Below are 57671 nucleotides of genomic sequence, written 5' to 3'. Positions count from 1 at the left end.
CGGATCCCGCGCGCAGCGGCGCGCTGATCGACGCATACACCGTGGTTTCGGTCGGGCCGTAGCCGTTCATCATCAGCCGCCCCGGCGCCCACTGCTCGACCAGCTCGGCGGGGCAGGCCTCACCGGCCGCCATCAACGCCACGGAGTCCAGGCCCGCCCGCGACAGCATCGCGACCGCGGAGGGGGTTTGGCTCAGCACGGTGACCTGTTCGGCGATCAGCAACGCATGCAGGTCTTCCGGCGACCGGACCACGGACTCGGGGACCACGACCAGCCGCCCGCCGTGCAGAAGCGCACCCCAGATCTCCCACACCGAAAAGTCGAAGACCAGTGAATGACATTGGGTCCACACCTGCTCCGGCGCGAGCCGCAGGCCGATGTCGAGTGAGTCGAACAGGCGGACCACGTTGTGGTGGGTGACGGCAACGCCTTTGGGGACACCGGTCGTGCCCGAGGTGTAGATCAGATACGCGATGTCCTCGGGCGCCGGTGCCGGCAACGCGGTGCTGGGCCGGGCCGCGATACCCGGATCGGCCACGTCGATGACGGCCACGCCATGGCCGTCCACCCGCTCGGCCAGCTCGCCGGTGGTGACCACCGCAACCGGCGCGGCATCACCAAGCAAGAACTCGATGCGCGCCGCGGGCACCACCGGATCGATCGGCACATACGCCGCACCGGTCTTGAGCACCGCCACAATCGCCACAATCGCCTCCGCCGACCGCGACAACAACAACCCCACCCGCTCACCCGGACCAACACCCCGGTCCACCAACAGATGCGCCAACCGGTTAGACGCCTCGTCGAGCTCCCGATACGTCATCGACGAGCCCTCAAACGACAGCGCCACCGCCCCCGGCGCCCGCGCCACCTGCGCAGCGAACAACGCCGGAATCGACACCCGCACAGTCGGATCGGGCAAGCTCAACACCGCCCGATTACCGATCCGATCCAGGAGGGCGCGCTCGTCGGCATCCATCAGCTCGACCGACGACAGCCGCCGCGCCGGGTCGGCGGTCATAGCGGCCAACACCCGCCGCAACCGCTCGATCAGCGCGCCGATGGTTTCGGCATCGAACACGTCCGTGCGGAACTCGACCGCCCCGCCGATCCCCGCGGGCTCACCGGCTTCGCTCCAGCGTTCGGCCAACGAGAACGACAGGTCCATGCGGGCGGTGCGGGTGTCCGTCGGCACCGGGCTGACCTGCAGATCGTTCAACGCCAAGCCGGCGGCCGGGTCGCCGGCGAAGTTCTGCCAGGCCAACATCACCTGCACCAGCGGATGATGGGACCGGCTTCGGGCCGGGTTGAGCCGCTCCACCAGCACCTCGAACGGCACGTCCTGGTGCTCGAAGGCGGCCAGGCTGCGCTGGCGCACTCGAGCCAACAGTTCGGCAACCGTCGGATCACCGGACACGTCCACGCGCAGCACCAGCGTGTTGACGAATGACCCCACCAGCTCGTCCAGTGCGGGGTCGCGCCGCCCGGCGATCGGAAAGCCCACGGCCACATCGGAACTGGCGCTCATCTTTGCGAGCAGCACCGCCAGGGCGGCCTGCATCACCATGAAACCGGTCGCCTTGTGCTCCCCCGCCAGCCCAGCGACCCGCTGCTGCAACTCGGCCGGCCAATCCACCACCAACCGGGCCCCGCGGTAATCGGCCACCGCCGGATAGGGCCGATCGGTGGGCAACTCGAGCCGTTCGGGCAGCCCGGCCAACTGGTCTTCCCAATAGGTCAGCTGCGCGGCGATCCGACTGTGCGGGTCCTGCAATTCACCGAATTGTTCGCGCTGCCACAGCGTGTAATCGACGTACTGCACCGGCAGCGGCGTCCAACTCGGGGGTCGTCCGGCACACCGACCGGCATAGGCCACCCCCAGATCACTGACCATCGGCGAGATCGACAGGCCGTCCGCGGCGATATGATGCACCACAGCCACCAGCACGTGCTCCTCGTCGGCGACACGTAAAAGCCTTGCCCGCAAAGGGATCTCAGAAGTGAGGTCGAACGGATCACGCACAACCGCGGCGACGGCCTGCTCCACCCGACCGGCCGACCAACCGGTGGCATCCACGACCCGCCAACCAAAGTCAGCTTCCGCCGCCGGGATCACCAGCTGCCGCGGAACGCCGTCCACCGACGGGAACAATGTCCGCAGACTTTCGTGACGGCCCACCACATCGGCCAGCGCCGCCCCCAGCGCCTCGGCGTTCAGGCGCCCGCTCAGCCGCAACGCCACCGCCATGTTGTACACCGCCGAAGGGCCCTGCAACTGGTCGATGAACCACAACCGATTCTGCGCGAACGACAACGGCACCACCTCGGGCCGCTCCATCGCCACCAGCGGCTGCAGCCCACCGCCTTCGCCGCCCAATTGCGGCGCCAACTGGGCCACGGTGGGCGCCTCGAACAAGGTGCGCACCGAAAGGTGGGTTTTCAGAGCCTTATTGGTCGCGGCGATGGCGCGCATCGCCGACAGTGAATCGCCACCGATATCGAAGAACGACTCATCGACGCCGACCCGGTCCAATCCCAAGACGTGGGCGAAGATTCCGGCCAGGATCTCCTCGACGGCCGTGGCCGGGGCCCGGTAATGATCGACATCGCCGTACTCCGGGGCCGGCAGCGCCCGCCGGTCGAGTTTGCCGTTGACCGTCAGCGGCAACGATTCCACCGCCACGATCGCCGCCGGCACCATGTATGCGGGCAGTCGCTCGGCCAGCTCGGCACGGATCTGGGCCGCATCCGCGGTACCGGTGATGTAGCCGACCAACCGCTTGTCGCCGGGACGGTCCTCCCGCGCGATCACCGCCGCCTGGTCGACACCATCGACGCCGGCCAGCGCGGCCTGCACCTCACCCAGCTCGATGCGATACCCGCGGATCTTCACCTGATCGTCGGCACGACCCAGATACTGCAACTGCCCGTCAGCGCCCCACCGCACCAGATCCCCGGTGCGATACATCCGTTGCCCCGGTCCGCCGAACGGACATGCCACGAACCGCGACGACGTCAAGCCCGCCCTGCGCGCGTACCCGTAGGCCAGCCCGGCACCGGCGACATACAGCTCACCCGCCACGCCGGCCGACACCCGGCGCAACCCGGCGTCGAGCACGAACAACGCCGCCCCGGCCACCGGCGAACCGATGGGCACCACTGAAGAGCCCGGCTGCAACGGCGCACTGGCCGCTGCGTACACCGTCGCCTCGGTGGGGCCATAGGCGTTGATCATCACCCGACCCGGCGCCCACCGCTCCACCAGCTCTACCGGGCAGGCCTCACCGGCCACCACCAGCGCCGCCGACTCCAACCCCGCAGCCGACATGACCCCCACCGCCGAGGGCGTCTGGTTCAGAACGGTCACCTGTTCGCGAATCAGCAAGGCGTGCAGGTCATCCGCTGACGCGGCCACCTCATCGGGCACCACGACCAGCCGCCCGCCATGCAACAACGCCCCGAAGATCTCGTACACCGACACGTCGAACACGAGCGAATGCCATTGCGACCACACCCGCCCGGGCCCCACCGCCAGGCCACCGGCCGCGGCGGTCAACAATCCGGTGACGCTGCGATGTGCGACTGCCACCCCTTTGGGCACACCGGTGGTCCCCGAGGTGTAGATCAGGTAAGCGACATCCTCCGGGGCCGGCATCGCCGGCAACCCGGTGCCGGCTTCGCGTCCCACAGCCGGATCATCGACATCGACGACCGCCACTGCGGATCCGTCCAGCCGGTCCGCAAGCGCCCCCGTCGTCAGCGCGGCGACGGGCTTCGCGTCGGCCACCATGAACTCGATCCGCGCCACGGGCAGGGCGGGATCGATCGGCAGATAGGCCGCCCCGGTTTTGAGCACCGCCAGGATCGCCACGATCGCCTCGGCCGAGCGCGGCACCAACAGCGCCACACACTCCGCCGGGCCCGCGCCCAATCCGATCAGCAAGTGCGCCAAGCGATTCGAGGCCTCGTCAAGCTCCCGGTACGAGATTGAGCGCCCGTCACAGGTCAACGCCAACGCTTCCGGCGTTCGCGTGACCTGCGCGGCGAACAACTCGGGAATCGACACCGACGCCGTCGGGCGGCCCAGCACCGCACGATTGCCCCACTCGTCCAGCCCGACCCGCTCATCCTCATCGAGCAGATCAATCGACAACAGTCGCCGAGCGGTATCGGCGGTCATGGCCGACAGCACCGTCCGCAACCGCGCGAACAGCGACTCGACCCCGGCCGCGTCGAACATGTCGGCGTCGTACTCGACGCGCAAGCCCAGTTCGGGGCCTGGAATGGCAGCGACCGCCAGCGGGTAGTGGGTGGATTCGTGCATGGCGAACCGGGTGATGGCCAGCTCATGGCCGCCAACCAACGCGGCGGTGTCCACCGGGTAGTTTTCGAAGACGAACAAGGTGTCGAACAACTGGTCGTGTCCGGTGGCGCGGTGGATCTCGGCCAGCGCCAGATGCTGGTGCTCCACCGTGTGGTTGTTGAAATCTTGCAGCTGATCCAGCAGGTCGGCGCCCGTGGTTGCCGCGGTGATGCGTGCCCGCATCGGCACGGTGTTGATCAGCAGCCCCACCATCGAATCCGCACCGGCCAATTCCGCCGGCCGCCCCGACACCGCGGTACCGAAGGCCACATCGTGCTGGCCGGTCAGCCACACCAACATCTGCGCCCACGCGGCCTGCAGCACGACGGCGACGGTGGTGTGCTGCGTGCGCGCCAACTCGCCGATGGCACGGGTGAGCTCCGCAGAGATCCAAAACGATTGAACGCCTGGCGGTCCCGGCTCTGACCGCCCTGGCGGACTCACCAAGGTCGCGGCCTCGAGACCTGCCAGCACCCCACGCCAGGCGGCGTGGGCCGCCTCGCGATCCCGTTCGGCCAGCCAGCCGACGAAGTGGCGATACGACGGTGCCGCGGGCAACTGGCGTCCGTAATAGCCGGCGAAGACTTCGGCCATCAGGATGGGCAACGACCAGCCATCCAGGACGATGTGATGATTGGTCAGCACCAATCGGTGCCGGTCTTCCGCGGTGCGAAGCAACACCGCCCGGAAGGACGGCGGGTCGGTCAGGTCGCACACCGCGACCCGTTCGGCCGCACCAATCTCTTCGACCCATTCGTCGACGTCCAAGTCAACGCCGTCCAAGTCGATGTACCGCCACGGCAGCACGGGATCGGCCGGGATGATCTGCACCGGCGCGTCGAAGTCGGCGCAGAATCGGGCCGCCAGGTTGGGATGCCGGGTCATCACGTTGTGCAGCGCCTCGCGTAGCCGACCCTGGTCCAGGGGGCCGCTGAAAGTGATGTCCAGCTGGACCGCGTACACATCGCGGCCGCCCTGGGCGCTGCTGGTGTGGAACAGCAGCCCCTGCTGCAAAGGGGTCAACGGCAACACGTCAGCGATGCGGTACCGCTGCTGCAGCTCATCGAGCTGGGATTGGGTCAACCGAGCGGGGGCGAAATCTGATGGCGTCCAACCACCCCCGCCACCGCGAACGTGCGCACAGATCCCGGCCAGGGCCTCAAACCACAACCGGCCAAGCCGGTCGACCTGTTCGCGATCCACGGCCGACGGGGCCCACGTCCAGTTCGCGTGCAGCCGCGGGCCGGATTCGGTGTCCACCGTGCCGGCGTTGAGCTCCACGGTGTGCGACATCGGCATTGCCATCGGCATGCCCGCGACCGCGCCGCTCAGCGACAGCCCGTCCCGGCGCACCCGCCACACATCGTCGAATACCTCGGCCGCCGAACCCAGTCGGCCCAGATAGTTGAACCCGATCGCCGGGCTGGGGCCAACCAGCTCAACATCGGGATTCAAGTAGCGCAGCAAGCCGTAACTCAACGGATCCGGTAGGGCGCGCAGCTGCTCCTTGGCGTCCTTGACCAGCGCCCCCAGCCTCGCCTCGCCGGCGACCACTTGGCCCCACGTCAGCCCTGAAACGCTCAGCGCCGCAGGGTATTTGGTGGTGAACCAGCCCACCGTGCGGGTCAGGTCCACATCGGCGGCCAGCTCCTCGTGGCGCCCGTGGCCCTCGACGTCGATGCCGATCGGCGCGGCAGGGCGCCCGCAAAACTCCGCGACCGCCAGCGCGAACGCGATCAGCAAGATGTCGTGCACTCCGGCATGAAACGCCGTCGGCACCTCACCGAGCAGGACCCGGGTGGTCTCGGCGTCCAACGATAGCGACAAGTGACCGGCCGCGGCAAAGGTATCCGCCCCGGGCTGCACCGCGGGCAACACCGCGGGCGTGGCCGCCACCTGGCGCCACGCCTCGGCCTGCTCCACCACCGCGGGGCTTAGGGCGTGCTCCGCCAGCAGCGACGACCACCGGGCAAACGAGGTGTCCGCCGCTGGCAGAGCTATCGGCTGCCCACCGCGACGCTGGACCCACGCGAGGTTGAGGTCTTCCAGCAGGATCCGCCACGACACCCCGTCAACGGCGAGGTGGTGAATGATCAACGCCAATTCGCCCGTCGGGCCGGCCCACAGCGCACTGAGCATCACCCCGGCGGCCGGGTTCAGCCGCGACCGGGCCTCGGCCATCGCCTCCTCGGACAACACGTCCACCGTTCGCAGGCAATCGCCGGCATCCACCGACCCGGGTTCGGCAACCTCCAGCAACCAGTTTCCGGCGCCGTCGTCGTCAGCGCGCAGCCGCAACATGGCGTGACGATCCAGCAGCGCCTGCAACATGGCCACCACATCGGGTTCGCTCACCCCGGCCGGAGCATGCACCACCACGGTCTGGTTGAACTGCTCAACCGGGCCACCGACGTCCCGCAGCGACCGCATGATCGGCGTCGCGATGACCGGCCCGACACCCTCGTCGATGCGGCCGGCTTCGCCGCTGGCCACCACGGCGACCCTGGCCAGTCGGGCCACCGTCTGCTCGACGAATACATGCCGGGGCCGAAACACCAGGCCGGCTGCCCGCGCCCGGGCCACCACCTGCATCGACAGAATGCTGTCCCCGCCCAGCTCGAAGAACGACTCGTCAACCCCGACCCGCTCGAGCCCCAGCACCTGGGCGTAGATCCCAGCCAGGATCTCCTCGGTGGCGCCGGCGGGCGCCCGGTAATGTCTGCCGTCCTGGTACTCCGGCGCCGGCAGCGCGCGGACATCGAGCTTTCCGTTGGTCGTCAGGGGCAGCGCGTCGAGGGGCACCACCGCGGTGGGCACCATGTAGGCAGGCAGCCGCTCCGCCAGCTTCGCGCGGACGGTGGCCGGGTCGGCGATGCCGGTGACGTAGCCGACCAGACGTTTGTCGCCGGGGCGGTCCTCCCGGGCGATCACCGCCGCCTGCTCGACCCCGTCCAGGCCGGCCAACGCCGCCTGCACTTCCCCCAACTCGATGCGATACCCGCGGATTTTGACTTGCTCGTCAGCGCGCCCGACATACCGCAACTGCCCGTCAACGCCCCAACACACCAGATCACCGGTGCGATACATGCGCTGCCCCGCGCCCCCGAACGGACACGCCACAAAGCGCGACGCGCTCAAGCCCGCACGGTCCAAATATCCGTAGGCCAGCCCGTCACCGGCCACGTACAACTCACCCACCGCACCGGCGGGCACCGGATGCAACCACCCGTCCAGCACGAACAGGGCCGCCCCGGGCACCGGTGCGCCGATCGGCACCGACCCTGCCCCCGCCGACCCGGCCTCGAGCGGCGCGCTGATCGCCACGACCATCGTCGTCTCGGTCGGACCGTAGGCATTGCGCATCGTCCGCCCCGGCGCCCACCGCTCCACCAACTCGGCGGGGCACGGCTCGCCGGCCACCGCCACCGCCATCGATCCCAAGCCCTGCGGCGACAGCACCCCCAGGGCGGACGGGGTGCGGGCGAGCGCGTCGACGTGCTCGCTCACCAGCAACGCGTGCAGGTCGTCCGGGGAGCTGGCCACCTCTTCGGGCACCACCACCAGCCGTCCGCCACCCAGCAGCGAACCGAAGATCTCCCACACCGAGGAGTCGAACCCGTACGAATGACATTGCGTCCACACCCCGGGCCGGGGCAGGTAGGCATCGAGCACCTCGAGCAGCTGGGTGACGTTGCGGTGGCTCACGGCCACCCCCTTGGGCACACCGGTGGTGCCCGACGTGTAGATCAGGTAGGCGATGTCATCGGGTGCGGGAGCCGGCAAGGCCGTGTCCGGGCAGGTCTCGATCCGGGGGTCGTCGACATCGACAACCGGAAGGCCGCATCCGTCCAACCGCGGGCGCAGGTCCGCCGAGGCGACCGCGACGATCGGCGCGGCATCGTCGACCATGAATTTGATGCGCGCGTCGGGGTGCGCGGGGTCGATAGGCACATATGCCGCACCGGTTTTGAGAACCGCCAGCATCGCGACAACCGTCTTGGCCGAGCGCTCCAGCAGCAACGCCACCCGCTGTCCGGGACCCACGCCGTCGGCGGCCAAGAGATGAGCCAACCTGTTGGACGCCTCATCGAGCTCTTGATAGGACATCGAGCGGCCCTCATAGGTCAGCGCTAACGCCTCCGGGGCGAGGGCGGCCTGCGCAGCAAACAACGCCGGAATCGAAACCGGCGTGCTCGGCGGCCGAGTCAACACCCCCTGGTTGCCCCAACCGCCCAACCGATCGTGCTCGGTGGCATCCAGCAGATCGATCGTCGAGAGCCGCCGCGTCGGGTCGGCGGCCATGGCGGCCAAGACCCGTTCCAACCGTCTCGCGAGATCACGAACCTCGAAGTTCCAGGATGACTGCCCATTGGACGCTGTGCTGAGGAAGAGGTCGTCACCCGAGCTGGAAAACATGAGGCCGAAGCCGTCGACGACGCCGCTGTTGGTCAACGAAGCCGAAGCCGCGACGCCGCCGAACGGCAGGGTGAATCGAGAAGGGAGAAAGTTGACGGTCACCCTGTCGAATGACCGCCCATGCCCTCGAGCTTTGCGCTCGAGGGCTTCCACCGGAAACCTTTGGTGCTGCACCGCTTCCCGTATTCGGGTGTCCACGTATCCGCAGAATTCGGCAACCGTGGACGCGGGCGACAGCCTCAGCACCAGGGGCACAACTCCGGCCACCATCCCCGGCAGCGTTTTCGACTCCGGACGCACGCGCCTGCTGACGGGAAAGTCGAGTACCACCTCTGACGCATCCGCGTGGTACCCGCGGACCAGAAGCGCGCATGCCGCGGTGACGACCGATGAGCGAGGCACATTCCACGCGCGGCATAACTCGTCGATACGCCGAATTGTCAACGGGTTCAACCGAACCGGGTCAGAAGGCGGCTCCGGCTCCCGCTCGCCGCCGGGTTGGGGCAAGCGATGCTGCTCTCCGCTCTCCGCCGGAAGGTTCTGCGTCCAGTAGTCCTGGTCCTCCAGATATTCCTTGGACGCCTCGTATTCGTGCTCGCAGTCGACCAAGTCCTGCAAGGAACCCAGGAGGGCACCGGGGATGGGTGCCCCGGAGACAACCGCAGAGTAAACGGCCGCAAGCCGCTGGCCGATCAGCGCTATGCCGGACCCATCCAGGACGATGTGGTGGACGCACCAGAACAGATAGAACTCATCGCGGCGCACCTGAAAAAGTGCGAATTTGAACAGCGGCCCGGTAAAGGGCATCGGCGTGCTCTGTATGGACGACGCGATCCGTTGGGCTTCGTCTAGCGAATCGCTCGAGCAGGTCAGGTCATAGAAGTCGACCTTGACGTCCGGGTAATCGATCACGCTTTGCACAACTTGGCCGTCAACCTCGAAGAAGGCGGCCCGCAGTGGCTCGGCCTCGCTTACGGATCGGCGGATCGCCCACTCCAGGGCTTCACGTTCAATCGGGCCCTCGAACTTCACGAACAGGCCCAACTGCCATGCCGTGCCCAGCTGACCCGTCTCCTGCGCAAGCCAAATCTCGAGTTGACCCCGCGTCAGCGGAAGTGCCCGGTCCCCAAGCACCATCGACTCCTTTAAGTAACAGAGCTGCTGATCAGAAGGCCGGCCCGCTGGGATGATTCAACGGCCGCGTAGTGCTCCGGTTTTGTTCGATGGAAGCGAGACACGAAGTGCGCTTCGCCGTGCCGGAGGCCGGGCGACAGCCGGTCGGGACTCCGCCCCACAGACTGTGGTGCTCCACCTTGCTGCCCAAGACCAGAAAGCTCCCCGTACGGCCGCCGAACCGATCAATCCTCAATAGTTCCCCTAGCCGCCCGAAGGGCAAGGTATGTGAAACCGCTCCAAACCATAGTGGAGGTCAACACGCCCTGTGCGGGTTTCGGCAAACATTCTGGCGTAGCTCTAAGAACCGTGGCGGAACAAGCGCACGCGGCCAGCCAACGGGGTCCTGAAGTGCAGCGATCGGCTGACTGCAACTCTTATTTACGGACCTGTAAGGGGCCCCGCGGCAGCGCCCAAACGTTCGCTGACCGGCCGTCGGGGTTGCCGTCGCGGCAGCCCGTCCCCCAAGTCCGAATTCGTGTGAACCATGTCGGCGCGCCCCGCCCGCGGGCCCCGATGGCGGTACCCTTCGCGGGCGTACTGTGCATTACGATCCAATATCGCGTTGAGAAAGTGCCGATACGGAGACCACGCACGTGGTTTACTCGTCAGAATCAGGTCGCGGTCCCTGATGCGCTGCACATTTGAGGTGATCGCCGCACGGCTAACCTGCGGCGTCCATGCTCGAAGTGCTTGCTCTTTGGTGGACCGCGATTGATGTGTAGGTTGCAAGTTCGAACAACTGACATACGCCAGTGTGGACGCGGGTGGAAGGTTGGATGCGATGGTCGAGCAGGGGGTGCGAGACGTTGCTGGAGCCGACTCCGATGTCGCTGACACGGCTCCCTTGCACACTGGACAGGAGTCCGGCAGCCGAGGCGGCCTCCCGCGACGTGCGGGCCGGCCTCCCGCTGCGCCACCAACGCTGAGCGGGTCTCGGGAGATCCGCCGAACTCGGGGGTTTTCGATTTTCAAAGTTCTGGGGCGGCTGTGGGTGCCGCTGGTCATTCTCGCCGTGGTCGTTGCAGGAGGCTTCACTGTGTCCCGACTGCACGGCATCTTCGGCTCCGAGAAGCAACTCTCGTATTCCGACACCAGGGCCGGTGATTCCAAGCCCTTCAACCCCAAACATCTGCGATACGAGGTTTTCGGCCCGCCGGGGACCGTGGCCGCCATCAGCTACTTCGACGTCAATGGCGAACCCCAACACCTCAAGGAAGTAAGCTTGCCGTGGTCTCTAGAGTTCGCGATCAACACGGCAACGTCGGCCGGAAACGTTGTGGCTCAAGGGGATACGAACAGCATCGGCTGTCGCATTCTCGTCGATAACGTGGTGAAAGCCGAAAAGACTACTCACGAAACGGCCGCCTTCACCTTCTGCCTGCTGAAGGCAGCATGAGCCGGCCACAATTGCGCGACGAGCAGCAGTTGCGCGACGAGCAGGCCAGGCCCCCCTTCGCTCCGCGGACCATCCGTCGATTCTCGGTGCCGATCATTTTGGCCTGGGTGGCGCTCGTCGTATTAATGGGCATCACCATCCCTTCGTTGGAGAAGGTCGAGCAGACCCATTCAATGTCGTTGGATCCCAGCGATGCGCCCTCCTTCAAAGCGTCGAAGCGCATCGGCGACAAATTCAAGGAAAGCAATTCCGGCAGCGGCGCGATCATCGTCCTAGAGGGACAGGAGCCGCTCGGCGACGCTGCACACAGCTACTACAACAACATCATTCGTCAGCTGCAGGCCGATCCGAAACACGTGCAGCACATCCAGAATTTCTGGGGCGATCCGCTTACGGCGGGCGCTGCGCAGAGCGCCGACGGTAAGGCCGCTTATGTGCAAGTCGCCGTGCGCGGCAACCCGGGCACGAGCGAGGCAAACGAGTCGACCCTGGCCCTCGAGAACATCGTCGCCCGCACACAGGCGCCGCCGGGTGTCAAGGCGTATGTCACCGGACCCGCGGCGATCGTTGCGGATATGGGCCACAGTGGTGACCGCACGGTCATCCTCATCACCGCGGTGAGCCTCGCGGTCATCTTCATCACGCTGCTGCTGGTCTACCGATCGATCGTCACCGTCATCGTGTTGTTGCTGATGGTCGGGATAGAACTGCAAGTGGCCCGGGGAATTGTGGCATTCCTCGGCGATCACGGAGTCATCGGCCTTACGACTTTCGCCGTTAATCTGCTGGTGTCAATCGGGATCGCGGCGGGAACCGACTACGGCATCTTCTTCTTCGGCCGATATCATGAGGCGCGTCAGGCCGGCGAGGACCGGGAAGCGGCCTATTACACGACTTACCACGGCACCGCAAAGATTGTTTTAGCATCCGGTTTGACCATCGCCGGCGCACTCTTCTGCCTTAAATTCACCCGGCTCCCCCATTTCCAGGCTCTCGCGATTCCCTGTGCGCTCGGCGTGGTGGTTGCCGTCGCGGTCGCCCTCACGCTTGTTCCCGCCGTTCTCCATGTGGGGAGCCGTTTCGGCCTCTTCGACCCGAAGCGACGGATTACGGCGCATCGATGGCGGCGGATCGGCACCTCGATCGTTCGGTGGCCGGCGCCCATTCTCCTCGCGACTTTGGCGGTCGCGCTCATCGGGCTGTTGACGCTGCCGGGCTACCGGCCGAGCTACAACGACATGAACTACATCCCGAAGAACATCCCCGCCGCGCAGGGCTTCGCCGCCGCGAAGCGGCATTTCCCGCCGTCGCGGATGATGTCGCCCGAGGTTCTGATGGTGGAGTCCGATCACGATCTGCGAAACTCGGCGGACGCACTGGTATTGGACAAGCTCGCCAAGGGCGTCCTCGCGGTTCCAGGCATTTCCACCGTGCAGGGTCTGACGCGGCCGGAAGGCACGCCGATCGCGCACACTTCGATACCGTTCATGATCGGCATGCAGAACGCGGCACAGCTCGAGATCATGCCGTTCCAGAAGGAACGCATGAACGACATGCTCGTGCAGGCCGACGAACTGGCCAAAATGATCGCGCTCATGCAGCACATGTACAGCCTGATGCAACAGCTGATGACGACCACTCATCACATGGTCGGCGAGACGCACGACATGCAGGCGATCACCAATGAGATGCGTGATCACATTTCGGATTTCGAGGACTTCTGGCGGCCGATCCGCAGCTACTTCTACTGGGAGAAGCACTGCTACGACATTCCGATCTGCTTTTCTCTGCGATCCATCTTCGACACACTCGACGGCGTCGACGAAATTACCGACAAGTTGAGAGATCTGGTCGCGGATCTCGATCAGATCGACCTGATCATGCCGCAGATCGTTGCGCAGTTCCCGACGATGATCGGGACCATGCAGAGCATGCGAACCATGATGCTGACCATGCACAGCACCATGTCCGGGATGTTTTCATCGATGGACGAGGCCGCCGGTAACTCGACCGCCATGGGCAAGGCTTTCGACGCCGCGAAGAACGACGACTCTTTCTATATCGCGCCCGAGGTATTCAAGAATGCGGACTTCAAACGGGTACTGGACATTTTCGTGTCGCCGGACGGCAAGGCCGCTCGGATGCTCATCACCCAGAAGGCCGATCCCGCGTCGCCCGAGGGCATCGGGAGGGTCGACGCGATAAAGAGTGCGGCCGAGGAGGCGCTCAAGGGGACTCCGCTGGAATCCGCCAGGGTTTACCTCACCGGTACCGCCGCCTTCACGAAGGACATCATCGACGGATCCAAATACGATCTGCTGATCGCGGGGGTCGCGGCCGTCTGCCTGATCTTCATCATCATGCTGATCGTGACGCGAAGTTTCGTCGCCGCGTTGGTCATCGTGGGAACGGTTCTGCTGTCGCTCGGTGCATCCTTCGGGTTGTCCGTGCTGGTCTGGCAGTACTTACTCGGCATCCAGATACACTGGCTCGTCCTCATCATGGCCGTGCTGGTACTGCTGGCGGTGGGGTCGGACTACAACCTGTTGCTGGTAGCGCGAATGCAAGAGGAATTGGGCGCCGGCATCAAGACGGGCATCATCCGCGCGATGGGCGGTACCGGCAAGGTCGTGACAAACGCCGGCCTGGTGTTCGCGTTCACCATGGCATCAATGGTCGTCAGCGACCTGGTCATCATCGGCCAGATCGGCACGACGATCGGGCTGGGTCTGCTGTTCGACACGCTGATCGTGCGTGCGTTCATGACCCCGGCCATCGCCGCGCTGCTGGGACGCTGGTTCTGGTGGCCGCAGCGGGTACGTCCCCGACCCGCCAGCGCCTTGCTTCGGCCGACGGGGTCCCGTCCGTTGGTGCGCGCCCTGCTGAAACAGCCGCCCGTCGGTAGCGGAATTCCCAGCTGATCGCCGCATGAGTACCAAATACTCTCGGGAGCCCGCCCTGGCGCGGATGATCCGCAGGCTGTCCGTGCCCATCATCTTGGCGTGGGTGGCGCTGGCTGCGGTGGTGACCCTGGCGGTTCCCTCGCTGGAGCATGTCGGGCAGAAGCATTCCGTGCCGCTGGCTCCCCAGGACGCGCCGGCGGTGCAGGCCATGAAGCGGATGGGCCGGGATTTCAAGGAATCCGACTCCGACAGTTTCGCGATGGTCGTCCTCGAGGGGCAGCAGCCACTCGGCCCCGATGCTCACACGTACTACGACAAACTGGTTCGCGATCTGAGGGCCGATCCGAAGCATGTTCAGCATGTGCAGGATCTGTGGGGAGATCGACTCACGGCCGGGGGTGCCCAAAGCCCCGACCGTATGGCCACCTACGTGCAGGTCAATCTGGCGGGCAACCAGGGCACCACCCTGGGGCAGGAATCGGTGGCCGCGGTCCGCGATATCGTGAATCGAACGCCGCCGCCACCAGGCGTCAAGGCTTATGTCACCGGTCCCGCAGCGCTCGTTTCGGATATGCAGCGAAGCGGTGACCGATCCATCCTGAAGATGACCGCGATAGGCGCCGTAATCATCTTCGTGGTACTGCTTTTCGTCTATCGGTCGGTCATCACCGTGGTTCTGTTGCTGGCCACGGTGGGAGTCGAAGTGCTGGCGGCCCGGGGAATCGTCGCATTTCTCGGTGACCACAACATCCTGGTGCTCTCGACGTTTGCGACCAGCCTGCTCACGGCCCTGGCGATGGCCGCCGGGACCGACTACGCCATCTTTTTCCTCGGGCGATATCAGGAGGCCCGTCATTCGGGCCAGCACCCGGAAACGGCCTACCACACCACGTACCGCGGGGTCACCCCCGTCGTCTTGGGATCTGGTTTGACGATCGCCGGGGCGATCATGTGCCTGAGTTTTACCCGGATGCCGATCTTCCAGACCATGGGCATGCCGTGCGCAGTGGGCATGGTCGTCGCAGTCGTGGTGGCGCTCACGCTGGTGCCGGCGGTTTTGACCTTCGGGAGCGGGTTCGGTCTGTTCGACCCCAAGCGTGCGATCGGTTACGGCCGCTGGCGCCGGATCGGCACCGCGATCGTTCGATGGCCCGGCCCGATTCTCGTGGCAACCATCGCGATCGCGCTGATCGGCCTGGTGACCCTCCCGGGCTATAGAACGAGCTACAACGACAAGCTCTATATCCCTAAAGACATTCCGGCGAACGTCGGGTACGCGGCCGCGGATCGGCACTTTTCGCAATCCCGGATGATGCCCGAGATTTTGCTTCTCGAATCGAATCACGACCTGCGTAACCCGGCGGACTTTCTGGTGTTGCACAAGGTCGCCAAGGCGATTTTCCGCGTTCCGGGCATTTCGCGGGTGCAGGGCATAACCCGGCCCGAGGGCACGCCAATCGAACACACCTCGATTCCGTTTTTGCTCAGTTTGAAAAACGCGACTCAGATGCAATACCAGCAATACATGCAGATGCGTGCCGATGACATGCTCAAGCAGGCAGACATCATGACGGCGCAGATCGCCACGATGAAGCACCTGTACGCATTGCAATCGCAACTCACCGACATCACTCATCACTCGATCGGCGTCACGAAAGAGATGGTCGGCGTGGTGAACGAGTTGAGGGACCACGTTTCGGACTTTGAAGACTTCTTCCGACCGATTCGCAGCTACTTCTACTGGGAGAAGCATTGCTACGACATCCCGATATGCAACTCGCTTAGAGCGATCTTCGACACGCTCGACGGTGTCGACGAGCTCAGCGACAAGATGGAAGACCTGATCAAGGATCTGGAGAATCTGGACTCTCTGTTGCCGCAGCTGCTGCAGCAATTTCCGCCGCTGATCGCGTTCGCGGAAGACGCCAGGAACATGATCCTGAAGATGCACAGCACCATGGCCGGGATGCTCGGCGGGATGGATGAATCGACGTCAAACGCCGCCGCCATGGGACAGGCGTTCGACCAGGCTAAGAACGACGATTCGTTCTATCTGCCGCCGGAGGTTTTCGACAACGCGGACTTCAAGAAGGCGATGGAGTCGTTCTTGTCCCCGGATGGAAAAGCGGCGCGGTTCATCATCTCGCACCGGGGCGACCCCGCCACGCCCGAGGGCATCGCGAGGATCGACAAGATCAAGACGGCGGCAGAGGAGGCGCTCAAGTCGACGCCCCTCGAGAGTGCCAACGTCTATCTCGCCGGGACGGCGTCGACATTCAAAGATTTCCACGATGGGGCGAAATACGACCTGTACATCGCGGGAATCGGTGCGCTGTGCCTCATTTTCATCATCATGCTGGTCCTCACCCGAAGCTTTGTGGCCGCGCTGGTGATCGTCGGGACGGTGGCGCTGTCCCTGGGCGCGTCGTTCGGCCTGTCGGTGCTGATCTGGCAGTACGTTCTGGGCTTCAAACTGCACTGGATGGTGCTTCCGATGTCCGTCATCGTCCTGTTGGCGGTCGGATCTGACTACAACCTGCTGCTGGTGTCCCGAATGAAAGAGGAAATAGGCACCGGGATCAATACCGGCATCATCCGTGCGATGGCGGGCACCGGCAAAGTGGTGACGAATGCCGGCCTGGTCTTCGCTTTCACCATGGCCTCGATGGCGGCGAGCGATCTGCGCATCATCGGTCAGGTCGGCACCACCATCGGTCTGGGGCTGCTGTTCGACACGTTGGTGGTTCGCTCGTTCATGACGCCGACCATCGCGGCGCTGCTCGGACGGTGGTTCTGGTGGCCACAGATCGTTCGAACCCGTCCGCCCAGCCGGATGCTTCGCTCCCGGCCACCGCGGCCGGTCGTGCGCGAACTGCTCGGGGAGAGGTTCGGCGGCGACGACGCGGTCACCGCCCCGATTCCGAGGCCCTCGAGGCTTCCGTCCTACTAGTCAGGGGCCGCCTGCCCCCCGGCCGCGATCCGATGCCCGTGATCAGGGTCAGCCCGCGACCGCTCCAGGCTCGAAGTAGGGCGCACCGTATTCGGTGACCGGTTCGAAGCCCCGCTTGCGCGCCCTCTCGGCGGCCTTGCGGATCAGCGCATAAATTCCGACGAACGCCGCGTGATCGGTCATCACAAACGGTGTCAGCAGCCGGTTGTGCACCAGCGAGAAGGCCACCCCGCTTGACGGATCGGTCCAGCCGAGGGAACCACCCAGACCGACATGTCCGAAGCCGGGCATCACATTACCGAGCGGCAAGCTGTGGTAGCCCAGGTGGAAAGCCAATGGCACGTACAGGTTTCGGTCCGGGCGCAGGCTCCGCTCCCCGGTCAGACCCGCGACCAGCTGACGGGACAGGAAACGCGTTCCGTCAACCTCGCCGCCGTTGGCGATCGCGCCGTACATCCGGGCCAGCCCGCGCGCCGTCGCTACCCCGTTGGCCGCCGGGATCTCCGCGTCCAGCAGCGGAGTGTCGCCTCGGACGGCGGCCGTCAGACCCTTGAAGTACATCGACCGGTACGCCCCGGACAATTCGTTGGCGACCCTGCGAGTCACGTAACCCAGGACAGGGTTTCCGATCATGCTCTGCGGGCCGATGATCTCGGCGACCCGGGTCGGCGCCTCAACCGGCGGCCGGCCGAGGTGCAGACCGTCTGTGCCCAACGGCTGGGCAAGTTCCTCGCGGATCAGCGTGCCCATGCCCTTGCCCGTCACGGCGCGGCCCAGGCCCGACATCAGCCAGCCGAACGTCAGCGCATGGTATGCCGATTTGCCCAGTAGGCGGCCGGGAGCCGCCGCGGCCAGCTTTTCCTCCATCACGACGTGATCGAGCAGTTCGTCCACGGTGGCGCCTCGTAGGCCCGACAGGCCGGCCTGGTGACGCATCACCTGCCGCACCGTCAGGTCGGCCTTGCCGTTCGCCCCGAATGCCGGCCAATACTCGGCGACGGGAGCTTCGTAATCGATCAGCCCGCGGTCCGCGAGCCGGTGGATGACGGTCGCGGCCATCCCCTTGGTCGCCGAGAAAACCATCGGGGCGGTGTCGGCCGTCCACGGCCGCCGTCCGGCGCGGTCGGCCCACCCCGCCCAGACGTCCACGACGGGTTGGCCGTCGAGATACACGGCCAGCGCGCCGCCGCCGAAACGGCGGGCGGGGAACATGCTGGAAAAGCTGCGAACGACGCATCCGAAGTGTGAGTCCGCCGCGCCGGACACACGATGACCCGCGTCGAGGTCGTCGTGGACAGGGACCGCGCGGCGATCGACTCGGGTTTCCACCGTCACATTTTCGAATTTACTTGGATTTCACACCCGGCAGGAGCGTAATCAGATTGTTTATCTATCCGTTATTCTGACGCTGCCGATAATATTTGCTGGGCCGCCAGTGCGGGGGTCAACTCCCCCGCCTTGACCTGCCGTTCGATGTCGGCGCGCATCGTGCGAACCTTCGGGCTGGACAACAGTCGGTCCAGCACCGTGTCGCGCACCATCTGCCACGTCCAGTCGACCAGCTGGGCCCGGCGGCGCGCCTCGAATTCCCCGGCCTCGGTGAGGACCTGCCGATGACGTTCGATGGTGTCCCACAATTCCTCGAGGCCGGTTCCCTCGGCCGCGCTCATCGTGAGAACGGGCGGCCGCCAAAGGGTGTCGCGCGGATGTATCAACCGAATGGCCCCGGACAGCTCGCGCGCCGCCGAGCGGGCTTCGGCGAGATGATTCCCGTCGGCCTTGTTCACCACGACGATGTCGGCCAATTCGAGCACACCCTTTTTGATGCCCTGGAGCTGATCGCCACCGCGCGCCAGGGTCAGCAACACGAAGGTATCGACCATGTTCGCCACGGTCACCTCGGACTGACCGACCCCGACGGTCTCGATCAGGATCACGTCGAAACCGGCGGCCGCCAGCAGGACCGCCGCTTCGCGGGTGGCCTTGGCCACCCCGCCCAGGGTGCCCGACGTGGGCGACGGCCGGATGTATGCATCCGGATGCATGGCCAGGCGCGCCATCCGGGTCTTGTCCCCCAGGATCGAGCCGCCCGTGCGGGTCGACGACGGGTCGACGGCCAGCACCGCCACCCGATGGCCCAGTTCGATCAGGTGCATCCCGAGGGCCTCGATGCTGGTGGACTTACCCACCCCGGGGATCCCGGTGATGCCGACCCGATACGCGGCACCGGCATCCGGGGTCAGCTCCAGCAGCAGCCGCTGCGCTTGTTCGCGATGGTCCGCGCGGGTCGACTCCAGCAGCGTGATGGCCCGCGGCAACGCCGCGCGGTCACCGCCGCGAACCGCCTCGGCCAACCGCTCCACGGAGTCGTTCCGTTCGGAAGCCATTTAGTCGAGGGTGTAACCCAGCCGCTCGGCGAGCTTGTGCAGCAAGCCGATTGCGGCGTCGGCGATCACCGTCCCGGGCGGGAAGATGGCGGCGGCTCCGGCCTCGTAGAGCTCGTCGAAATCGCCCGGCGGGATGACGCCCCCGACCACGATCATGATGTCGGGCCGCCCGACGTCGGCCATCGCCTCACGCAGCGCGGGCACCAGCGTCAGATGGCCGGCCGCCAGCGAGGACACCCCGACCACGTGCACGTCGTTGTCGGCGGCCTGGCGGGCCACCTCCTCGGGCGTGGAAAACAGCGAACCGACGTCGACGTCGAATCCGATGTCCGCGAAGGCCGTCGCGATCACCTTCTGGCCGCGGTCGTGGCCGTCCTGGCCCATCTTCGCGACCAGGATCCGCGGGCGGCGGCCGTCGGCTTCCGCGAACTTCTCGACGAGTTCGGTCGCGGTTGCCATGTTTGTGGCCTTTCCAGCTTCGTCGCGGTAGACCCCGGCGATGGTACGGATCTCCGCCTGGTGCCGGCCATAGACCTTCTCCAGCGCATCGGAGATCTCGCCGACCGTGGCCTTGTGCCGCGCCGCGTCGATGGCCAGGGCCAGCAGGTTGTTGCCCAACCCATCCGCGCCGGCGCGACCGTGGGCGGCCGCCGCACGCGACAGTTCCGCCAGCGCGGCGTCCACCGCCGACTGGTCACGGCTTTCCCGCAGTTCCTTCAGCTTGGCCAGCTGCTCGGCGCGCACCCGGCTGTTCTCGACCTTCAGGACCTCGACCTCTTGATCCTCTTCGACCTGATACTTGTTGATCCCGATCACCGGCTGGATACCGGAGTCGATGCGCGCCTGGGTGCGCGCGGCCGCCTCCTCGATGCGCAGCTTGGGGATGCCGTCGCTGATGGCCTGTGCCATGCCGCCGTGCTCGGCGACCTCGGCGATGTGGGCGCGGGCCCGCTGGGCGAGCTGATGGGTCAGCCATTCCACGTAATACGACCCCGCCCACGGATCGATCGGTCGCGTGGTGCCGGACTCTTGCTGCAGCACCAGCTGCGTGTTGCGGGCGATACGAGCCGAGAAGTCGGTGGGCAGAGCGAGCGCCTCGTCGAGCGCGTTGGTGTGCAGCGACTGCGTGTGTCCCTGGGTGGCGGCCATCGCCTCGATGCAGGTGCGAGCGACGTTGTTGAAGGCATCCTGCGCGGTCAGTGACCAGCCGGAGGTCTGCGAATGTGTGCGCAGCGAAAGCGATTTGGCGTTCTTCGGGCCGAACTGGGAGACCAGCTCGCTCCACAACAGCCGGCCCGCCCGCAGCTTGGCGACTTCCATGAAGAAGTTCATCCCGATGCCCCAGAAGAAGGACAGGCGGGGCGCGAACTTGTCGATGTCCAGGTCCGCGTCCAAACCGGCCTTGATGTAGTCGACCCCGTCGGCAAGCGTGTAGGCCAACTCCAAATCGGCTGTGGCACCGGCTTCCTGGATGTGGTAGCCCGAGATCGAAATCGAGTTGAACTTCGGCATTTTCGCGCTGGTATAGGCGAAGATGTCGGAGATGATGCGCATCGACGGCTTGGGCGGATAGATGTAGGTGTTGCGCACCATGAACTCTTTGAGGATGTCGTTCTGAATGGTGCCGGCCAGCTTCTCCGGCGCAACGCCCTGCTCCTCGGCGGCCACCACGTACAGCGCCAGTATCGGCAGCACCGCGCCGTTCATGGTCATCGACACCGACACCGTCGACAGGTCGATGCCGTCGAACAGCTGGCGCATGTCGAGAATGGAATCGATTGCCACACCGGCCATTCCGACGTCACCCTGCACGCGGGGGTGATCGGAGTCGTACCCGCGGTGGGTGGCCAGGTCGAAGGCCACCGACAGGCCCTTCTGGCCCGCGGCCAGGTTGCGCCGGTAGAAGGCGTTCGACTCCGCGGCGGTGGAGAAACCGGCGTACTGCCGAATCGTCCACGGCTGGTTCACATACATCGTCGGGTAGGGTCCACGCACGAACGGCGGTTCGCCCGGGAAACTGTGCAGCGGGTACCCGTCGGCCTCTATCGCCGCCCGGTCTGCGCCGATATACACCGGTTTGACGTCGATGTCCTCCGGTGTCTGCCACTGCAGTTGATCGGGCGTGTACAGATGCGCGGCCGCGGCCGCGGCGACGTGTTCCTCGACGGCGGCCTGGTTCGGCGGCGTGACAGTCCGCTCGCCGTGCAGCGGCACGTCGGCGAAGCTGCCGACCGCAGGTGCAGTGGTCGTCATCTAACTACGCCCCCAGCCTTGTGAGCAGATCCGACAGAGCTTCGACCGCATTGATTTTCGCGGTCAGGAATTGGTCCGGTTGGTGCTCGGCGCCGGCCACGGCCTTGTCCGGCCCGGCCAGATAGACGCGCGCGGTGCCGGCGTCCCGCGCCGCCCGCACGACGTCCGAGGCCTCGTCCTGGTAGCGCTTGTCGGTGCCGCAGATGACCGCCGCCGCCGGCGACCCCGCGTCCGTCACCGCTGATGCGACGCCGTCGGCGTCGACCGTGCCCGGGTTGATCGCCTCGATGCCACCGGAAGCCAGCAGGTTCGAGGCGAACGTTGCGCGAATGTTGTTCTCGGCCAACGGGCCCAACGGCAGCAACAGTACCTTCGGGCGCGATCCGGTGCGGTCCAGGTACGCATCCGATCGGTCCCGCAGCGCCTCGAATTCCGCCGCGTAACGCACCAGGTTTCCGGCCGCCAGCGGCGAATACGACGAGTCGCTTTGCGGCAGAGGAGCTTCGGTGAGGTCGGGAAATTCGTTGACGCCGGTGATCGCGGTCCGGCGGTGCGCGATGTCGTCGCTGCGACGGGCGGCGACCTCGGCGATCTGGCCGGCGATGAGGTCGCGGGCTTTCGTGAATCCGCCGTGGGCCTCGATGGCCTGGAAATGCTCCCAGGCCCGCTCGGCCAGGCGCAGGGTCAGGTCCTCGACGAACCAGGAACCACCGGCCGGGTCCAACACCCGGCCCACGTGTGACTCTTCGAGAAGCAACAGCTGCGTGTTGCGCGCGATGCGACGGGCGAAACTCGTTGCTATGCCCGGGAATCCGCCGTCGATCGCGACGTCGAACGGAAATACCAGCAGCGAGTCGGCGCCGCCGACACCGGCGCCGAAGGCGGCCAGGGTGCAGCGCAGCATGTTCACCCACGGGTCGCGCTGGGTCATCATCGGCAGCGACGTCTCGGCGTGGACCCCGGCCGCGCCGGCGTCCGGCTCGCCGACAACTTCGGCGACCCGCGCCCAAAGATTGCGCGCGGCGCGGAACTTCGCGATCGTCATGAACTGGTCGTCGTCGGCGGCGAATCGGAAGCTGATCTGCCCCAACGCCTCGCGGATCGACAACCCCGATTCGGTGAGCACCCGCAGGTAACTCACGGCGGCCGCGACACCGGCGGCGAGCTCCCACGTCGCGTTGGCGCCGAGGTTGTGAAACGCCGGCCCGTCGATGGTGATCGCGCGCACCCCGGTCCGACCGGCGGCCCGCTTGGCCACGGCGATCACGTCCTCGATCGTCGGCGCCGGTCGGTCACTGTGTGTCGCGCTCAGCGGGTCGCCGCCCAGGTCGATCGACAGGGTGGCGCGCTGATCAGGGTCCACCCCGTCCGCCAGCGCAAGCGCCACGTCGCTGGCCGCCAGGTAGTCGGCACCGGCTTGCAGGATCAGCGGCGCCATGCTCAGGTAGACACCCTCGAGCATCTCCCCCAGCTGATCGGGTGCCACACCCGATTCACCGATCCGCAGCACCACGGCGCCGGCCCCATTGCCCAGCGCGTCCAGCACCGCGGAGTTCACGTCCTTGGCCGCGACGCCGGGTACCGGGGTAGCCGGGAAGGCCTCGGCGACCTTCCAGCCGGATTTGACGTCCCGCACTGCGTCACCGCCGCGCACATACGGCCACTCGCCCGGCAGCGGCGGCTCTGGCAGTTCGTCGAGCGCGGTGTAGAGCGCGCGGACCGCGATTCCGTCGTAGGTGGGGGTTTCCAGCAGCCGCTCGGGCGCGTCTCCCAACTGATCGGGGTCCTTCCGGGTGCTTTTGGCCAGCACACCGGCGACCGCACTGCGCCAACGCCCGCGAACCTGTTCTAGGTCGGCGAGCTCGGGTACATCAATGGACACCGATTGCTCCCTTTTCCCAGCATTTGGGCTACTGCTCTGGGGGTACCACTTAGCTACTGAGGCTAATTGATGACCGCTCGTCGCAAAAAACCGCCACTTGCGGCGGGCGTTCCCGATTTCGGAGGAAACGCCACCCTCGGGAAACGGCTTATTCATCTACGGCCCGTACCCTAGGAAGCCGTGCCGGGTTCCGCCACCAGCAAAATCACCGAAACGCTTCGCGATATCGGCTGCGCCATCGGCGTCGCCGCGCGAGGCGTGTCCCGGTCGCGGATCGCCTGGACAGTGGTGGGCATCACAGCGCTGGTGGTGTTGGCGTCGTGGTTGCCGCTCCCCTCGCCCGTGCAGATGCGCGACTGGGCGCACTCCGTCGGACCGTGGTTTCCGCTGGCGTTCCTTCTCGCCCACATCGTCGTGACGGTGGTGCCCGTTCCGCGTACGGCGTTCACTCTGTCGGCCGGACTGCTGTTCGGCCCACTGCTGGGCGTCGCAATCGCGGTGATCGCCAGCACCGCAAGTGCGATGATCGCGATGCTGCTGGTGCGCGCAGTCGGGTGGCGGCTGAATCGCTTGGTGCGCCACCGATCGATTGACTCGGTGGAACAGCGCCTGCGACAACGCGGCTGGCTGGCCATCTTGTCGCTGAGGCTGATTCCCGCCGTGCCGTTCTCGGCCCTTAACTACGCCGCAGGCGCGTCGAGCGTGCGGGTGCTGCCCTACGCGGTCGCGACGCTGGTCGGGTTACTGCCCGGCACCACCGCCGTGGTGGTCCTTGGCGATGCGCTCGCCGGTCACATCAGCGCGCTGCTGTATCTGGTGTCGGCGATCACCAGCGCTCTGGGTCTGGCAGGGCTCGTCGTAGAGATCCGCCACTTCCGTAGCCACCACCGCCGGGCGCACGGTCCCGTCGGTGACGAGCGCTCCCCCGAGCCCGCCACCATCGGCTGATCGCCGATTTCGTTCAGACCGCCGCGCGGTGCGCGAAAGATCGGTACGAGACGGACGGCACCGTCAGCGCGGTCGGCATCCTCATCCGCGGCGGCGATCCCTATATTCTCCAGAGCCGCGTTGCGCGGCGCGGGCGAAATTTTCCGTCGCCGAGTCGGTGCGGCCCTGGCTGGACAAGTGGCACCTGACGGCCGTGACCGCTTCGCCGCGCTGACGGGCTCTCGCTGACCGGCTCCCGAGATCTTCAGGTCGGCTTCAGGCTGACTTCCTACCGTCACGGCATCGCCCCGGCTCGCCATGACGGGGCGCGGTGACCGGTAATGCGGTGCGAATAGCACGATTTCGCGCCGACCGGGTGAAGAAACCGTCGACAGAGAGGATGGATGGGCCCAGTGAAGATCAAGCAACTGATCGCTGGTTCGTTGATCGCGGGAACCCTTGGGGCGGCCGCGGCAGGGTTCGGAGCCGCGGTGGCGAGCGCGGATCCCCCGCCCCCGCCGCCAGGCCCGGGGCAACCCTGGGGACCGGGGCCGGGCGGACCGGGTGGCCCGGGTGGCCCGCCCCCGCCGCCGGGCGGACCGCTCGCACCGCCGCCGCCCGGCGGTCCCGGTGGACAGTTCCGTCCGCCGCCGCCCGGGTTCTGACGCCCGGCGTGCCGAGCGGTGGTCGCCTCAGAGCGGCGGCCACCGCTCGGCCTCATGCCCGCGGCAGCGTGAGCCGGAACTGTGCGCCGCCCTCGTGCGGCAGGCACACCAGTTCGCCGCCGTGGGCACGCGCCAGCGCCCGCGCGATCGCCAGCCCCAGCCCGGCGCCGCCGTGGTCGCGGGCGCGGCCGGGATCCAGGCGGACCAGCCGCTCGAAGATGTTGTCCCGCTGGTCATCCGGGATGCCTGGACCGGTGTCGGTGACGGTGACTTCCGCGACGCCCTCGGTTGCGCGAAGGTCGACGGTGATGGCTCCGCCGGCCGGTGTGTACCGGCGCGCGTTGTCGAGCAGGTTGGACACGATCTGCGACAGGCGGATCGCGTCGGCGTCGAGATGCAGGGTGGCCAGACCGGTGCGGGTGACGCTGATCTGGGGTGCCAGTATCGCGGCCCTGTCGGCTTCCCCATCGAGAACGGCGGCCACGTCGACGTCGTGCAGCTCGAGCGCAAGCCCGGCGTCGATGCGGCTCAGGTCGAGCATGTCGGAGACGAGCCGTCCGGCGCGGCGGGCGTCGGAGAGCAGCAGGCTGGCCCGGCGGTATTGCCCGTCGTCGTGGTGTTCGGAGGCGCTGTGCGCGACCTGCTCGGCGGCGACCTGAATCCCGGCGATCGGAGTGCGCAACTCGTGGGCGGCGTCGACGAGAAATCGCCGGGTCGCCGTCTCCGCGCGCTGTGCGGTGTCGGCGGCGCGCCGGGCCCGGCGCTCGGACAGTTCCAGTGCGTCCAGCATGCCGTCGAAAGCGCTTGCCGCGCGGCCTAATTCGGTATCCGTGCGATCCGGGCGCAGCCGCCGGCCGCGGTCCCCGGTGGTGATCGCGTTGGCCAGCGCGGTGAGCCGATCCAGCGGACGCAGCGCCGCCCGGCTGACCGCGACGAGTAGCAGCGCCGCGAGCAGCAAAGTCACCAGACCCGCCCCGATCATCAAGCCGCGCAACTGATGCGCGACCTGAGTGGTCTGCGTGGTGTCGGCGACCAGGATCACCCTGCTGCCATCGGGCAGCGGGTGCACGACGGCCGTCGCGGTGGCATCCGGCGGAGGGCCGGGCGGCGGCGGAAGTGCGTACGGCGGTGGCGGATACGGCGGATACGGCGGTGGCGGATACGGCGGATACGGCGGTGGCGGATAAGGCGGCGGGTATGGGGGCGGCGACGGATAGAACGGCGGCGGTGCGACGTCGCCGTCGCTCAGGTCGGGATTGATGCCGCGGTCGCCGTACGTGGTGCCGCCGGCCGTGATCACCAGCGCCCGGATCCCGCCGCCGTTGAGCTCGGCAGCGAGCAGATCGGGTGAGGTGTGCGCGGCGCTCAACGCGTCGGCGCGCGACGTCGCGGCCAGCAGCCGGTCGTGCAGATTGCGGTGCGCGAGAACACCCATCGTGATGTCGATGGTGACGCCGAGCACCACCAGCAGGACGGCCAGCAGCGCCAGCACCACCAGCGTCACGCGACGTTGCAGCGACGGCGTCGGCGTCGTCGACGCGGCCGTCATGACCGCTCGGCCTGCAGGCGGTAACCGATGCCGCGCACCGTGTGCAGGACCCGCGGCCCGTGCGCCTCGAGCTTGCGCCGCAGGCCGCTGACATGAACCTGCACGAGGTTGGGGTCGTAGGCGTCGTAACCCCACACCCCGTTCAGGATCTGGCCCGCGCTGACGATCCGGCCGCGCTGCTCCACCAGGAACGCCAGGACCCGCAGCTCGGTCGCGGTCAGATCCAGCCGGTGACCGCCGCGCGCGGCGACGCCGGCGCCGAGGTCCAGGGTGACGTCGCCCACCTGAATCACCTCCGACAGCCGGCCGCGACGGCGCAGCACCGCGCCGACCCGCGACACCAGTTCGGCCAGTTCGAACGGCTTGATGACGTAGTCGTCGGCGCCGCCGTCGAGTCCGCGCAGCCGGTCGGGCAGCCCGTCGCGCGCCGTGATCAGGACGATCCCGATGTCGCCCCATTCGCGGACGACGTCGATCAGTTCGAACCCGTCGCGCCCGGGCAGCATCACGTCGAGCACCACCAGGTCGGGCCGCATCCCGTCGAGAACTTCTTCCAGGCCGTCGCCGTCGCAGCGGGCGTCGGTGTGATAGCCGACATCGGCGAGCGCCTCGCTGACCATCTCCCGGATGGTCTCGGAGTCTTCGACGACCAGCACCCGCGGCGTGCCGACGCTGAAGTGGCCGCCGGCGCGTGGGCAATCCGTCATCCCCCCATTGTCGGCACCGGTGCTGAAACGAACCTGAAGGCCGGTGTCGCCCCAGGCGCCACGTTGGTCACAGATGCGGAAGGCATGAGGCATTGCCCGCCTTCGAGCGACAACTTCGCTCTGAGCCTGCGGCGTCACCGCGTTGTCGCTCGAAGGCGGGCGAAAGTGTGGTGGCCTGCGCCGGTGACCACTGTGACGGATGAGGTCCGTTCGACAGGCGTCCGATTTCTTCAGATCCATTTCAGCCCCGGCTCTTAACGTCCGTGACATGACCACGAACGACGACATCAACACCAATCCACCCGCGCCGGCGCCGGTCGCCTACCAAGCACCTGAGCGGCGCCGTCACCCCACCGGCGTGGTGATCGGCGCCGGAGTGGCGGGCGTGCTGCTCGGCGCGGTCGGCACGGTCGCGGCGATCGCCTTCGCCTGGATCGTCAGCGTCGGGCCGCCCCCGCCACCGCTTCCCGGGCCGCCGCCGGGGTTCGCGGCGGCACCGTTCCACGGTCCCCCGCCCCCGCCGATGGGCGGCCCGGCGCCGGGTGGTTTCGGATTCGCGCCGCCGCCTGGGCCGCCGGGACCCCCGCGCGGCTTCTGGCCGCCGCCCCCGGGCGAGGGATCCGCGGCACCGCCCGCGCCGACGTCGGCGTCCCCCGCGCCGCATCCCTGACAACTGATCCTGTCGCCGTCACGATGCCTGAAATCGTGACGGCGACGGGCGTCGGCCCGGTACGCGGGGCCGGTTGCGTCGATTCGCCGGGACCATTCCGCCGCCCGCAGTGCAGGATGGGAAGGTGCCACGAGATCGATCGTCGTTTCCCACCAGCCTCGCCGCACGGCTGCTGCGCTCGCGCCGCCTCATGCGCGCGCCGATCTGGATCTACAAAGCCCGCGCGGGCGCGCTGTTCGGCTCGCGCATCCTGTTGCTCGAGCACACCGGCCGCAAGTCGGGCATGCCGCGCTATGCTGCGCTGGAAGTCGTCGACCACCCGGCGGCAGACAGCTACGTGGTGGCTTCGGGCTTCGGCCGAAAAGCCCAGTGGTTCCGCAACATCGAAGCCAATCCCCGGGTGCGCGTGTACGTCGGCAGCCACGCGCCCAGGACCGCCGCCGCGCGCGTGCTGACCACCGCGGAAGCCGATCGCACCCTGGCCGCCTACCGAACCCGCCACCCCACAGCGTGGGAGCGGATGCGCCCGGTGCTCGAAGACACGCTCGGCGTCCCGATCACCGACACGGACACTCCGCTGCCGCTGGTCGAGCTGCGCCTGGACTAGTTCTCGTCGGGTCCCTTGATCGTCATCGCGGCGACCAGCGCCAGGAACAGCGCGGCCGGAAGGCCGTTGACGACTTTGTCGCGCACCCGGACATGCGCGCCGACCGCCAGTACGAAGTACAACGTCAGCATCGCAGTCGTCAGGCGCGCCAGAGCGGGAAACCGGTTGACCGACAGCAATCCCACCGCGGCGGCCCCTTTGACCACCGGCAGCACGGGCCGGATGTTCTCCGGGACGCCCACGGTGTCGAGGACCTTCTTGATGGGTGCCACCTGGACGCCGCACGCTACTGCGTCGGCGGCGTGGAACACGCCGAGCGCCGTGTAGGTCTTCGGGGAAGTCAACACGCTCATTCCGCAATCCTAGGGAGTGAGCTCCCCGGCCGGGCCATCTGCCGGCTGGCGGGCGATCGCCTCCGCCTTGGCCACCGCCTGGGCGATCGCGGGGTCGGTTTCGGTGGAGAACCAGTCGGCGACGTCGGCGTCGTCGTCGGCGCTGTGCTTGGGCGCGTCATCGACGGGCGATGGCTGGAAGCGGAACACGCCGTCCTGGCCCGGGGTTCCCAGCAGCTTGGTGAAGCCCTGCAACGCCGCGTTGAAGTCACTGGGCACCACCCACACCTTGTTGGCGTCACCGCGCGCCATCTCCGGCAACGTCTGCAGGTACTGGTAGGCCAGCATCTCGGGGGTGGGCCGGCCGGCCTTGATCGCCGCGAACGTCTTCTCGATCGCCTTCGCCTGGCCCTGCGCCTGCAGGTACGCCGCGGCGCGTTCACCCTGGGCGCGCAGCATCCGGGACTGCCGGTCGGCCTCGGCGGCCAGGATGGCGGCCTGCTTGGCACCCTCGGCGGCCAGGATCTGCGCCTGCTTGTTGCCCTCGGCCTCCTTGATCGCCGCCTCGCGCATACCTTCGGCGGTCAGGATCATCGCCCGCTTCTCGCGGTCGGCCTTCATCTGCTTTTCCATCGACGCCTGGATCGACGGGGGCGGATCGATGCTGCGCAGTTCCACGCGGGCGACCCGCAACCCCCAGCGGCCGGTCGCCTCGTCGAGCACGCCGCGCAGCTGCCCGTTGATCTGATCGCGCGAGGTCAGCGTCTGCTCGAGCGTCATGCCGCCGACGACGTTGCGCAGCGTGGTGGTGGTGAGCTGCTCGACCCCGACGATGTAGTTGCTGATCTCGTAGACGGCTGCCTGGGGAACGGTGACCTGGAAGTACACCACGGTGTCGATGTTGAGGGTCAAGTTGTCCTCGGTGATCACCGGCTGCGGCGGGAACGACACCACCCGCTCACGCAGATCCACCCGCGCGCGAACCCGATCGATGAACGGCACCAACAAGGTCAGTTGCCCGCTGACGGTGCGGCTGTACCGTCCCAGCCGTTCGATCACCGCCGCCTCCGCCTGAGGTATCAGCGCCACGGACTTGGCCACCACGACGATCGCGAAGATCACCAGGACGGCCAGCAGCACCAAACCAGCAACCATAGGAATTCCTTTCTCGCTGAAGCTCTTTGCGGTCGCTACAGACCGCTCTTGAAGACGACCGCGGTGGCGCCGTCGATCTGCATGACGGTGACCGGCTCGCCGGGTTCGTAGACGTCGGCCTCGTTGAGCGGGCGCGCGGACCACACCTGGCCGTCGAGTTTGACCTGGCCCGCGTCGCGCCCGACCCGTTGCAGCACCAGCGCGGTTTTGCCGCGCAGCGCCTCGATTCCCAGAGTGGGCGCCGCGGCCGGCGTCAGCCGCCGCTTCAGCGGCGGGCGAACCAGCACCAGCAGCAGCACCGACACGACCAGGAACACCGCCCCGTTCGCCCACACCGGGAAGTCGGTGAGCCAACTGGTGAGCGCCGCGGCCAGTGCGCCGCCGCCGAGCATCACCAGAAACAAATGACCGGTGAGCGCCTCCGCGCCGGCCAGCACCAGCGCGAATATTAGCCAAAGCAACGCGGCGGGCATGCGGCAAGAATACGCGTGATCCGCCTTCGCCGGGCAAAACAACTACACTGCGTGATCGTGTGGTGTCCCAGTGTTTCGCTGTCCCTGTGGGCCAATGCCTGGCTCGCTGGAAAGGCCGCGCCCGACGACGTCCTGGACGCGTTATCCGTTTGGGCGCCAAAGCAATCGGTGACGGCGTATGATGCCGTCGCCGCGGGCCACACCGGGCTGCCCTGGCCCGACGTGAACGACGCCGGGACGGTGACGCTGCTGCAGACATTGCGCGGCGCGATCGGGCGTCCGACGCCGTCGTGCGGCGGCGCGGGATTGATGCGCGGGACGATCAACGTGGTTTTGCCGGTACCCGGCGATGTGCGCGGGCTGGCCCCGGGGACGCAGTTCGAGCGGGACGCCCTGGCCGCCGGAGAGGCGGTCATCATCGCCAACCCCCGCAACCCCGGCACCGCCGTGGGCCTGGTGCCCGAATTCTCCTATGAGGACGACGAGGACGCGCCCGAGGACTACGAGAGGCGCCTGGCGGAATTGTGCGGGCTGACGTGGACCGTGTACTCGCTGCCCGGTGCCCCGGTGCTGGACCACTACGAGCTCGGCGACGCCGAGTACACGCTGCGGTCCGCCGTGCGCTCGGCCGCCGACGCTCTGGGCGCCATCGGGCTGGGAGCCGCGGCCGCCGACGTCGACGACCCGCGTGGGCTTGTCGAGCAGCTGCTGGAATCCGCACGGCGACACCGCATTCCGGACCATGCGCCGACGCGCGCGCTGCGGGTGCTGGAGAACGCCGCGCACGTCGACGCCATCATCGCGGTCAGCGCGGGCCTGAGTCGATCGGACTCGGCGGACCGTTTCACCGCGCCCGTCGCCGCCGGGCTGGAACCGGTGGGAACGCAATCATCGTCCGAGGCCCGCATCGCCAGCGATGCGCTGCGACCGCTGACCGCCGTGGTGCGGTCGGCGCGGATGGCGGCCGTGACCGCGATCCTGCATTCGGCCTGGGGCGACTAGGCGCCGGTCTCGGCCGCGCAGTGCGGCGGGCGGCACGGCGCACCGTTGGCGCTGGCCAGACAACCCGGCGCCGGGTCCGGCCCCCTCACCCGCTCGGGCGTGCGGCCGTAGCGCAGTTCGTCGATCAGGTCGGCGGCCAGTTGCGCGAAACGCGGGTGGGCGTTGGGCGTCGAGGCCCGCACCATCGCGACTCCCGCCGCCTCCGCCTGGGCCGCCAACTCGGTGTCGAGGTCCCACACCACCTCGATGTGGTCGGCTACGAACCCGATCGGGCAGACGATGACGGCATCGGTGCCGGCCCGCACCAAGGCGGTCAGGTGGTCGGCGACGTCGGGCTCCAGCCACGGAACCTGCGGCGGCCCCGACCGGGACTGCCACGCCAGGTCGTACTCGGTGTATCCGGCTGCGGCCGCCACAAGGCTTGCGGCGTAGGCGACTTGGCGGCTATAGAGCCGCGGGCCCACGCGGTCGTCGGCGGCCACCGGGATGGAATGCGCGGTGAACACCAGACGCGCGGCGGTATGTTGTTCGGCGGTCAGGGCGCCCGAGGCCGCGCCGATGGTGTCGGCGAAGATCTGGACGAACCGCGGATGATCGAAATAGGGCCGCAGCTTGACCAATTCGGGCGCATCAGGCCCGGCCGCATCGCGCGCCCGGGCGATGTCCTCGACGTACTGTGTGCAGCTGGAATAGCCGCTCCACGCCGATGTGGTGAACACCGCGGCCCGACGAATTCCGTTGTCGCGCATCGTCGTCACGGTGTCTTCGACGTAGGGCGCCCAGTTGCGGTTGCCGAAGTAGACCGGCAGATCCAGGCCGCGGTCATGCAGTTCGGCTTCGAGCTGCTGGATCAGCGCGAGGTTGATCCGGTTGATCGGCGACACCCCACCGAAGTGCAGGTAGTGCTCGGCGACATGGTCGAGACGTTCCGGGGGCACGTTGCGGCCGCGGGTGACGTTCTCCAGGAACGGCCGAACCTGCTCGGGACCTTCCGGCCCACCGAAGGACAGCAGCAGGGCGGCATCGAATTCCATTGGGCTCTAGAGCAATCCGCTTTTACAGCAATTGGGTGCTTGCGCCGCCGTCGGCGTAGATGATGGTCCCCGTGGTCGCCGGCAGCCAGTCCGAGAGCAACGCGCACACCGTCTTGGCCACCGGCGTCGGGTCCTTCATGTTCCAGCCGATGGGGGCGCGCTGGTCCCAGCCCTCTTCGAGCAGCTGCATCTGCGCGCCGGCCTCTTCGCCGAGCGCACCGCCGACAATCGCGCTCATGGCCAGCGTCCGGATCGGGCCCGCGGCAACGAGATTGGAGCGCACACCGAACTTGCCCGCCTCACGCGCCACGAATCGGTTCACCGATTCCAGCGCGCTCTTGGCCACCGTCATCCAGTTGTAGGCCGGCATCGCCCGGCTGGGATCGAAGTCCATACCCACGATGGAGCCGCCCGGGTTCATGATCGGCAGCGCGGCCTTGGCCAGCGAGGCATACGAATACGCCGAGATGTGAATGCCTTTGGAGACGTCCTCGTAGGGAGCGTCGAAGAACGGGTTGATGCCCATCCCCGTCTGCGGCATGAAACCGATCGAATGCACCACACCGTCGAGTTTGTTGCCCTCGCCGATCTCGGCCGTCACCCGGTCGGCGAGCGAATTCAAGTGCTCCTCGTTTTGCACGTCGAGTTCGATCAACGGCGCCTTCTCGGGCAGCCGGTCGGCGATGCGCTGAATCAGGCGCAACCGGTCGAATCCGGTCAGCACCAATTGCGCACCCGCCTCCTGGGCCGCCTTGGCGATGTGAAACGCGATCGACGAATCGGTGATGATTCCCGAGATCAGAATCCGTTTGCCGTCGAGCAGTCCTGCCATGTCCGTCCTTAAAGTCGTTATGTCGTTAACTCAGTGGCCCATGCCCATGCCGCCGTCGACCGGGATGACGGCGCCGGCGATGTAACTGGCGTCCTCGGACGCCAGGAAGCTGACCACCCCGGCGACCTCCGCGGCGGTGCCGACCCGCTTCGCCGGGATGAACTCCAGCGCCCCGGCCTGAATCCGTTCGTCCAGCGCGCGGGTCATCTCGGTGTCGATGTAGCCGGGGGCCACCACGTTCGCGGTCACCCCGGCCTTGGACAGCTCCCGGGAGATCGAGCGGGCCATGCCGATCAGGCCGGCTTTGGCGGCCGCGTAGTTGGACTGGTTGCCGATGCCCCAGCTCCCGGAGACCGAGCCGATGTAGATGATCCGGCCGAACCGCTTCTTCTGCATGCTGCGCGCGGCGCGCTGGGTCACCCGGAACGCCCCGGTGAGGTTGGCGTTGATGACCTCTTCGAACCGCTCCTCGGTCATCCGGATGAGGAACGCATCCTTGGAGATGCCGGCGTTGGACACCAGCACCTCGACCGGGCCCTGGTGCTCCTCGACCTCCTTGAAGGCGCGATCGATGGCGTCGTTGTCGGTCACGTCGCACTCGACTCCGAACAGTCCCTCGGGCGCCCCGGATCCGCGGTGCGTGACGGCCACCTTGTGGCCGTCGGCGGCCAGCCGCTGCGCGATCGCCAGCCCGATCCCCCGGTTTCCGCCGGTGACCAGGACTGAACGGGATACGAATGGGGGTCTGCCGCCGCTCGCGGCGGGTTCGGTGGCTTGCTCGGTGGCCGTCTCAGTCACCCGGCCAACTTATCGCCTCGGCCGGCCAGCGCTGCAATCGGCTCAGCGCGAGCGCAACGTCGATTCACCCCGGGCCGCCGCCGCCGCGCGAACCCGCCGTTGGCTCGCTTAGGATTTGACCCTCATGGCCGCAGCCCCGACCCGACACTTAAGGCTCAACGCCCAAGCCACGGCGATTTTCGCGGCCTGCTGGGGCGGATTGCTCGTCCTGCTGCTGGTGCGCAACCGCGGGCTGTTCACCCACCCCGTCTACGAGGCCGGAGACCCCGCGGCCAACTCGATCCTCACCCTGCAGGCCAAGCACTTCGCCCTGCTGACCGGGCATTACTCCAGGGTCGGCTTCCACCATCCCGGTCCGGCTTTCTTCTACGTGCAGGCCGGCGGCGAATGGCTGCTGCACGACCTGACCCGTCTCGTTCCGGCGGCCTATAACGGGCAGGCGATCGCGATCATGGCGCTCAACGCGACACTGATCGCGCTGGCGCTGGCCATCCTGTACACGTGGGTGCGCTCGGTGCCGGCGGTACTCACCGCGGCCGGCATCACCCTGATCTTCCTCGCCGAACACCCCCAGCTGGTGTGCTCCACCTGGATGCCCCACGCCTGCTTCGCCCCGTTTTTGCTCTACGTCTTCGCGGTCGCGTCGGTGGCTGCCGGACGGCTGCGCCATCTGTGGATCATGGTGCTCGCCGGCGGCCTGCTGGTGCACGGGCACGCGGAATTCCTGCTGCTGGTGCCCCTGCTTGGGCTGGCGGCGCTCCTGCCTCAGCGGCGCCGGTTGCTCACGCACCGCCGTGAAGTGCTGATCGCCTCGGCGGTGTTGGCATTGTTTCTGCTCCCCATCGTGCTCAACGTGACCCTGCACTGGCCGGGCGAGATTCCGCAGTACCTGGCCTACGGCCACCGCGCGCCGAACCCGCCGGTGGCGGCCGCGCGGTTTCTCGCGCAGTTCTGGGGTCCGGGTCCCGCCCTCGGGACGGTGTTCCTGGTGGTGCTGTTCGTCGTGGATCTGGCGCTGGTCCGCAGGCTGACGCGTCCCGGTGTCGACGAGGCGGTGCACGAGTTCTCCCGCCGCCTGCTCAGAGTCACCGCCCTGGCCACCGCGCTGTTCGCCTTCTACTGCTGGTACGGCGTGGACCATCTCTGGCAGTCGTACATCGGCGTCTTCTCTTACGCGTTGCCCCTGGCTTTGCTCATCTTGGGCTCCTCGGCGCTGATGGTGCTGGCGGCGGCGCGGGAAAAGCCGATAGCCCCCCGGCTGGCGGCCGGCGCCGCGGCGGGGAGCCTGGCGGTCGGGGTGGTGCTGGCGCTCACGACGGACGCCTTACGCAGAGACCGCGACGAGCTGACGGGCGTGCCCATCGCGCTGGACTACCTGGCCGCGCACGCCCACGGTAAGCCGATCGTGCTGGAGACCCGCACCGACGAATCCTGGGCCGACGCGCTCGCGCTGCTCGACGCCGCCACCCGCGCCGGGCGGCGCGCCTGCCTGGCGCAGGACCGCTGGCGGCTCCAGGCCACCCGGGAGTTCATCTGCACGCCGCAGGAGCTGGCCGGCGGGGCGCGCTTCACGCTCAGCCGCGTCGACCCGGTGTCCCCCGGCACCCCCGTGGTGCCGAATCTCAATCCGATCCCCGCGTCGTACCCGCCCTCGGCGGTGATCGCCGCCGGCTGACGGTCGCCCTGAGCGACGCGACGTCAGGTCGGCAGGCGCCGGTTGATTAGCAGCGCCGCCAGCGCCGCCAGCGCCAAGACCAGCGCACCCAGCCGCACCCAGCCCACGCTGGCATCGCCCTTGATGGTCTCGTAGCCGATCTGCTGCTGCAGCGTCCCGTACACGGACTTGAGTTCCTGCAATGACGCTGCGCTGTAAGCGTTTCCGCCCGAAAGCTGGGCGACCTTCTTCAGCGTCTCGTCGTCGACGGGTACCGGCTGGCGCTGGTCGTTGATCTCGACGAAACCGTACGGGGTGCCGAAGGAGATGGTCGAGATCGGCACGCCCTGGTCCTTGGCGGTGCGCGCCGCGGTGAAGGCGCCCTTGGGGTTGTCCGGGTTGGTCGGCATCGTCTCCTTGCCGTCGGAGAACAACACGATGCGCGCCGGCGGCGGTTTGTCGCCACCGCCGATCACCGCGCCGACCGTCGCGATGGCCTGCAGGGCGGTGAAGATGCCCTCCCCGGTGGCGGTGCGGTCGGCGAACTGGAGCTTGTCCAGCGCGGTCTTGGTCGATTCCCGGTTGGTCGTCGGCGACACCAGCACCGTCGCGGTGCCGGCGTAGGCGATCAGCCCGAGGTTGATGCCCGGGGTCAGTTCGTCGGCGAACTGCTTTGCGGCTTCCTGGGCGGCCGCCATCCGGTTGGGCTGCACGTCGGTGGCGCGCATGGACTGCGAGACGTCGATCACCAGCATCACCACCGCACGGTTGCGGGGAATCCGGACGTCGTTCGTCGGGCCCGCCATCGCGATGGTGAACAGCACCAGCGACGCGATGAGCAGGATCGCCGGCAGGTGCCGCCACTTGGGTGGCCTCTTGGGGGCGACGCTTTCCAGCAGCTCCATGTTGGCGAACCGCAGCATGCGCCGCTGCCTGGCCAGCTGCATCAGGATGTAGAGCGCGGCCAGCCCGAAGACGACGAGCAGGAACAGGAAGAACCACGAATGTTCGAAGCCCGACAACGACATCGGGCCCAGGAGCGGCAGGGTCACTGCCGCCCTGCCAGGGCGCCGCGCCGGCGGGATTCGACGAAGCGCACGATGTCGGCGATCCAGTCGCGGTCGGTGCGCAGCGTCAGGATCGGGGCCCCGCAGCTGCGGATCGTGCGCGCGACATCGGCGCGGTGCGCCGCGGCGGCCTTGGCGAAATCGTCGCGCAGCTGGGCGTCGATGGTGAATTCACGCGTGACGCCGGACTCGGCGTCCTGCAACACCACGTCGCCGATGTCGGGCAGCTCGACGTCGCGGGGGTCGAGCACCTCGACGGCCAGCACCTCGTGCCGGGCCGCGACGGCCCGCAGCGGCCGCATCCAGTTGATCGGCCCCAGGAAGTCGCTGATGATCACCGCCATGCCGCGCCGGCGTTCCGGACGGCGCAACGCGTCGATCGCCGTCGCCAGGTCGCCGCGCACCCCGACCGGAGCGCGCGGCGTGGTGGCGATGGTGCGCAGCAGCGTCTGCTCGTGCTGGCGTCCGGAACGGGCGGGCACCCGGGTGATGTTGGCGCCGGTGGACACGATCGCGCCGAGCCGATTGCCGCCCCCGCTGTTGAGGAAGGTGATCGCGGCCGCGGCCGCCACGGCCAGGTCCCGCTTCTCGCACACGGTGGTGCCGAAGTCCAGGCTGGCCGACATGTCGACCACCAGCCACGTTTCGAGCTCCCGGTCGGCGATCATCTGTCGCACGTGCGGGTGCGTCGTGCGCGCGGTGACGGCCCAGTCCATGCGGCGGACGTCGTCGCCGGGCTGGTACTCCCGCGACTCCCCCGGCTCCGAGCCGGGGCCCGGGATCAGGCCGAGGTGATCGCCGTGCAGCACCCCGTCGAGCTTGCGTTTGACGGTGAGTTCGAGGGTGCGCAGCGCCGCCGACAGCTTCGGGTCGTCGATCTGGCCCCGCTGCATCGATGGCGGATGCACAGGCCCCGCCGACCTCTTCGGATCGGTCACCGACCGCTGGCCGCACCGGCGGGTTGCATCACCGGGGGCACCGAATGCCCTTGCTGCGGAACGGCATTCACCTGAGGCAGGGCCACCGTCTGCAACACCCGATTGATGACGATCTCCGGTGAGATCTCGTCGGCCAGCGCGTCGTAGGTGAGCACCAGCCGGTGCCGCAGCACGTCGGGAATGACGTCCACGACGTCCTGCGGGATCACGTAGTCACGGCCGCGGACCAGCGCCAGCGACCGGGCCCCGGCGATGATGCCCAACGAGGCGCGCGGCGACGCCCCGAACGAAATCCAGGTCTTGACGTCGTTCATGCCGAGCTGTTCGGGGTGGCGGGTGGCGGTCACCACGCGCACGACGTAGTCCACCAGCGCGTGGTGGACGAAGCCGTTGGCAGCGATGTCCTGCAGCCGCAGCAGGTCACCGGTGTTGAGGATCTGCTTGGGCTCCGGCGGGCGCACGCCCATCCGGTAGATGATCTCGCGCTCCTCCTCCGGCGACGGGTAGCCGACGTTGATCTTGAACAGGAAGCGGTCCCGCTGGGCCTCGGGCAGCGGGTACACACCCTCGTGCTCGATCGGGTTCTGCGTCGCCATCACCAGGAACGGGTTGGGCAGCGGGAACCTCTTGCCGCCGATCGAGACCTGGCGTTCCTGCATGACCTCCAGCAGCGCCGACTGCACCTTGGCCGGCGCACGGTTGATCTCGTCGGCGAGCAGGAAATTGGCGACCACCGGGCCGAGCTCGGTGTCGAACTCCTCCTTGCCCTGCCGGTAGATGCGGGTACCGATGATGTCGGTGGGCACCAGGTCGGGCGTGAACTGGATGCGCGCGAACGTCCCGCCGACCACCTTGGCGAAGGTCTCGACGGCGAGGGTCTTGGCGACGCCGGGGACACCCTCGAGCAGCACGTGCCCTTTGGACAGCAGGCCGACCAGCATGCGCTCCACGAGCTGGTCCTGACCGACGATGATGCGTTTGACCTCGAAGATGGCCCGTTCCAGGGTCTGCACCTCGGCGGCCAGTCCGTTGCCACCGCCCGCCGGCGCTTCGTGAGCCGGGCCGGATTGCCCGCCCGGGCCCGAGTAACCGCTGGCGCCTGGCGGCGGCCCACCTGCTGCTGTCATCAAGAACCCTCCACGCTCAAACGGACACGACTGCCGGGCAGCGACGTGCCCGCGTCCAACTATTCCAGGCCCACCGAATTCCGTCGACGCTCGCCCAGCTGATGCGTCGCCGGCCCGCGTTCAGTACTCGATGATCCTGGTCAGGAACGGGGTCATGCCGGGCTTACGAACCGGGCTGACCGTAACCTTCGCGGCGCTGCCCGATGCCTCGAGCATCTGACCGTTGCCCAGGTACATGGTGACGTGCTGGCTGCCGTTCGGGCCGTAGAAGATGAGGTCGCCGCGCCTGGCCTGATCCTGCGGGATGTGGCGCCCGGCGTTGTACTGGTCACCGGAGAACCGCGGGATCAGCACGCCGACGCCGGCGAACCCGTAGCGCATCAGGCCCGAGCAGTCGAAGCCGGTGATGTTGGCGCCGTCGCCGACGCCCTTGCTGGGGCCGTCCAGCGTGCCCCCGCCCCACGAGTAGGGCACCCCCATCTGCGCACCCATCCGCTTGATCACGTACTCGATGGCCTGCCGGCCATAGACCCGCGGGATCTTGCCGCCGGGGTTGGACGGTGTGGCGGCCGCAGCGGGTGCGGGATCGCCCAGGATGTTGATCCCGAGACCGCCGAGAAACTGCCTGCCCAGGTCCATCGTGGTCTGGGTGGCCTGGGCGGTGGCCTGCAGCGAGGCGTTGGCGACGGCGAGCGGGTCGCCGGGCGCACCGGCACTGATCTGGGCGGGCAGGGTGGGGTCCCATTCGCCCGGGTCGGCCCCGGCGAGCGGAGCCGGGGCTGTCACGGACAACATCAGCCCGGCCACCACTGCGGTGATCCAGGCGAGGTTGACGATACGAAACCGATTGCGGCGCATGCCCGTCCGTTCAGCACTCACTCGATCACCACTCGATGTACCGGACCACGTAGGGCGTCATGCCGCTGGTGCGCACCGGGGCGACGCGGACCTTCAACCCGATGTCGGGGGCCTCGAGCATCTGGCCGTCGCCGAGGTAGATCGTCACGTGCTGGCTACCGCCCGGGCCGTAGAAGATGACGTCGCCGCGGCGCATCTGCGAGGACGGGATCTTGCGGCCCAGGTTGTACTGCGACCCCGAGTAGTGCGGCAGCTTGATGCCCACCCCGGCGAACGAATACAGCACCAGGCCCGAACAGTCGAAGCCGGTGATGTTGGCACCGGAGTCGATGCCCTTGCTCGGGCCGGCCGCGTTGCCGCCGCCCCAGGAGTAGGGCACGCCGATCTGCGACATGCCGCGCCGGATCACGTATTCGGTGGCCTGCCGGCCGTAGACCCGGGGAATGCGCCCCCCGACCCCGCCGGGAGCCGCGTTGGTGATGCCGGTGTCGTCGGGCTTGAGGATGCCCAGCTGCTGCAGGAAGTTGCGGCCCAGGCCCGCGGTGACCTGGGTCGAGGTCGCCGAAATGCCGAGCACCTGGTTGATCACCGCGATCGGGTCGCCGGGCACGTTGGCGCTCGGGATCATCGGCAGGGTGGGGTCCCAGGCGCCATCCCACTGACGGCCACCGGACGACGGCGCCGGCGCGCCCGGCGACCCGGTCTCCCACCGGTCACCCGACGCCGGTGCTCCGGGGCCGCCGGCGCCCGCGGACCAGAGACGGGCGGCCTCGCGCTTGGCCGCGTCGAGCTTGACCTGAGCCTGATCTCGTTGCGCGGCAAGGCGAATGATGTCTTCGCGTTGCTGGTCGAACTTCTGCTTGGAGGTGGTCAGCGCCCGCACCGCGGCGTCCTGGCTGGACTTGGCATCGGCGGCGGCCTTGTCGGCGTTCTGCTTGGCCAGCCGCGCCGCCGATTCCTTGTTCACCTGCTCGGTGCGGGCCTGCTGCAGCTTGGCCATCACGGCCTGCGAGCTCGTGGTCAGGTTCTTGGCGGCGGCTTCGGTGGCGATGATGTCGTCGGGGCTGCTCGCGGTCAGGTAGCTGTTGGACGGACCGTTCATATAGGTGGCCGCGGCGAAGGTGTCGAAGCGGTGCTGCGCCCCGGCGATGGCGATGTTGGCGTCTTTGACCGACTGCTGGCTGGTCTCCAGGTCGTGCTGGGCGGTGGCCGCGTTGTCCCGCGCGGTCTCGACGTCGACGAGGGCCTTGTTGACGCTTTCCTGTTCGGTCTGGATCTCGGCGCTCAGGTTCTGCAGCCGCTGGTTGGCTTTGGCGACGTCGGCGATGAGTCCGGCCAGGTTGTCGGCGGTGGGATCGGCCTCCGCGAGGCCGGGCGTCGCTATCAGGAGGGCCAGGCTCAACACGGAGGGGACGACGGGCCGCACCAGCCTCGCGGCCGGTCGCGCAGAAGACCCCCAGCGTGTGCGTCTCATTCGACTCAGGTCTCCTACAGCTCAACGCGACGGGTGGCGCCAGCCACAGGATCCCCGAAAGGCGCCAAAGACAACACCAGCATCATTTGCACCGTACGTCACACGGGTGGGCATGCAAACGCCCCACCGAAATCGCACTCTCTACGTGCGTTTAATGTGACCGAACGGTGACCTAACCGGTTTGCCGCAGCACGTCGCGACGGTTGGCCGAAACAACCTGAAAAAGCGAATACCTGTGGCTAGACCGCAGTATTGGCGTCGGTGGCGGTGGTTGTCGCGGTGTCGTCGGATGTTGCTGCGCGCCTGCTGCGCAACTGCAACAAGCGGGTGCCGACGGCCGCGGCGAAGACGGCGATCAACAGGAAAATCGTCAGGCCGGTCCAGGGAAATTCGGGCGTGTCCAGCTCGTGCAGGAAATGTTGCGCGGAGACCACGGGGTTGCCCGTCTTGGCGTTGTCCTCACCGGCCTCGAGCGTGACGCGGGGGAACTGCGTGCTGTAGCTGCCGACGTAGCTCGGGCTGAGCGTCAGCACCGTCGCGTCGTGATAGTCCGCGCCGACCACCGTCGAGATGTCGCGCAGCGGGGTGTCGTTCGGGGGGTTGTGGTCGAGCAGCACGATTTTAAGGTTGATGCCCTCGGCATGCGCGTGGTTGACCACATCGAGCAGCCCCGGCATTGCCGCCGGCGGCGCGCTGACTCCGGTCGCGGCGACCTGGGCCTTCACCATGGTCATGTCGACGTCCACCGGAATGTAGAGCGGCAAAGCCTGGCCGGTCATCGCGTCCCTCCTCATGTGCCCGTCACGCTGGCGTGACTCTCGGCCACGGCGGTCACTTTAGCGTGACGCTCGGCCAGGGATTGGAGCGCTCGCGGGGGTTTTCAACCGGCGGCCACGGCGACAAGACTGGACCACGAGTGCCGTCGCAATGCAGGACAAGCGTACTGTTAAAGTCGGCACGATAGTTTGGACGACCCGCCGGCGCCAGCCCGTCGCGGCGGGAGAACTAAAGACTCTGGGAGTTTCAAGTGACTGATTCCGTGAATTCGTTCGAAGCCCGCGACACCCTCGAGGTCGGCGACCAGAGCTATCAGATCTATCGTCTCGACGCCGTTCCCAATACCGAGAAACTGCCCTACAGCCTCAAGGTGCTGGCCGAGAACCTGTTGCGCAATGAAGACGGCAGCAACATCACCAAGGATCACATCGAGGCCATCGCGAACTGGGATCCCAAGGCGGAGCCCAGCATTGAGATCCAGTACACGCCGGCCCGCGTGGTGATGCAGGACTTCACCGGTGTGCCGTGCATCGTGGACCTGGCCACCATGCGCGAGGCCATCGGCGACCTCGGCGGCAAGGCGGACAAGGTCAACCCGCTCGCCCCCGCCGACCTCGTGATCGACCACTCGGTGATCGCCGACCTGTTCGGCACCGCGGACGCGTTCGAGCGCAACGTCGAGATCGAGTACCAGCGCAACGGCGAGCGCTATCAGTTCCTGCGCTGGGGGCAGGGAGCTTTCCAGGACTTCAAGGTGGTGCCCCCGGGCACCGGCATTGTGCATCAGGTCAACATCGAGTATCTGGCCAGCGTGGTGATGACCCGCGACGGCCTCGCCTATCCCGACACCTGCGTGGGGACCGACAGCCACACCACAATGGTCAACGGCCTTGGCGTGCTGGGCTGGGGCGTCGGCGGCATCGAGGCCGAGGCCGCGATGCTGGGCCAGCCGGTGTCGATGCTGATTCCGCGGGTCGTCGGCTTCAAGCTGACCGGTGAGATCCAGGCGGGCGTCACGGCCACCGACGTCGTGCTGACCGTCACCGAGATGCTGCGCAAGCACGGCGTGGTCGGCAAGTTCGTCGAGTTCTACGGCAAGGGCGTGTCGGAAGTGCCGCTGGCCAACCGCGCCACGCTGGGCAACATGAGCCCCGAATTCGGTTCCACCGCAGCGATTTTCCCGATCGACGAGGAGACCATCTCCTACCTGAAGTTCACCGGTCGCACGGAGGCGCAACTGGCGCTCGTGGAGGCCTACGCCAAAGAGCAGGGGCTGTGGCATGACCCGGACCACGAACCCGCGTTCTCGGAGTACCTCGAGCTCGACCTCTCCACAGTGGTGCCCTCGATCGCCGGTCCCAAGCGCCCGCAGGACCGCATCGCCTTGTCGGCCGCCAAGTCCACCTTCCGCGAGCAAATCCTGAGCTACGTCGACGGCGACGGCCAACAGGGCTACTCGAAGCTCGACGAGTCGGTCGAGGAGACGTTCCCGGCCAGCGATCCCGGCGCGGTGTCGAACGGACATGCCGACGACGTTCCCGAGGTGCACTCGGCGGCCGCCCACGCCAAGGGCCGCCCGAGCAACCCGGTCACCGTGAAGTCGGACGAGCGAGGCGAATTCGTGCTCGACCACGGCGCGGTGGTGATCGCCGCGGTCACCTCGTGCACCAACACCTCCAACCCCGAGGTGATGCTGGGCGCCGCGCTGCTGGCCCGCAACGCCGTCGAGAAGGGACTGACGTCCAAGCCGTGGGTGAAGACCACCATGGCGCCGGGCTCACAGGTGGTCAACGACTACTACGACAAAGCCGGCCTGTGGCCGTATTTGGAGAAGCTCGGCTTCTACCTGGTCGGCTACGGCTGCACCACCTGCATCGGCAACTCCGGGCCGCTGCCCGACGAAATCTCGAAGGCCATCAACGACAACGACCTTTCGGTGACCGCCGTGCTCTCCGGTAACCGCAACTTCGAGGGCCGCATCAACCCCGACGTCAAGATGAACTACCTGGCGTCGCCTCCGCTGGTGGTGGCCTACGCGCTGGCCGGAACCATGGACTTCGACTTCGAGTCACAGCCGCTCGGCAAGGACAAGGAGGGCAACGACGTCTTCCTGAAAGACATCTGGCCGTCGCAGAAGGACGTCTCCGACACCATCGCCTCGGCGATCAACTCCGAGATGTTCACCAAGAACTACGGCGACGTGTTCAAGGGTGACGAGCGGTGGCGCAACCTGCCCACCCCAAGCGGCAACACCTTTGAGTGGAACGCCGATTCGACATACGTCCGTAAGCCCCCGTATTTCGAGGGCATGCCGGCCGAGCCCGAGCCGGTCGCCGACATCACCGGCGCCCGGGTGCTGGCGCTGCTGGGCGATTCGGTGACCACCGACCACATCTCCCCGGCCAGCAGCATCAAGCCGGGCACCCCGGCCGCGCAGTACCTCGACGAACACGGCGTGGAGCGCAAGGACTACAACTCGTTTGGCTCGCGGCGCGGCAACCACGAGGTGATGATCCGCGGTACGTTCGCCAACATCAGATTGCGCAACCTGCTGCTCGATGACGTGTCGGGCGGTTACACGCGCGACTTCACCCAGGACGACGGGCCCCAGGCGTTCATCTACGATGCGGCGCAAAACTATGCGGCGCAAGACATTCCGCTGGTGGTGCTGGGCGGTAAGGAGTATGGCTCGGGCTCGTCACGGGACTGGGCCGCCAAGGGAACGCGGCTGCTGGGCGTTCGCGCGGTGATCGCCGAGTCGTTCGAGCGCATTCACCGCTCCAACCTGATCGGCATGGGCGTGATCCCGTTGCAGTTCCCCGACGGGAAGTCGGCCAAGGATCTGGGCCTGGACGGCACCGAGGTGTTCGACATCACCGGGATCGAAGAGCTGAACAACGGCAAGACGCCGAAGACAGTGCATGTCAAGGCCAGCAAGGGATCCGGCGGGGACGCCGTCGAGTTCGACGCGGTGGTGCGCATCGACACCCCCGGTGAGGCCGACTACTACCGCAACGGCGGCATCCTGCAGTACGTGCTGCGCAACATGCTCAAGTCCGGTTAACCCCGACCCGGTTTCGGCCACCCGTGCCTAAGGTCAGCGAGGACCATCTGGCGGCTCGCCGCCGCCAGATCCTCGACGGCGCCCGCCGTTGCTTCGCCGAATACGGTTACGACAAAGCCACGGTCCGCCGGCTGGAGAAGGCGATCGGGATGTCGCGCGGCGCGATCTTCCACCACTTCCGGGACAAGGACGCGCTGTTCTTCGCCCTCGCCCACGAAGACGCCGAGCGGATGGCCGACGTGGCTTCCCGCGCGGGACTCATCCAGGTGATGCGCGACATGCTGGCCGCGCCGGACCAATTCGACTGGCTGGCAACCAGATTGGAGATCGCCCGCAAGCTGCGCAACGATCCCGCGTTCAGCCAGGGCTGGGCCGAGCGTTCCGCCGAGCTTGCCGCGGCGACCACCGATCGGCTGCGCCGGCAGACCGAAGCACACCGAATCCGCGACGACGTGCCCGGCGACGTGCTGCAGTGCTACCTGGAATTGGTCCTCGACGGCCTGGTGGCAAGGTCGGCGGCCGGCGAGGACCCGCAGCGCTTATCCGCGGTCCTCGACCTGGTGGAAAATTCGGTGCGGCGCAACGATTCTTGAGAAACGGCCGTAGCGTCGCAGGCACCCCGAGTGAAAGCCGCGGGCCGATTCAGCCACATCGCAACCGAACTCAGGCCAGCTCGATGAGGTCCCGGTACTCGTCGGACCAGAAGTCCTCGGTGCCGTCGGGCAACAGCACGACGCGCTGCGGGTCGAGGGCCTCGGCGGCACCGGGGTCGTGCGTCACCAAGACCACCGCGCCCCGGTAACTGCGCAGCGCGTCGAGCACCTGCTCGCGCGAGGCCGGGTCGAGGTTGTTCGTCGGCTCGTCGAGCAACAGCACGTTGGCGGTCGAGGCCACCAAACCGGCCAGCGCAAGGCGCGTCTTCTCACCGCCGGACAGGGTGCCCGCCGGCTGGTCGAGTTGGGCGCCGCTGAACATGAACGCGCCCAGCAGGCCACGCAGATCCTGCTCACCCGAATCCGGTGCGGCGTGGCGGATGTTCTCCCACACGGTCGCATCGTTGTCGAGCGTGTCGTGTTCTTGGGCGAAGTACCCGATCCGCAGCCCGTGCCCGGGCTCGAGCCCCCCGGTGTCGGGGGCCTCGGTGCCGGCCAGGATCCTCAGCAGCGTGGTCTTGCCTGCGCCGTTGAGGCCGAGCACCACCACCCGCGACCCCCGGTCGATCGCCAGGTCGACGCCGGTGAAGACCTCCAGCGACCCGTAGGACTTGCTCAGCCCGGTAGCCACCAGCGGCGTGCGCCCGCAGGCGGCCGGGTTGGGGAACTTGATGCGGGCCACCTTGTCGGCCACCCGCTCGTCGTCGAGCGCGGCCATCATCCGGTCGGCACGACGCAACATGTTCTGCGCGGCAACGGCTTTGGTGGCTTTCGCGCCGAGCTTGGCGGCCTGTGAGCGCAGCGCGGTGGCCTTGCGTTCGGCGTTCGCACGCTCCCGGCGCCGGCGCTGCTCGTCGGTGGCCCGCGCGTCGAGATACTTTTGCCACGTCATGTTGTAGACGTCGACCTCGCCGCGCACCGCGTCCAGAAACCACACCCGGTTGACGACGTCGGCGAGCAGTTCCACGTTGTGGCTGATGATCACCAGCCCGCCGGTGTGCGCGCGCAGGAAATCCCGCAGCCAGCCGATGGAGTCGGCGTCCAGGTGGTTGGTCGGCTCGTCGAGCAGCAGCGTGGTCGACGAACCCGACGTTCCCGCCCCGCCTTCCGACGCGGCGAACAGGATGCGGGCCAGTTCCACCCGCCGCCGCTGCCCGCCGGACAAGGTGCGCAGCTGCTGGGTCAGCACCCGTTCCGGCAGGCCGAGACTCGCGCAGATGCGGCTCGCTTCGCTTTCCGCGCCGTAGCCGCCCAGGGCGACGAAACGCTCCTCCAGCTGCCCGTACCGGCGGATCGCGCGGTCGCGGGCGTCGTCGTCGGCGACCTCGGCCATCAACGCCTGCTGCTTTTCCAGGTCGGTCAGCAACACGTCAAGCCCGCGGGCCGACAGAACCCGGTCGCGGGCCAGCACATCGAGATCACCCTCTTTGGGATCCTGTGGTAGATAACCGATTTCGCCGACGCGGTTGATCGCCCCGGCATAGGGTTCGGTCTCCCCCGCCAGGATGCGCAGGGTGGTCGTCTTACCGGCGCCGTTGCGGCCCACCAGCCCGATGCGGTCGCCGGGCTGCACGCGCAGGTCGGGACCGTCGGGCGAGAGCAGGATGCGCGCACCAGCGCGGACCTCGAGGTCCGTGGCCGTGATCACGATCGCTCTCCTTGGAAAAGACGCCTATTTGTCGTCGGTGAACACCGGTGGTCGTCGTTCTGCGCGCGCGGCAACCGCTTCTTCGAAGTTGGCGGTGAGCAGGCGGACGAAAAGCTGTCCCAAGCCTTCGGCTTGCATGTGCCCTTCCAGGCTACCGGCATCCAGCCCACTCCACAGCGTGCGCTTGGTCAACTCGACGCCCGGCCGCGAGAAGGCCGATATCCGCGTGGCGATCGCGTAGCACGTGTCCAGCAGCTGCTCGTCGGGCACCTGGCAGGACACCAGCCCGATGCGCTCGGCCTCCTCCGCCGTGACGTCGCGGCCGGTCAGCATGATCTCGAACGCGCGTGACGAGCCGATGGCCCGCGGCAACAGGTAGGAAAGACCCAGTTCGCTGGCGGTCAGCCCGTTGTTGATGCCGGCGGCGCGAAAGTAGGCGTTGGTCGAGGCCACCCGGATGTCGGCGGCCAGGGCCAGGCACAAGCCGCCGCCGATGGCGGGGCCGTTGACCGCGGCGATCACCGGTTGGTGCAACCGGCGCAGCGCCAGGATGACCTCGTCGAGGATCTCCATGGAGCGCAGCGCATAGGTGGGGCGGGTCAGCTCCTCGACGTGGGGCACCGAGCCCGCGGACTTGTGATCGGCGCCGGACGAAAAGCCGCGGCCCGCCCCGGTCAGCACGACCACCCGCACCGAGTTGTCGTAGGTGACCTTTTCCAGGGCCTCTTTGAGCGGAACCATGACGTCGAACGCCATCGAGTTCATCCGCTCAGGCCGATTCAGGGTTATCAGCGCGACACCGGGTCGCGGGTGGTCTACCAGTACCAAACTCACCCATGCAACCTAGCGCGTAGCTAAATGCCGTCTCGCCCCCAGCGCGGTGTGGCCCACCGGGCCCCGCCGGTTCCGGCGGCCCTAGACTTCCGAGACGTCGAACGCGCGGACTTGCTGGACCAGATCCTCCAGGGCGGCCGGCGGCAGTGCACCGGGCTGGTTGAACAGCAGTTTGCCCTTCTTGAATGCCATCAGCGTGGGGATCGACCGGATCTGGGCGGCCGCGGCCAGCTGCTGCTCGGCCTCCGTGTCGACTTTGGCGTGCACGATGTCGGGGTGTTTCTCCGACGACGCCGCAAAGGTGGGGCCGAACTGGCGGCACGGACCGCACCAGGAGGCCCAGAAGTCGACGAGCACGATGTCGTTGCCCTCGATGGTTTCGTTGAACTTCTCAGCGGTGAGATCAAGTGTTGTCACATTTGCTCGAACGCCCGGCGGCGACGCGGTGTTCCCCGCTGCCCTTCAGAGTTCGGAATGCGGCTGTCGGCGTGCGCGCAGCTACCGCCGCATGGCGCACTACCCGGTCGCCGCTGGTTACGGTTGCGTACGTTTTCCCGCGTCGGACAGACTGAGCCTGACGATCCGCCGTCTCGAGGACCAGTGAGGGAATCGCCTTGAGCCACTACATCGCTAACGTTCGTGATATCGAGTTCAACCTTTTCGAGGTTCTCGATGTCGGCGCCGTCCTGGGCAGCGGGGGCTACAGCGACCTCGATGCGGACACAGTTCGCACCATCTTGGCCGAAGCCGCGCGCCTCGCCGAAGGTCCGGTGGCCGAAACCTTCGCCTTCGCCGACCGCAATCCGCCGGTGTTCGACCCGGCCGAGCACAAGATCACCGTGCCTGACGAGCTGGTCAAGACGGTGGCGGCGCTCAAGGAGGCCGGCTGGTGGCGGCTGGGTCTGGCCGAAGACATCGGCGGCATGGCCGCCCCGCCGCCGCTGGCGTGGGCGGTCAACGAGATGCTCATCTGTGCCAACCCGTCGGCGAATTTCTTCAATCTCGGCCCGTTCATGGCTCAGGCGTTGTACGTCGAGGGCACCGAGCAGCAGCGGCAATGGGCCGCTCATGGCGTGGAGCACGGCTGGGCGGCCACCATGGTGCTCACCGAACCCGACGCGGGCTCCGACGTCGGTGCGGGCCGCGCCAAGGCCGTCGAACAACCCGATGGCACATGGCACATCGAGGGCGTCAAGCGCTTCATTTCCGGGGGCGATGTCGGTGACACCGCCGAGAACGTCTTCCATCTGGTGCTGGCCCGCCCCGAGGGCGCCGGGCCGGGCACCAAGGGGCTGAGCCTGTTCTACGTGCCCAACTTCCTGTTCGATCCCCAGACCTTCGAAATGGGCCCCCGCAACGGGGTTTACGTCACCGGGGTGGAACACAAGATGGGCATCAAGTCCTCCCCCACGTGCGAATTGACCTTCGGCGCAACGGATGTGCCCGCTGTCGGTTACCTGGTCGGTGACGTACACCGGGGCATCGCGCAGATGTTCACCGTAATCGAGCACGCGCGCATGACGATTGGCGTCAAGGCCACCGGCACCCTGTCCACGGGTTACCTCAACGCGCTGGCCTTCGCCAAGGAACGCGTGCAGGGCGCGGACCTGACGCAGATGTCCGACAAGACCGCGCCGCGGGTCACCATCATTCACCATCCCGACGTGCGTCGCAGCCTGATGACCCAGAAGTCCTACGCCGAGGGCTTGCGGGCGCTCTACATGTATGCCGCAGCCCATCAGGACGACGTTGTGGCACAACGGGTTTCGGGTGCCGATCCCGGAATGGCGCATCGGATCGACGACCTGCTGCTGCCGATCGTCAAGGGGGTGAGCTCGGAGCGGGCCTACGAGGTGCTGACCGAGTCCCTGCAGACGCTGGGCGGTTCGGGCTTTTTGGCCGACTATCCGCTCGAGCAGTACATCCGTGACTCCAAGATCGATTCGCTCTACGAGGGCACCACCGCCATCCAGGCGCTCGACTTCTTCTTCCGAAAGATCGTGCGCGACCGGGGGGAGGCCCTGCAGTTCCTGACGACTCAGATCACCGCGACGACCGACAGCTGTGACGAGGCGCTCAAGCCGATCGCGGCGCTGGTGCAGACCGCGTTCGATGACGTGACGGCGATGACGGGCGCGTTGACCGGTTACCTGATGTCCGCGGCGCAGCAGCCGGGCGAGATTTACAAGGTGGGCCTGGGGTCGGTGCGCTATCTGCTCGCGGTCGGCGATCTGCTGATCGGCTGGCGACTGCTGGTGCAGGCCGACGTCGCCACCCGCGCGCTGGCTGACGGCGCCGAGCATGACGAAGCGTTCTACCGGGGCAAGATCGCGACCGCGAAGTTCTTCGCCAAGAACATGCTGCCGCGGCTGACCTCGCTGCGCGGGGTCATCGAGGCCATCGACGACGAAATCATGACCGTGGCCGAAGAAGCGTTCTGACAGCGCACAGCTTAGGCACAGGTTAAACGGGTAAACCATAACGTTGGTCAACCGACGAATGGAGAAACGTTGATGTCTGCCAGCTGTCAAGCGCCCCGGCTCACTCGCTTCGCGGTAGTCGCCGTCGCGGGAGCCACCGCATTGTCCCTGTCCGCCTGCGGCTCTTCGAACAATTCCACGTCCACCTCCACATCGACGTCGACGTCGACATCCACCGTCACGTCGACCACCACCTCGTCCACCCCTAACGCAGAAGCGCGCGTCATCGGGCTCATTGCCTCGGTGGCGGGCAACTCGATTCAGGTCACCAAGGAAGACAACTCAACCGCGTCGGTCAACTTCACCTCGACCACCAAGATCACCGAGGCCGTTCCGGCCGGCCTGCCGGACGTCACCCCGGGCAGCTGCATCAGCGTGAAGCCGACCGAGGGGTCGGCACCCGGCCAGGCGGTCACCGCCGCGTCGGTGAAGATCAGCGAGTCCGTCAACGGCGCCTGCCCGAAGCCCCCGCAGTCCGCGCCCGGCGGTTCGACCACCACGCCGCCGTCCCTCCCGCCGTCGAACGCGCCGACGAAACCGGCCTGGGTCCGCGGCTCGGTGGCGTCGGTGTCCGGTAACACCATCAATCTGACCAACACCGATCCCAGCGGCAACACCACGCAGACGACCGTGACGGTCGATGACAAGACCAAATACACCAAGCAGTCCTCCGCCAAGACCGACGCGATCACACCGGGCAAATGCCTGTCCGCGCGCGGAACTCAAGAGAACGGCGGCGCGCTGCAGGCGACGAGCATCAAGCTGCGACAGGCCGTCGACGGCAAGTGCGGCAAGCCCAAGCAGCCCGGCCATGGTGGCTGAATCCGGCTGACTGAGATTGCCGTCACTCCCGCCCGGACGCGGCGTGAAAACCGCGCCCGGGCGGGGTGATTGCGCAGGGCGGCGAAACGCGTGATCGGAGATGAGATCTGTGCCTGCCTTATTGAAGACCCGGCGGACGCAGATCGCGCTCGGCGTCGTCATTGCCTTCATCGCGGTGTGCGTGGCCATGTGTGGCTCCTCGCACGACACGTCGAAGACCGGCGCGCCGCCCGTCGTCACCGCGGTCCCACCGAGCGCGGCTCCCAGCGCCGCACCGCCGCCGGCGCCCCCACCACCACCGCCTCCGGTCGGCAAGGACTATGTCGAGGGCATGGTGCAATCGAATTCCGGTCAAACGGTCGCGCTTCGCACGCGGACCGGCTCCGCGACGGTGGACTACACGCCGCAGACGATCGTCATGGACGTCACCCCGGCGAAGCTGGCGGATGTGACGCCGGGCAGCTGCGTGAATGTCAAAGCCACCCCGCAGAGCGCACCGCCCCCCGGGTCCATCACCGCGCAGACGGTGACCGTCACCGCCGCCACGGACGGCAAGTGCCCGCCGCCGGCCGGCTTCTACGGCACCGTGTCCTCGGTGTCGGGCAACACGGTCGCCGTCAACGGCCTGGGCGCCGGCGGTCCGGGAACCTCGACCAACGTGACCGTCACCGACTCCACCTCATACCGGCGGCAGACCCCGTCGGACACCCAGGCGATCACGAACGGCAAATGCATTGGGGCTCAGGGGACTCAGGATGGCGGCGTTCTGCACGCCGCGATGATCAGTGTGGAGGCCTGCCCGCCGATGGGGCGCCCACACCCGCACCTGCACCTGCCTCATCTTCCGCACATACACCTCTAGGCCAAGGGGCGCCGCGGCGCGCGACTAGCGCGAAAGCCTGGCTCAGACGGTGAAGCCGAGGGCGCGCAGCTGCTCGCGGCCGTCCTCGGTGATCTTGTCCGGACCCCACGGCGGGTTCCACACCCAGTTGATCCGCAAGTCGTCGACCAATCCGGCCCCCACCAGCGCACTGCGTGACTGGTCTTCGATGACATCGGTCAGCGGGCACGCCGCCGACGTCAGCGTCATGTCGATGAGGGCGACGGTTCCGTCGTCGCCGTCTTCGACGTTCAGCCCGTAGACGAGTCCCAGATCGACGACGTTGATGCCGAGTTCGGGGTCGACGACGTCACGCATCGCCTCCTCGAGGTCGGCAAGGAATTCCTCACCCTGCGCGGTGGTGTCGCTCATCTGTAACCTCCTGAAAGTCTGCGACTTGGCCCGAATAGGCTTTGGCCAAAGCATCTTTGAACGCCATCCAGCCCAGGAGGGCGCATTTCACCCGGGCGGGATATTTCGCCACCCCGGCGAACGCGATCCCGTCGCCCAGCACGTCCTCGTCGCCCTCGATGGTGCCGCGCGAGGACACCATCTCGGTGAACGCGGCAACGGTCTTGAGCGCCTCGCCGACACTTTGGCCGATGACCTGCTGGGTGAGCACCGAGGTCGCCGCCTGGCTGATCGAGCAGCCCTGCCCGTCATAGGACACGTCGGCTACGGTTTCGCCGTCCCCGGACAGCGCGACCCGCAGCGTGACCTCGTCACCGCAGACCGGATTGACGTGGTAGACCTCGGCGCCGAACGGCTCGCGCAGCCCGCGGTGCTGCGGGCGCTTGTAGTGGTCCAGGATCACGTCCTGATACATCTGCTCGAGACGCAATGTCAGCCTCTCCCGAAAAAATCCAGGGCGCGGCGCACGCCGGCCACCAAACGCTCGACCTCTTCGGTGGTGTTGTACACACCGAACGAAGCCCGCGCAGTGGCCGCCACACCGAACCGGCGATGCAGCGGCATGGCGCAGTGGTGACCCACCCGCACCGCCACGCCCTCGTCGTCGAGCACCTGCCCGACGTCGTGCGCGTGCACGCCGTCGACGACGAAAGACACCGGCGAGGCGCGGTTCTCCATGGTCACCGGCCCGACGATGCGCACGGCGTCGATCCCGGACAGGCCCTCGATGGCCGCGGCGACCAGCTGGTGTTCGTGGGCCTGCACGCCCTCCATGCCGAGGGCGCTGAGATAGCGGGTGGCCGCGCCCAATCCGACCACCTGCGACGTCATCGGAGTGCCGGCCTCGAATCGCTGCGGCACGGCCGCATAGGTCGACGATTCCATGGTCACGGCTTCGATCATCGAGCCGCCGGTCAAGAACGGCGGCAGAGCCGACAGCACTTCGCGCCGTCCATACAAAACGCCAATGCCATTGGGGCCCAGCATCTTATGTCCCGAGAAGGCGGCGAAGTCCACGTCGAGCGCGTGGAAGTCGACGGGCTGGTGCGGCACCGACTGACAGGCGTCCAGCACGGTCAGGGCGCCCACGGCCCGGGCCCGGCTGACCAGCTCGGCCACCGGCGCCACCGCACCGGTCACGTTCGAGTGGTGGGTGAAGGCGACGACTTTGACGCGTTCGTCGAGCTCCAGCGAGTCGAGGTCGATGCGCCCGTCGTCGGTGACGCCATACCAGCGCAGAGTCGCCCCGGTGCGCCGGGCGAGTTCCTGCCAGGGAACCAGGTTGGCGTGGTGCTCGAGCTCGGTGGTGACGATGACATCGCCGGGCCCGACGGGACGCTCGAAACGCTTGTCCCCCAGCACATACGACACCAGGTTCAGCGCCTCGGTGGCATTCTTGGTGAACACCAGCTCGTCGCACTCGGCGCCGACGAACGCCGCGACGTCCGCGCGCCCCTGCTCGTAGGCGTCGGTGGCCTCCTCCATCAGCTGGTGCGCACCGCGGTGGACCGCACCGTTGGAGGTCAACAGGAACTCCCGCTCGGCGTCGAGCACCTGCAGCGGCCGCTGCGACGTCGCACCGGAATCCAGGTACGCCAACGGATTTCCGCTGCGCATGACGCGCTTGAGGATGGGGAAATCGGCGCGGATGGCCGCGACGTCCAGTGGATTCACGGAGGCCGCCATTTCTAGGCCCCGGTTGCCGCCGCTTGAGCGAAGCGCACGTAGCCGTTCTGCTCGAGCTCGTCGGCCAGCTCGGGACCGCCGGATTCGGCGATGCGCCCGCCGACGAACACGTGCACGTATTCGGGGCGGATGTAGCGCAGGATGCGAGTGTAGTGCGTGATCAGCAGGACGCCGCCGTGCTCTGTCTCCGCATAGCGGTTGACTCCTTCGCTGACCACCCGCAGGGCGTCGACGTCGAGCCCGGAGTCGGTCTCGTCGAGGATGGCGATCTTGGGCTTGAGGAGCTCCAGCTGCAGGATCTCGTGGCGCTTCTTCTCGCCGCCGGAGAAACCCTCGTTGACGCTGCGCTCGGCGAAGGCAGGGTCGATCTCGAGCGAACCCATCGCCGCCTTGACCTCTTTGACCCAGTGCCGCAGCTTCGGGGCCTCACCGCGCACGGCGGTCGCCGCCGAGCGCAGGAAGTTCGACACTGACACGCCGGGCACCTCGACGGGATACTGCATGGCCAAAAATATTCCGGCCCGGGCGCGCTCGTCGATGCTCATCGCCAGCACGTCCTCGCCGTCCAGCGTGATGGAGCCCGAGGTCACCGTGTACTTGGGGTGACCGGCGATGGCGTAGGACAGCGTCGACTTGCCCGAACCGTTGGGACCCATCAAGGCATGTGTCTCACCGGATTTCACCGTCAGGTCGACGCCGTTGAGGATTCCGATCTCGCGCTCGGATTCGGCGGCGTTCGGGTTGACGACGCTGACGTGTAGGTCCTTGATTTCCAGAGTGGTCATGAGGCTGTTGTTTCCGTCTTTTCGGTTAAGGCCAGTTCGTGTTCGATGGCGTCGGTCAGGCGTTCCCGGATCTCGGGCACCGCGATCTTGGAGATGATTTCGGCGAAGAAGCCGCGGATCACCAAGCGGCGCGCCTGCTCCTCGGGGATGCCACGGGAGCGTAGGTAGAACAGTTGCTCGTCGTCGAAACGGCCGGTGGCACTGGCGTGTCCGGCTCCGACGATCTCGCCGGTCTCGATCTCCAGGTTGGGCACCGAGTCGGCGCGTGCCCCGTCGGTGAGCACCAGGTTGCGGTTCACCTCGAAGGTGTCGGTGCCGGTGGCTTCGGCGCGGATCAGCACGTCGCCGATCCAGACGGTGTGCGCGTCGGGCAGTGCGGAGCTCGGATCGCCTTGCAGCGCACCCTTGTACAGCACGTTCGACTTGCAGTCGGGCTGGGCGTGGTCCACCAGCAGCCGCGATTCCAGGTGCTGGCCGTCGTCGGCGAAGTACAGGCCGAGCAGCTCGGCGTCCCCGCCCGGAGCGGTGTAGCGCACGTTGGCCGTCAGCCGCACCACCTCGCCGCCGAGCGTGACGGCGACGTGGCGCAGCACCGCGTCCTTGCCCAGCTTGGCGTGGTGCATGCTGACGTGCACCGCGTCGTCGGCCCAGTCCGCGAGCCACACCACGGTGAGCCGCGCGGCGTCGTCGACGACGAATTCGACGTTGTCGGCGTAGGTTCCGCTGCCCCGCTGGTCGATGACGACGACCGCCTCGGCTAGCTCCGCAACCCGGATCTGCAGGTGCCCGTAGGCCACCGCGCCCTGGCCGGGGCCGGTGACCGTGATGCCGACCGGCTCGGCGACGCGGGTGTCGCGCTCGACGGTGACCAGGGTCGCGGAGTTGAACGACGAAAACGCTTGCGCCGCAACCCGGTCGGTGGGGACCCCGCCCTGGCCGAGTCGCTCGTCGCCGCGGGAGACGGTCTCGACCCGCAGGCCGGGCCGCTCGGTGACGCTGATCCCGGCCTTGCCGGTGGCGCGCGCCGAGCCGTCGTGCAGGCCACGCAGCCGGCGCAGCGGGGTGAACCGCCAGATTTCGTCGCGGCCGTGCGGGACCTCGAACGCGTCGACGTCGAAGGAGGCGAACAGCTCGCCCTTGTTGGCAGCGGCGAGGGCCGAACCCTCAACCGCCTCGGTCAGATTCGTCACTAGCCGACCGCACCTTCCATCTGCAACTCGATCAGCCGGTTGAGCTCGAGCGCGTATTCCATCGGCAGCTCTTTGGCGATCGGCTCGACGAAGCCGCGCACCACCATGGCCATCGCCTCGTCCTCGGTCAGGCCGCGGCTCATCAGGTAGAACAGCTGGTTTTCGCTGACCTTGGACACGGTGGCCTCGTGGCCCATGGTGACGTCGTCCTCGCGGATGTCGACGTAGGGGTAGGTGTCGCTGCGGCTGATCGTATCCACCAGCAGCGCATCGCATTTCACGCTGGAGCGCGATCCGTGCGCGCCCTTGTTCACCTGCACCAGGCCGCGGTAGGAGGTGCGGCCGCCGCCGCGCGCCACGGACTTGGACACGATGTTGCTCGACGTGTTCGGCGCCAGGTGCAGCATCTTCGCGCCGGTGTCCTGGTGCTGGTCTTCGCCGGCGAAGGCGACCGAGAGCACCTCGCCCTTGGCGTGCTCGCCGGTCATCCAGACCGCGGGATACTTCATGGTGACCTTCGACCCGATGTTGCCGTCGATCCACTCCATGGTGGCGCCGGCCTCGGCGCGGGCCCGCTTGGTGACCAGGTTGTAGACGTTGCCCGACCAGTTCTGGATCGTCGTGTAGCGAACGCGCGCATTGGGTTTCACGATGATCTCGACCACCGCCGAGTGCAGCGAATCCGACTTGTAGATCGGCGCGGTGCAGCCTTCGACGTAGTGCACGTAGGAGCCCTCGTCGGCGATGATCAGCGTCCGCTCGAACTGGCCCATGTTCTCGGTGTTGATCCGGAAGTAGGCCTGCAGCGGGATGTCGACGTGCACGCCCTTGGGGACGTAGATGAAC

42 protein-coding genes and 2 pseudogenes (2 of these 44 only partly in view) are annotated in these 57671 nt (G+C 67.3%); 15 read left to right on the top strand and 29 right to left on the bottom strand.

The features are described 5' to 3' along the window. Positions 1-9916: the start of a non-ribosomal peptide synthase/polyketide synthase gene (locus tag AC5Y4T_RS14315; protein ID WP_499953918.1), read on the bottom strand. It extends 13100 nt beyond the left edge of the window; only the first 9916 of its 23016 coding nucleotides appear in the window; it begins with the start codon at positions 9914-9916; the stop codon falls past the left edge of the window. Between the two features lie 28 nt (positions 9917-9944). Next, positions 9945-10148, bottom strand: a complete 204-nt coding sequence (locus AC5Y4T_RS14310; protein ID WP_499919795.1) for an MbtH family NRPS accessory protein — start codon at positions 10146-10148, stop codon at positions 9945-9947. A 783-nt stretch (positions 10149-10931) separates the two neighbouring features. Between AC5Y4T_RS14310 and AC5Y4T_RS14305 the strand changes: the two genes are divergently transcribed. The 3 genes from AC5Y4T_RS14305 to AC5Y4T_RS14295 are packed head-to-tail and all read left to right on the top strand — an operon-like array spanning position 10932 to position 17204. Next, positions 10932-11351: an MmpS family transport accessory protein gene (locus tag AC5Y4T_RS14305; RefSeq protein WP_499919849.1), complete on the top strand. Its 420-nt coding sequence runs from the start codon at positions 10932-10934 to the stop codon at positions 11349-11351. Between the two features lie 11 nt (positions 11352-11362). Next, entirely contained in the window at positions 11363-14272 is a 2910-nt protein-coding gene (locus tag AC5Y4T_RS14300; protein WP_499953914.1) for an MMPL/RND family transporter, read from the top strand. A 7-nt stretch (positions 14273-14279) separates the two neighbouring features. Continuing rightward, the gene (locus AC5Y4T_RS14295; RefSeq protein ID WP_499953911.1) at positions 14280-17204 is read left to right on the top strand and encodes an MMPL/RND family transporter; all 2925 of its coding nucleotides are present in this window, start codon (positions 14280-14282) and stop codon (positions 17202-17204) included. A 48-nt stretch (positions 17205-17252) separates the two neighbouring features. Here AC5Y4T_RS14295 and lipL read toward each other — a convergent pair whose 3' ends face one another. The 4 genes from lipL to mutA all read right to left on the bottom strand — a co-directional run bounded on the left by lipL (position 17253) and on the right by mutA (position 23726). Further along, positions 17253-18539 carry an esterase/beta-lactamase LipL gene (lipL, locus tag AC5Y4T_RS14290; protein WP_499953909.1) on the bottom strand — a complete coding sequence of 429 codons (1287 nt, stop codon included), beginning with the start codon at positions 18537-18539 and terminating at the stop codon, positions 17253-17255. 62 nt (positions 18540-18601) lie between these two features. After that, the gene (gene meaB / locus AC5Y4T_RS14285; protein WP_499953907.1) at positions 18602-19591 is read right to left on the bottom strand and encodes a methylmalonyl Co-A mutase-associated GTPase MeaB; all 990 of its coding nucleotides are present in this window, start codon (positions 19589-19591) and stop codon (positions 18602-18604) included. Then, on the bottom strand, positions 19592-21844 hold the full coding sequence (scpA, locus tag AC5Y4T_RS14280; protein ID WP_499953905.1) for a methylmalonyl-CoA mutase: 2253 nt from the start codon (positions 21842-21844) through the stop codon (positions 19592-19594). It abuts the gene before it with no gap. A 4-nt stretch (positions 21845-21848) separates the two neighbouring features. Beyond that, the gene (gene mutA / locus AC5Y4T_RS14275; RefSeq protein WP_499953903.1) at positions 21849-23726 is read right to left on the bottom strand and encodes a methylmalonyl-CoA mutase small subunit; all 1878 of its coding nucleotides are present in this window, start codon (positions 23724-23726) and stop codon (positions 21849-21851) included. 180 nt (positions 23727-23906) lie between these two features. On the opposite strand from mutA, the gene AC5Y4T_RS14270 reads away from it, so the two are divergent. The 3 genes and pseudogenes from AC5Y4T_RS14270 (at position 23907) to AC5Y4T_RS14260 (ending at position 25318) form a co-directional block, all read left to right on the top strand. Then, positions 23907-24674 carry a TVP38/TMEM64 family protein gene (locus tag AC5Y4T_RS14270; RefSeq protein ID WP_499953901.1) on the top strand — a complete coding sequence of 256 codons (768 nt, stop codon included), beginning with the start codon at positions 23907-23909 and terminating at the stop codon, positions 24672-24674. Positions 24675-24715: 41 nt separating this feature from the next. Next, positions 24716-24888 (top strand): annotated as a pseudogene (locus AC5Y4T_RS14265) (endopeptidase); the annotation flags it as partial. Between the two features lie 178 nt (positions 24889-25066). Next, positions 25067-25318: a hypothetical protein gene (locus AC5Y4T_RS14260; protein WP_499953899.1), complete on the top strand. Its 252-nt coding sequence runs from the start codon at positions 25067-25069 to the stop codon at positions 25316-25318. A 52-nt stretch (positions 25319-25370) separates the two neighbouring features. Here the strand turns inward: AC5Y4T_RS14260 and AC5Y4T_RS14255 are convergent, their stop codons facing one another. Continuing rightward, on the bottom strand, positions 25371-26867 hold the full coding sequence (locus AC5Y4T_RS14255) for a HAMP domain-containing sensor histidine kinase (RefSeq protein WP_499953896.1): 1497 nt from the start codon (positions 26865-26867) through the stop codon (positions 25371-25373). Further along, positions 26864-27574: a response regulator transcription factor gene (locus tag AC5Y4T_RS14250; protein ID WP_499953891.1), complete on the bottom strand. Its 711-nt coding sequence runs from the start codon at positions 27572-27574 to the stop codon at positions 26864-26866. Before AC5Y4T_RS14250 ends, AC5Y4T_RS14255 begins: the two co-directional genes overlap by 4 nt. A gap of 268 nt (positions 27575-27842) precedes the next feature. Here AC5Y4T_RS14250 and AC5Y4T_RS14245 point away from each other — a divergent pair, with 268 nt between their 5' ends. Together AC5Y4T_RS14245 and AC5Y4T_RS14240 are read left to right on the top strand one after the other, a co-directional pair. Beyond that, complete coding sequence (locus AC5Y4T_RS14245; RefSeq protein ID WP_499953887.1) at positions 27843-28244, top strand: hypothetical protein; 402 nt, start codon at positions 27843-27845, stop codon at positions 28242-28244. A 190-nt stretch (positions 28245-28434) separates the two neighbouring features. Next, the gene (locus AC5Y4T_RS14240) at positions 28435-28851 is read left to right on the top strand and encodes a nitroreductase family deazaflavin-dependent oxidoreductase (protein ID WP_499953955.1); all 417 of its coding nucleotides are present in this window, start codon (positions 28435-28437) and stop codon (positions 28849-28851) included. On the opposite strand, the gene AC5Y4T_RS14235 is transcribed toward AC5Y4T_RS14240, so the two are convergent. The 3 genes from AC5Y4T_RS14235 to AC5Y4T_RS14225 are packed head-to-tail and all read right to left on the bottom strand — an operon-like array spanning position 28848 to position 30811. After that, a complete protein-coding gene (locus AC5Y4T_RS14235; protein ID WP_499953883.1) occupies positions 28848-29204 on the bottom strand; it encodes a DoxX family protein in 357 nt (118 codons plus the stop codon). The two genes, AC5Y4T_RS14240 and AC5Y4T_RS14235, sit on opposite strands and share 4 nt — an antisense overlap. A gap of 9 nt (positions 29205-29213) precedes the next feature. Then, positions 29214-30338, bottom strand: a complete 1125-nt coding sequence (locus AC5Y4T_RS14230) for an SPFH domain-containing protein (protein WP_499919783.1) — start codon at positions 30336-30338, stop codon at positions 29214-29216. A 35-nt stretch (positions 30339-30373) separates the two neighbouring features. Continuing rightward, positions 30374-30811 carry an NfeD family protein gene (locus AC5Y4T_RS14225; RefSeq protein ID WP_499919782.1) on the bottom strand — a complete coding sequence of 146 codons (438 nt, stop codon included), beginning with the start codon at positions 30809-30811 and terminating at the stop codon, positions 30374-30376. Positions 30812-30868: 57 nt separating this feature from the next. Between AC5Y4T_RS14225 and AC5Y4T_RS14220 the strand changes: the two genes are divergently transcribed. Continuing rightward, entirely contained in the window at positions 30869-31813 is a 945-nt protein-coding gene (locus tag AC5Y4T_RS14220; RefSeq protein WP_499953880.1) for an Rv1486c family protein, read from the top strand. On the opposite strand, the pseudogene AC5Y4T_RS14215 reads toward AC5Y4T_RS14220, so the two are convergent. The 3 genes and pseudogenes from AC5Y4T_RS14215 to fabG1 all read right to left on the bottom strand — a co-directional run. Then, positions 31782-32847: pseudogene (locus AC5Y4T_RS14215) on the bottom strand (ferrochelatase); the annotation flags it as partial. The gene AC5Y4T_RS14220 and the pseudogene AC5Y4T_RS14215 sit on opposite strands and share 32 nt — an antisense overlap. A gap of 22 nt (positions 32848-32869) precedes the next feature. Beyond that, positions 32870-33679, bottom strand: a complete 810-nt coding sequence (gene inhA / locus AC5Y4T_RS14210; protein ID WP_499919780.1) for an NADH-dependent enoyl-ACP reductase InhA — start codon at positions 33677-33679, stop codon at positions 32870-32872. Between the two features lie 30 nt (positions 33680-33709). Next, positions 33710-34477, bottom strand: a complete 768-nt coding sequence (gene fabG1 / locus AC5Y4T_RS14205) for a 3-oxoacyl-ACP reductase FabG1 (RefSeq protein ID WP_499953877.1) — start codon at positions 34475-34477, stop codon at positions 33710-33712. Positions 34478-34601: 124 nt separating this feature from the next. Between fabG1 and AC5Y4T_RS14200 the strand changes: the two genes are divergently transcribed. Beyond that, a complete protein-coding gene (locus AC5Y4T_RS14200; RefSeq protein ID WP_499953873.1) occupies positions 34602-36152 on the top strand; it encodes a hypothetical protein in 1551 nt (516 codons plus the stop codon). A gap of 23 nt (positions 36153-36175) precedes the next feature. Here the strand turns inward: AC5Y4T_RS14200 and AC5Y4T_RS14195 are convergent, their stop codons facing one another. The 6 genes from AC5Y4T_RS14195 to AC5Y4T_RS14170 form a co-directional block, all read right to left on the bottom strand. Beyond that, entirely contained in the window at positions 36176-37183 is a 1008-nt protein-coding gene (locus AC5Y4T_RS14195) for a VWA domain-containing protein (RefSeq protein ID WP_499953869.1), read from the bottom strand. Then, on the bottom strand, positions 37180-38091 hold the full coding sequence (locus AC5Y4T_RS14190) for a DUF58 domain-containing protein (RefSeq protein ID WP_499953953.1): 912 nt from the start codon (positions 38089-38091) through the stop codon (positions 37180-37182). Before AC5Y4T_RS14190 ends, AC5Y4T_RS14195 begins: the two co-directional genes overlap by 4 nt. 41 nt (positions 38092-38132) lie before the next feature. Continuing rightward, positions 38133-39263, bottom strand: a complete 1131-nt coding sequence (gene moxR1, locus AC5Y4T_RS14185) for a chaperone MoxR1 (protein ID WP_499919775.1) — start codon at positions 39261-39263, stop codon at positions 38133-38135. 120 nt (positions 39264-39383) lie between these two features. Then, positions 39384-40121 carry an NlpC/P60 family peptidoglycan endopeptidase RipB gene (gene ripB, locus AC5Y4T_RS14180; RefSeq protein WP_499953951.1) on the bottom strand — a complete coding sequence of 246 codons (738 nt, stop codon included), beginning with the start codon at positions 40119-40121 and terminating at the stop codon, positions 39384-39386. A gap of 25 nt (positions 40122-40146) precedes the next feature. Then, a complete protein-coding gene (gene ripA, locus AC5Y4T_RS14175) occupies positions 40147-41595 on the bottom strand; it encodes an NlpC/P60 family peptidoglycan endopeptidase RipA (RefSeq protein ID WP_499953865.1) in 1449 nt (482 codons plus the stop codon). Between the two features lie 239 nt (positions 41596-41834). Next, the gene (locus AC5Y4T_RS14170) at positions 41835-42389 is read right to left on the bottom strand and encodes an Rv1476 family membrane protein (RefSeq protein ID WP_499953862.1); all 555 of its coding nucleotides are present in this window, start codon (positions 42387-42389) and stop codon (positions 41835-41837) included. Between the two features lie 233 nt (positions 42390-42622). On the opposite strand from AC5Y4T_RS14170, the gene AC5Y4T_RS14165 reads away from it, so the two are divergent. Together AC5Y4T_RS14165 and AC5Y4T_RS14160 are read left to right on the top strand one after the other, a co-directional pair. Beyond that, positions 42623-45436: an aconitate hydratase gene (locus AC5Y4T_RS14165; RefSeq protein ID WP_499919772.1), complete on the top strand. Its 2814-nt coding sequence runs from the start codon at positions 42623-42625 to the stop codon at positions 45434-45436. A 23-nt stretch (positions 45437-45459) separates the two neighbouring features. Continuing rightward, entirely contained in the window at positions 45460-46029 is a 570-nt protein-coding gene (locus AC5Y4T_RS14160; RefSeq protein ID WP_499919771.1) for a TetR/AcrR family transcriptional regulator, read from the top strand. 70 nt (positions 46030-46099) lie between these two features. Here AC5Y4T_RS14160 and AC5Y4T_RS14155 read toward each other — a convergent pair whose 3' ends face one another. The 3 genes from AC5Y4T_RS14155 to trxA all read right to left on the bottom strand — a co-directional run bounded on the left by AC5Y4T_RS14155 (position 46100) and on the right by trxA (position 48988). Beyond that, the gene (locus AC5Y4T_RS14155) at positions 46100-47737 is read right to left on the bottom strand and encodes an ABC-F family ATP-binding cassette domain-containing protein (protein ID WP_499953857.1); all 1638 of its coding nucleotides are present in this window, start codon (positions 47735-47737) and stop codon (positions 46100-46102) included. A 24-nt stretch (positions 47738-47761) separates the two neighbouring features. Next, entirely contained in the window at positions 47762-48571 is an 810-nt protein-coding gene (locus AC5Y4T_RS14150; protein WP_499953853.1) for an enoyl-CoA hydratase, read from the bottom strand. Positions 48572-48652: 81 nt separating this feature from the next. Further along, positions 48653-48988: a thioredoxin gene (trxA, locus tag AC5Y4T_RS14145; RefSeq protein WP_067132756.1), complete on the bottom strand. Its 336-nt coding sequence runs from the start codon at positions 48986-48988 to the stop codon at positions 48653-48655. 197 nt (positions 48989-49185) lie between these two features. Here trxA and AC5Y4T_RS14140 point away from each other — a divergent pair, with 197 nt between their 5' ends. From AC5Y4T_RS14140 to AC5Y4T_RS14130, 3 genes are all read left to right on the top strand, one after another. Continuing rightward, a complete protein-coding gene (locus AC5Y4T_RS14140; protein WP_499953849.1) occupies positions 49186-51012 on the top strand; it encodes an acyl-CoA dehydrogenase in 1827 nt (608 codons plus the stop codon). A 72-nt stretch (positions 51013-51084) separates the two neighbouring features. Further along, positions 51085-51873 carry a DUF5666 domain-containing protein gene (locus AC5Y4T_RS14135; protein ID WP_499953845.1) on the top strand — a complete coding sequence of 263 codons (789 nt, stop codon included), beginning with the start codon at positions 51085-51087 and terminating at the stop codon, positions 51871-51873. Positions 51874-51994: 121 nt separating this feature from the next. Then, positions 51995-52735 (top strand): DUF5666 domain-containing protein, encoded by a 741-nt coding sequence (locus AC5Y4T_RS14130; protein ID WP_499953949.1) that lies wholly within the window; start codon positions 51995-51997, stop codon positions 52733-52735. A gap of 42 nt (positions 52736-52777) precedes the next feature. On the opposite strand, the gene AC5Y4T_RS14125 is transcribed toward AC5Y4T_RS14130, so the two are convergent. The 6 genes in view from AC5Y4T_RS14125 to sufB are tightly spaced (at most 2 nt apart) and all read right to left on the bottom strand, a layout consistent with a single transcriptional unit that may run on beyond the window. Continuing rightward, positions 52778-53125, bottom strand: coding sequence for a metal-sulfur cluster assembly factor (locus AC5Y4T_RS14125; protein WP_499919766.1), 348 nt, complete (start codon positions 53123-53125; stop codon positions 52778-52780). Beyond that, complete coding sequence (sufU, locus tag AC5Y4T_RS14120) at positions 53100-53600, bottom strand: Fe-S cluster assembly sulfur transfer protein SufU (RefSeq protein ID WP_499953947.1); 501 nt, start codon at positions 53598-53600, stop codon at positions 53100-53102. The genes AC5Y4T_RS14125 and sufU overlap by 26 nt, the downstream gene beginning before the upstream one ends. Then, positions 53597-54850, bottom strand: a complete 1254-nt coding sequence (locus tag AC5Y4T_RS14115) for a cysteine desulfurase (protein WP_499953843.1) — start codon at positions 54848-54850, stop codon at positions 53597-53599. The genes sufU and AC5Y4T_RS14115 overlap by 4 nt, the downstream gene beginning before the upstream one ends. 2 nt (positions 54851-54852) lie before the next feature. Continuing rightward, positions 54853-55635, bottom strand: coding sequence for a Fe-S cluster assembly ATPase SufC (sufC, locus tag AC5Y4T_RS14110; protein WP_499919764.1), 783 nt, complete (start codon positions 55633-55635; stop codon positions 54853-54855). Further along, the gene (gene sufD, locus AC5Y4T_RS14105) at positions 55632-56825 is read right to left on the bottom strand and encodes a Fe-S cluster assembly protein SufD (RefSeq protein WP_499919763.1); all 1194 of its coding nucleotides are present in this window, start codon (positions 56823-56825) and stop codon (positions 55632-55634) included. Before sufD ends, sufC begins: the two co-directional genes overlap by 4 nt. Then, positions 56825-57671, bottom strand: the 3' portion of a protein-coding gene (gene sufB / locus AC5Y4T_RS14100) for a Fe-S cluster assembly protein SufB (RefSeq protein WP_499919762.1). Its footprint extends 602 nt past the window's final position; only the last 847 of its 1449 coding nucleotides appear in the window; its start codon lies off the right edge, out of view — the gene reads right to left on this strand; its stop codon occupies positions 56825-56827. The genes sufD and sufB overlap by 1 nt, the downstream gene beginning before the upstream one ends.

Source organism: Mycobacterium sp. NGS11 (assembly GCF_059813315.1).
Note: the sequence above shows the minus strand (reverse complement) of the source record. Positions and strands in the feature narration are given on the sequence as shown.

Coding starts and splice junctions, on each gene's coding strand:
- meaB (WP_499953907.1), bottom strand. CDS start 19,591: ATGGCTTCCGAACGGAACGACTCCGTGGAGCGGTTGGCCGAGGCGGTT.
- scpA (WP_499953905.1), bottom strand. CDS start 21,844: ATGACGACCACTGCACCTGCGGTCGGCAGCTTCGCCGACGTGCCGCTG.
- AC5Y4T_RS14115 (WP_499953843.1), bottom strand. CDS start 54,850: ATGGCGGCCTCCGTGAATCCACTGGACGTCGCGGCCATCCGCGCCGAT.
- AC5Y4T_RS14230 (WP_499919783.1), bottom strand. CDS start 30,338: ATGGTTGCTGGTTTGGTGCTGCTGGCCGTCCTGGTGATCTTCGCGATC.
- AC5Y4T_RS14225 (WP_499919782.1), bottom strand. CDS start 30,811: ATGCCCGCCGCGTTGCTTTGGCTAATATTCGCGCTGGTGCTGGCCGGC.
- sufC (WP_499919764.1), bottom strand. CDS start 55,635: ATGACCACTCTGGAAATCAAGGACCTACACGTCAGCGTCGTCAACCCG.
- AC5Y4T_RS14135 (WP_499953845.1), top strand. CDS start 51,085: ATGTCTGCCAGCTGTCAAGCGCCCCGGCTCACTCGCTTCGCGGTAGTC.
- inhA (WP_499919780.1), bottom strand. CDS start 33,679: ATGGCAGGACTGCTCGACGGCAAACGGATTCTGATCTCGGGAATCATC.
- ripB (WP_499953951.1), bottom strand. CDS start 40,121: ATGCGCCGCAATCGGTTTCGTATCGTCAACCTCGCCTGGATCACCGCA.
- AC5Y4T_RS14200 (WP_499953873.1), top strand. CDS start 34,602: ATGGCCGCAGCCCCGACCCGACACTTAAGGCTCAACGCCCAAGCCACG.
- AC5Y4T_RS14125 (WP_499919766.1), bottom strand. CDS start 53,125: ATGAGCGACACCACCGCGCAGGGTGAGGAATTCCTTGCCGACCTCGAG.
- AC5Y4T_RS14190 (WP_499953953.1), bottom strand. CDS start 38,091: ATGCAGCGGGGCCAGATCGACGACCCGAAGCTGTCGGCGGCGCTGCGC.
- ripA (WP_499953865.1), bottom strand. CDS start 41,595: ATGAGACGCACACGCTGGGGGTCTTCTGCGCGACCGGCCGCGAGGCTG.
- AC5Y4T_RS14240 (WP_499953955.1), top strand. CDS start 28,435: ATGCGCGCGCCGATCTGGATCTACAAAGCCCGCGCGGGCGCGCTGTTC.
- AC5Y4T_RS14295 (WP_499953911.1), top strand. CDS start 14,280: ATGAGTACCAAATACTCTCGGGAGCCCGCCCTGGCGCGGATGATCCGC.
- AC5Y4T_RS14170 (WP_499953862.1), bottom strand. CDS start 42,389: ATGAGGAGGGACGCGATGACCGGCCAGGCTTTGCCGCTCTACATTCCG.
- AC5Y4T_RS14255 (WP_499953896.1), bottom strand. CDS start 26,867: ATGACGGCCGCGTCGACGACGCCGACGCCGTCGCTGCAACGTCGCGTG.
- AC5Y4T_RS14250 (WP_499953891.1), bottom strand. CDS start 27,574: ATGACGGATTGCCCACGCGCCGGCGGCCACTTCAGCGTCGGCACGCCG.
- AC5Y4T_RS14245 (WP_499953887.1), top strand. CDS start 27,843: ATGACCACGAACGACGACATCAACACCAATCCACCCGCGCCGGCGCCG.
- AC5Y4T_RS14235 (WP_499953883.1), bottom strand. CDS start 29,204: ATGAGCGTGTTGACTTCCCCGAAGACCTACACGGCGCTCGGCGTGTTC.
- moxR1 (WP_499919775.1), bottom strand. CDS start 39,263: ATGACAGCAGCAGGTGGGCCGCCGCCAGGCGCCAGCGGTTACTCGGGC.